Below are 56,042 nucleotides of genomic sequence, written 5' to 3' on the forward strand. Positions count from 1 at the left end.
GCGTTACGAGAAAGCGAGCATCATCCTGACGTCCAACAAGAGCTTCACGGACTGGGGCGAGGTGTTCGGAGATCACGTACTGGCAACGGCGATCCTGGACAGGTTGCTGCATCACTCAACCACAGTGAACATCAAAGGGGAAAGTTACCGTCTTAAAGATAAACGTAAGGCTGGTGCAGTACCAAAACCGGCGGTGAAGGAAGAAGCCGAAGAATAGATGCTAAAAAGCGGACACCGAAAATGGTGAAAACCGGGCAAAACGCGTGCTGAAAAACGGCCAGCCAGTCGTGGTGTTGACAACGTTGACACTTTTTCTCAACTTGCTGAGGAGGAGCTGTTTTCTGACGGCATCAACAGTACTGATTTTCAGTCAGGAGAGCACGAAAGATTCGAACAGCAACTGATAGCGGCTTCCGGGGACAGTTCAGGGAACCGGTAAATCGGGGTACATAATCCATTGCACATCCTCTTCAACCAGCGTAGTGAACTGGCAGGTGTCAAGGTGCCGCCATTAGTGTTTGCGATGGTCATGAACCGTGCAAAGCAGCTGAGCGCTTTTGGCAATAGCGACAACCACAGTGACGGAGCCAGCCTGATCATTAGCGAAAAGAGAATGGAACAGCCAGGAAACAGACGGGTTAAGGATATGGGCATTGAGGGATTTCCCGTCCACGGTAGCGGCCTCTGGTGATGAAAATTATTGCAATATCATGCAGTCAGCCACCACAACAGAGGAAGATCCTTATGTATTCCGTATGAAATGAAATATAAATGAAGGAGAGTCACTATTTTTATGAAAGAATATACAGTCTTAAAAATTAATATAGCAGATAAGAAAATTTAAAATATAAAACATGTAAAGTTGAATATGCCTCACTATTGGATGTGATATTATCTCTTATTGTGTGATAGCATCATATGAAATTGTGATGTTATCAGTTGTGGATATCTCGATGGCTTTCGCTTAGCCTCTATGAACTTCTCTAGGGAGCTAATAGTGAATGATCAACTTAACATCTGTAGTGCATCAGTTATCAGTCTCTGTACCTGTCTTTAGCCTGATTGCTGTTGGATTTTTTTTCAGGAAAATCGACATTTTCCCCCTTGAATACTCCAAATCGCTGACGGGGTTTGTTTTCAATCTGGCGTTGCCAGTATTGATGTTTCGAATGATGTACTCAGCTTCAGGGCAAAACCATATCGAATATGGCTTGCTCGTTGCCTTCTTTGGTAGCTGCTTCATCGTGTTTATGTTGGGTAAATGGATTGCGACCCGCGTTTATGGCCATGACACTGTATCGAGCTCAGTATTTGCTTTGGGTGGAATTTTTTCGAATAACGCCTTTTTAGGTATTCCGGTCGCCAAATCACTTTTAGGTGATGTAGCTCTACCTTATGTTGCAACGATACTGATATTTAACGGATTAATACTTTGGACCCTGGTCACTGTTTCAATTGAATGGGGAAAACAGGGTGTTGGCTCGTTAAAGGGTTTGGGTAAAGTCGTCCTGAACGTCTTCAGAAATCCCCTTATCATTGGCATCTTTGCTGGGTTTGCTATATCCGTACTCAATATCACGATACCCCCGATAGTTGATGAGCCAATTCAACTGATCGGGTCAGCGTGCATCCCCGTTTCTCTTGTTGCCTTAGGCATTAATCTTGCTTCGTACAGATTCAATGAAGGGCTTAAAGAGAGTTCATTGATATGTTTTCTCAAACTGATCATACAACCATTAGTGATATGGGCTCTGGCCATAAGCATAGGACTCCCGGCACTTGAAGCCAAAGTCGCTGTGTTAATGGGATCATTGGCTGTTGGGCTGAATGTCTATCTAATGTCAGAACAGTTTGATGCTCTGAAGGCTGCAACAGCTTCAGGAATGCTGGTTTCAACGGTTGGCTCAGCCTTCACCACACCAATCCTGATTGTCATACTTGACTCGTATTACCGTTGAACCATTAACAGATAACTTGTGCCTTAATTGTCGGATGAGTCAGTTAAGGCGCTGTACTTCATGTGGCTTTTACCCAGGTGGTTTTGCATTGCTTCTCTGGCCTTTTCAACGTCACCCCGGCTTATGGCTTCACATATCTCTTTATGCTCAGATATAGACCTTTCTAAATATTCTCGGGTAATGTGTTGTTCACCTGAATTTTTTGGCAGTGAACGACGTGGTAAAACCGACACGCCAAGGTAGTCAAAAAAAGCTGTAAACGCAGTATTGTTAGTCGCCTCCGCGATGGACCGGTGAAATGTCCAGTCGGACTGCTCTGTTGCTTCACCAGAAGAAAGTACTCTTTCGAATTCCCGGGCTGAATCCCAGATCTTCGCTTCCTGGGCCCAGGATTTACGTGCCGCTGCAAGACCGGCAGCGTAAATTTCTACTGCCATTCGAAACTCAAGAGCATCAAGTCGTGTTGCATTAGCGAAAAAATGTTGTCCTTCAGGAAATGTATCCTCTTTTTTTTCCTCGACGAAATACCCAACTCCATGCTTAGCCCGTAACAGCCCTTCAGCTCGTAAGCTGATAATGGCTTCCCGGATCACTGTTCTGCTAACACCAAACTCGATCGCTAACTGTTTCTCGGTTGGCAACTTTTCACCCGTTTTAAATGCCCCCTCTTCGATACGTTGCCTCACAGCGGCCTCAGTACGCACTTTTAACGTCTCGGTTTTTGGCTGACTCAAGTATGACCTCATGGTTTTGTCACAGGATAGTCAGGTGATCATATCACGTTTTGATGGGTACGAACCACTGGGCGCGATATGAGTTTTAATGTGTATTGCACATATCTCAATATGTTTACATCCATAAAAGGATGAAGGTGACACTACAGGGATCACATTAATTCTAATTAAAATCAATGGAGTGAGTAAATTGTCAATCCGATGTGACATATATGAATATGCTATGATGTCTCATCAAATATATCAGTATATTGATAAGCGGAGTGAGTGAGTCACCCTCATATAAGAGTATGAAATGCGCGTCATACGAGAATCCTATAACGAAGAATGTTGACATAACATGGCAAAAGGTAATATCTCTATCTATAGAAGTTATATCACATGAGTATTTTTGTATAACACTCGGCTGGGTGATTGATCATTCATCAGTACAAAAAAGAAACAAATCGGAGCCTCGCATGACAAATGCGCTAATGACTTTAAGAAAAGAGGTTGTCGTTATCGGCCTGGGCGCTATGGGCGCAGCAGCACTGTACCAGTTGGCAAAATATGGATCAGATGTGCTGGGTATTGATCGCTATACTCCACCGCACTCGATGGGATCCAGTCATGGAGCCAGTCGGGTTACACGAGAGGCTGTTGGAGAGGGCCCGGCTTACGTTCCTCTGGTACGAAGGACACATGCCATTGCCCAGGAACTGGAAGAGAAGTATGGACGGCCGATACTGATTAAGTCAGGAACACTCATTATTGGTTCCCCAATGCAGGGTAATACTCCGTTGCATGGCGCTGATGATTTCCTTGCTGCCAGCATAGAAATGGCAGAAAAGTTCGACATTAAACATGAGCTGCTTGATGCTGCTGAGATAAAGGCGCGCTTTCCTCAGTTCCTTAAAATTAAAGATACTGACAGAGGGTATTTCGAGCCTGACTCCGGTTATTTAATCCCTGAGACACTCATTGATGTACAGCTCAAAGCGGCGGAAGAATACGGTGCAGAGATTCTACTGAATACTTCGGTGGAGAAAGTCACGCAGGTGGGTGAGGAAGTACACATATCTTTTGGTGATACTCTGGTCATTGCCAAAAAAGTGGTTGTGTGTGCAGGAGCATGGACTCGTAAATTACTGGGGGCTCCGTTAGATAAAATACTGACCGTTACGCGACAGACAATTCATTGGTATGCCGCTGACGATTACTCATTATACACACCGGATAAATATCCCGCTTTTATTTGGTTCGTTACTGATAAACTTGAAGACTATTTTACTGGCTTTCCCTGCACCAATCCTGAGGAAGGCGTAAAAATGGTCGCCAGCAGAGATGCACCAGATTTCGATCACGAAGGAATGAACCCGAAAGCAGAGATTGAGGAGTCTGAATATTTCTACAATCGGCATGTCAGAGACAGCATTTTAGGTGTTAAAGAAACCATTAAGAACAATGCAACCTGTATTTATACAAACACGCCAGATAATGGGTTTATTATTGATACCTTGCCCACAATGGATAACGTTGTTGTAGTTTCTGCTTGTTCAGGACATGGATTCAAACATTCGGCAGGTATTGGCGAAGCTGTGGCACAATGGGTCTGCGAAGGTCAGAGCCGGACAGATCTTTCAGCATTCAGTCTGAAACGATTCTTATAAGGAACATGATGATGAAAAATATTCTTCTGACTGGAGCGGCGGGATTGATCGGCAACCAGATGCGTGAACGTCTCGCACAACGTTCAATGCTGTTGCGTACTACAGATGTTAAGGCGATTGATAAACTCTATCCGAATGAAGAGTTTATTCAGGCTGACCTTGGTGAAAAATCTACTGCGGAAAAACTTGTTGGTGGCATTGATGCTATTCTGCACTTTGGCGGTCTTTCTACTGAAGCAGATTTTGAAACGATTTGTCAGGTCAATATCTTAGGGGCACAACGCCTTTATGAAGCTGCCCGGAAAGCCGGTGTAAAACGGATTCTTTTTGCCAGTTCTGTCCATGCTATTGGATTTTACGATCAAACGGAGGTGATCGACAGTCGGGTACCTGTTCGTCCGGATTCTAATTATGGTCTTTCAAAAATATTTACCGAAGGACTTGCCCAGCTCTACTGGGAAAAGTATGGGATCGAGACAGTCAGCGTCCGAATCGGTTCCTGTGAACCTAAGCCTTCTACGCTTCGTCATTTGAAAACGTGGTTATCCTTTGATGATATGTATCAATTGATTGAATGTTCATTGGATGCGACCAGGGTAGGGCATACCATTATTTATGGTGCATCCAATAATAAATCATCATTCTGGGATAATCGTCACGCAGCGCATTTAGGTTATAAACCTAAGGACTCTGCAGATGACTATGCAGCAGAAATTCGTGCCAATAATTCTATTCCTGATATTGATGATGTTGCGTCACAATATCAGGGTGGGATATTTATTGGATTTTAATATGACTCTGGAATCGTAGTCTTCCAGTTTATTACTCTGATTAAATTAGAGAATGATTTTTTTGATGTCATCATTGAAATTATATTTTTTTGATGTGAACAATTTTATTGACTGGATGTTTTACGGTATTAATATTTAAATATTATCACATTGTTAGAGATCATATCATAACGCGCTATTTAACGATCTCAGCTATGGTGGTCTAACGAAGCGAATAGGGTTTCATTTATGATGAAAGATTTAGCGAGAGTTGGGGTCGATATTGGTGGCACGTTTACCGATATTGCTCTGGAGTGGAAGCGGAATCTATATTCCACGAAGGTTCTGACGAATTACACGTCGCCTGAACAAGCAATTATTGATGGTATTGCTCAGGTTATTGCCAAAGCAGGGATTGGACTCAAGGATATAGATTCTATTATTCATGGCACCACTTTGGCTACCAACTCTTTGATTGAACGGCGTGGCGCAAAAACAGCGTTCATCACAACCAAAGGATTCCGTGATGTCATAGAGATGCGTACCGAAAACCGCTTCGAGCTTTATGACCTGAACATTGTTATTCCACCTGCACTGATCCCGCGACATGCCCGTTTTGTGGTAGAAGAACGCGTCAATGCCGCTGGTGAGGTTATCCTTCCGCTTAACGTCGCGGATGTTGAGAATGTTGTAGATGCCATTCTTGCCGAGGGATACGAGAGTATTGCCATTGGATTTATGCACTCATACCTGAATGATCAACACGAGCGTGCTGTACGTGATTACATCCAGTCCCGTGCACCTCAGGTGTCAGTTTCAATTTCGGCAGAAGTGTCACCGCAAATTCGTGAGTTCCAGCGTTTCAATACGGTTTGTGCTAACGCCTACGTCAAACCCTTGATGTCTTCCTACCTGAATCGCCTGGTCGGTCGTTTAAAGTCTGAGGGCGCCACATGCCCGGTCTTCATGATTCATTCGGGTGGCGGAATTATCACGGTAGAAAGTGCGGCAGAGTTTCCTGTTCGTTTACTTGAGTCAGGTCCCGCCGGTGGCGCTATTTTCGCAGCGCATATTGCCGAACGGTATGACCTGAATCGGGTACTTTCCTACGATATGGGAGGAACGACTGCGAAGATCTGCCTTATCGATGACCGTGCACCAAAGACAGCAAAAACTTTTGAAGTTGCCCGTACCTATCGCTTCAAGAAGGGTAGCGGTATGCCTATTTCTATACCGGTTATCGAGATGATAGAAATTGGCGCAGGCGGCGGATCAATTGCTGCGGTCGACAGCATGAGCCAGATTCGTGTTGGTCCGCACAGCGCTGGATCCGAGCCAGGCCCTGCCTGCTATGGCCGGGGAGGGGCAAATCCAACCATTACTGACGCTGACTTAATGCTTGGTCGACTGGACCCACATGGCTTTGCAGGTGGTTCTATCATTCTATCTGAGCAGGCTTCTCATAGCGCTATCGAAGAGCACGTCTCCAGCAAGCTGGGGATTGAAGTAGACACTGCGGCGTTCGGAATTTGTGAAGTTGTCGATGAAAGCATGTCAAACGCTGCGCGTATGCACGCGGTTGAAAATGGCAAAGAGCTTAGTGAATACACCATGATAGCCTTTGGTGGCGCGGCTCCACTACATGCCTCGCGTCTGTGTGAAAAACTTGGCATCAATGAACTCATTATTCCTCCTGGCGCAGGTGTTGGATCTGCGATTGGCTTTCTGCGTGCACCTGTCGCGTTTGAATCGGTAAAAAGTGCCTATATCAAAATCAGTAGTTTCGACAGTGAGAAGGTCAACTCCGTTATTGATGAATTGGTCAGGGAAGCAGGTAAGCACGTATACGAAGCAGACCCTAAAGCCGAGATATCTATGGCTCTCACGGCTTATATCCGCTATGTCGGGCAGGGATGGGAAATCCCGGTGGAATTACCCATCAAAAATTATCAACCTGAAGACGGTTCCTCCATAAAAACTGACTTTGAAGTGGCATACAAACAGTTCTTTGGCCGCGCTATTGATTATCTGGATGTTGAAATTATCAGTTGGTCGTTGCGTGCGAGCTCTGAATTACCTCAAACCACTAAATCAAATTTCACTAAGCAGGCAGTTCCGGTAGTAACGGGTCAATTGCGGAAACTCTTTGATGCCAACCTGGGTGAGTTTGTTCAGGCTACGGTTATCGAGCGGGCAGCATTTACGCCGGGTTCTTTGGTCTCTGGGCCAGCGGTAATTGTTGAGAATGAGACAACTACCATCGTGGCTTCTTCTTATGACGCAATAATGCAGGACGATGGATGCATTCTCGTTCGTGCCAAAAATGTTACAACCGGGAGTGCAAAATGAAGCCAGTACGCGATGCTATTGCAGAAATGCGCATGCAAATTATGTGGAACCGCCTGATTTCCGTTGTTGAAGAACAGGCACTTACACTGGTAAGAACTGCATTCAGTACCAGTGTGCGTGAGGCTGGTGATCTCTCTGCCGGTGTGTTCAATATTGCAGGTGAAATGGTTGCGCAGGCCGTTACTGGCACACCGGGCCATGTTAATGCGATGGGCGAAGCAGTTGGGCATTTTATTCGTGAGATCGGTGAAGACAACATTTTTGAACATGATGTGTATATCACCAATGACCCGTGGAAAGGGACTGGCCATCTACATGATTTCACTTTTGTTAGCCCGGCTTTTCATGAAGGCAAACTGGTTGGCTATTTTGCCTGCACTGCGCATGTTGTCGATGTAGGTGGCCGAGGTTTTGGGCCTGATGCGGCTGAAGTCTATGAAGAGGGAATTTTCATCCCGATCATGAAGTTTGCTGAGCGTGGCGTAGTTAACCAGAACTTGATTAACATTATTAAAAACAATGTACGCGAATCCGATCAGGTTATTGGTGACCTCTATTCTCTGGCGGCCTGTAACGAAATTGGCGAGAAACGATTGAGTGAAATGCTCAATGAATTCGGCATGAAAGATATTGAATCACTCGCTCATTTTATCTTCGAACATTCATATGCCGCGACGATCAATCGACTGCGCGAGCTACCGAAAGGGACGTATAGCAATGCGATGCGTGTGGATGGTTACGATAAACCGGTCGATCTCGTTGTCACCCTGACCGTAGAAGATGATGGCATCACAGCCGATTTCACGGGTACCTCCGGGCCGAGTGGATTGGGTATCAACGTCCCATTAATCTACACCACAGCGTATGCCGCATACGGCATTAAATGCGCATTAGCTCCTGAGATCCCTAATAATGCAGCGTCCCTGCGCCCGTTTAAGGTAAGTGCACCTACTGATTGCATCCTCAATGCACAGCGTCCGGCAGCGGTAGCAGTACGTCATGTACTTGGGCATTTTGTACCCGATACCGTGTTGGGTGCCGTGCACAAAATCGTGCCTGATACTATTCCGGCCGAAGGGGCTGGCGCTCTCTGGAATATACATCTCTCAGCACGCCCGACCGCTCAGCGTGAGCCTGACGATAAAACGCTGTTTCGTGCCGAAATGTTGATGTTCAACAGTGGCGGAAGTGGCGCCCGGCCTCATCTCGATGGTCTGAATGCCACTGCGTTCCCCAGTGGCGTACACAGTATGTCCGTGGAGGCGACAGAACATGTCGGCCCCGTTGTGATTTGGCGCAAGGAACTACGTGACAATTCAGGCGGAGAAGGAAAATTCCGTGGTGGTCTTGGTCAAATCGTTGAGTTCGCGGCGGCACCGGACCATGAGTTCTATTTCAACGCGATGTTTGATCGTGTACAGAATCCAGCACGTGGCCGTAATGGTGGTGCAGATGGACAGGCGGGCAAAGTGTATCTGGATGACGGCACAGTGATGAAAACCAAAGGGCGTCAGTTCGTGCCTAATGGTGCCCGGCTCACCATCGAATTACCGGGGGGAGGGGGCTACGGTAACCCGGAAGAGCGAGAGGATGCACTGTGTGTTGGTGACCGTTTAAATCAATACACGTCTTAATTGCGAAACTGAAAGGGTAACCCATGAAAAATCATATTTTCACACTCTCATCCGGTTTTCGCGGCTTCCCCCCGGGGGCAGAACCTGTCGCTTCAACTGACATCGCCAGTCGTAACTGGTCTCCGGTAACTGGCGAAATGGCGTTACCTTTACTGTCACTGGATTTGCAGACCTTCAATGACAATGTTGATGCCATGATGTCGATAGTGAAAAGCCACGGCGCAAAAATTGCGCCGCATGGCAAGACGCCGATGTCACCCGTTCTGGCAAGGCAGATGGTTGACTCTGGGGCATGGGGTACCTCCGTTGCTGATCTCCGGCAGGCCGAAGTCATGTTGGCAGGAGGTCTGAATAAGATTCTGCTGGCTAACCAGATTGGCGGGCATGCCGCCGTCACCAGATTGGCCGGGCTATTGCGTAAATATCCAAAAGCAGAGCTTTTGCTCTTTGTTGATACGCCAGAGTTCATTGATGCTCTGGAGGAACAGTATGCGCAAGAACCGAGCCTCCCTCCTTTGGGTTTATTAATCGAGATCAGCTGTGGCAGAGGCGGCGTATCCACTGAGGGAGAATTTGCTGCGATGTTGCATCGCATTGACAGCAATAACGATGAACGCCTTACATTACAGGGTATTGCCTTCTATGAGGGTACCTGTATGAAAGAAGATATTCATGAGACCGAAGAAAATCTGAAAAAATTGTTTGAACGCGTTGATAAATCTTTATTTCTTCTAAAGGAAGTATTTGGCGATCAGGAGAATGTGATTATTAGCGCGGGGGGGTCATCATTATTTGATTACGTGATTGAATATTTCACCCGTGCACGCGAGAAGTATCCCACTATCCAATTATTGCTGCGTAGTGGCGCATGCTTCTTTAGCGATAATGGCAACATCCGTGCACGGTTAGGACGCATAGCCGGTAGAGGGAAACTTGGTAAAGAATCAAGCATGATAATTGCGAGTTTTTTTAAACCAACATTACGGCTATGGGCAGAAGTGATATCCAGAAATGGTGAAAGCATAGCGATTTGCGGCTTAGGCATGCGTGATAGTTCGATCGATCAGGGGGTGCCGATTCCGCTTGCATTATGGCGGGGAGGAAATAAAGTCGCCGATATAATGGATAAAAGCCAGACGGTTAAATTGAATGACCAGCATGCTTTTATCGACATTCATGAAGAAGAATTTCGTGTGGGTGACGTCATAGAATTTGGCATCCGACATCCTTGTACCTGCATTGACAAACACGACATTATTTATGGTCTGAATCAAAACGTCACGGTTACCGCCGCTTATAAGACATTTTTCGGATAACGGAGAATAAAATGGACAAGATCGTAAAGCGGCTCAATGAGCTAAGCATTACTTTGCCTAAAATCAGTCAGCCAGTTAATAGTTATGTTTCAACGAAAAAGTCCGGAAATATTATCTATGTGTCGGGGCAAGTTCCTCGCTGGAACGGTGATGACTTATACGTTGGAAAAGTTGGTGATGTTATTGATATCGATTCAGCCTATGAGGCCGCTAAAATTTGCGCAATGAATATTATTGCTCAATTAAATAGCGCTCTGGATGGAAATTTAAGTCGGGTGAAAAGCTGTGTCCGGTTACGGGGCTTTGTGAATTCAGTCAGTGAATTCAAACAACATCCCCAGGTTATCAATGGCGCTTCTGATTTTATTGTAGAAGTATTCGGTGATGACGGCCGGCATGCCAGAACGGCAATTGGTGTAGGCTCACTACCTCATAATTTTTCAGTTGAAGTAGATGCAGAATTTGAGCTTCATGAAGAATTTCCCGGGGCACACGGATAACGGAAGGCCGAGCAGATGCAATATACATTTGACTATTCGGTAGTTTTTGATTCCTGGCAGCTTTTGCTTAAAGGTGCCTGGGCTACTGTTGAGCTTTCTTTCATCTCAGGAATCTTTTCTCTGATGTTGGGCATCGTATTGATGATCTTTCGTCGCGGGGAAGTGAAAATATTGAATATTGTATCTAAGGCATTAATTGAAATCGTCAGGAATACGCCTTTTCTCGTGCAATTATTCTTTGTTTTTTTTGGACTACCATTAATTGGCTTGAAGTTTACCGTGACAGCCGCTGCGATTACTGCACTTACGCTTAATACAGCCTGTTATATCGCTGAAACTATGCGTGGTGGAGTAAACTCTTTGCCTAAGGGACTGGTTGAGGCAGGAAAAGCACTGGGTATGAATAATTTCAGAATCTTTGTTGATATTATTTTAAAACCAGCATTGCGCTCTGTCTATCCGGCACTCAGTAGTCAGTTTATTTTATTGCTTTTGACTTCAAGTGTAGTGGCCTCTATCTCTGCGAACGAGCTAACGTATACTGCACAAGTGATTGAATCAAACTCATTCAGGAGCTTTGAAGTTTATACTGTGGTGACTGGGATTTATTTTGTTTTGGCTTTGGGGTTGTCGCTGACTTTAAAACTCTTTGGGCGTATATATTTTTCCTATCCTAATAAGTGAGCATGTGATGGTCAGAAGTTTAGGGTTCAATGACATTTTATTCCTGTTTGAAGGATTAAAATGGACGGTGTATCTGTCGCTGATTGCCTTTGTTTGCGGTTCGTTAGCGGGACTGATTATTGCGCTAATGCGTGTCAGTAAATTCAAATCAATTTGGCTCCCGGCGTGGGGATATATTGAGATTTTTCAGAATACACCATTGTTAATGCAATTGTTTATGGTGTATTACGGCGTCGCACTGTTTAACTGGGACATTAGCGCCTGGGTTGCTGCTGCGATAGGCTTGACACTTCATGCCAGTGCTTATCTGGCTGAAATCTGGCGTGGCTGTATTCAGGTTATACCTCGCGGGCAGGATGAAGCGGCTCAGTCTCTTGGTATTTCTTTCTTTCACCGGATGAAAGATGTGATCTTGCCACAAGCGTTTAAGATTTCATTGCCAGCAACCGTTGGCTTTATGGTCGGACTTATAAAATCTACGTCACTAACCGCAATTATTGGTTTTACCGAACTTACGCGTTCGGGGCAGGTGCTCTCCAATAATATATATCAACCATTAATGGTATACAGCATGGTCGGAGCGGTTTACTTTCTGCTTTGCTGGCCACTATCTCACTGGAGTTCAACGCTCGAGCGTAAGATGCAACACAACTGAAAAGCACAATAAATCTTCACTCAATTATCAGGAGTCACTATGAAAAGTCATCGCTTTTGGTGTGCCCTATCTGCATTTATTAGGACGGGGAAAGTATTTTTAATCTTTATGTTATTCTTTTCTCAGTTTAGTCATTCAGCTTTCGCTGATACGCTGGATAATATTAAATCAAAAGGAAGTATGACATTTGGTATTGTTACAGACCAACCTCCTTATGGATTTATTAATGAAAAAGGACAGAATGACGGCTACGATATTGAAATAGCCAGAATGATGGCAAAAGAATTAGGTGTGACGCCTAAATTCGTCCCTATCACTGCCTCAAACCGTATCCCATTACTGTTAACAGGCAAAGTTGATATGCTTATTTGCGTATTGGGTATGTATCCAGACCGCGCTAAGGTTATTCAATACCTGAAACCTTATGCTGCTTCGGCTGTAGAGCTGTATGCGGCGAAAGGCACAAATGTGAAGTCTCTGGCCGAACTGGCTGGGCATAATGTTGCAGTGGCGCGAGGAAGCTCAGTAGACAAGATGCTCACTTCCAGTGCACCTGCAGGCACTAACATTCAACGTTTCGATGATGATTCATCAGCAATTCAATCCCTTGTTTCCGGGCAGAGCGACGTGTTGGCAGGTTATAGCAACTATTTCCTGCCTCTTCAGAAAGCCAGCCCGAACAAATTTGAAAGTAAAGCAACTCTTGAAGTGGAGTACCTTGGTATTGCCGTGCGTCCTAATCAGAAAGCCTATACCGATTGGGCGAATAATTTCCTGGATAAAAATCAAACTCAGATTCTTGCCAATTACAAAAAATGGTTTGGCATTGATCGCCCGGCATTACCGGCCGAATTACCAGGAATCCCATTCTCAGTAAAATAATGCATTAAAAGTATGAGGGTATTATGGAAAGAACCATGATCGAGTTGCACAATGTAAATAAATGGTATGATAAACATCATGTTCTTAAAGATGTGAACCTTACTATAAATCGAGGGGAACATATCGTTCTGTGTGGGCCATCAGGTTCCGGCAAGTCTACCCTCATACGCTGTATTAACCACCTTGAACAGATTCAGCAGGGTGATATCATTGTTAATGGCGTAAAAATGGGTTTAAACGGTAAAAATGTTGATAATATTCGGCGTGATGTTGGAATGGTTTTTCAACAATTCAATTTGTTCCCTCATCTTACCGTTTTGGAAAATTGCATGCTTGCACCCTTAAGAGTTAAAAGCATGCTGAAATCTGAAGCACGTGATACGGCCATGAAATTTCTCAAGCGGGTTCATATTGATAATCACGCTCACAAGTATCCTGCTCAGTTATCAGGCGGGCAACAACAGCGAGTGGCAATCGCACGTGCATTATGCATGGGACCGCAGATTATGTTATTTGATGAACCAACCTCGGCCCTTGACCCTGAAATGGTTAAAGAAGTACTTGATACAATGATTTCCCTTGCTGAAGATGGCATCACAATGATTTGTGTTACCCATGAAATGGGCTTTGCAAAAGCTGTTGCCCATCGCGTCATCTTCATGGATGGTGGTCAAATTCTGGAAAGCGCGCCTCCTCAGAGATTTTTTTCCGCTCCCCAGCACCAGCGTGCGCAGTCATTTCTGGGGCAGATACTGGCTCATTAAATCTATCCACAAGAGCCTTAACGGTACATAGACAGGGCACGGGATATGCCCTGCCTGGAAGCGTCCTGGTATGATCTCAGTCATATTGATAACTTGTACAACATGCTAATCTGAATAGTTATTTTTTATAACTAAGAACAGAGGGAAAATATTTTCCTGCTTAATCGCTACTGTTCTTTTATTCAGGTGAATAGGTTATTCTATTTTTACCGTTTCTTTTCGATTCATATAATGCGGAGTCTGCTGCTGTTATTGCGAATGATGAGGTATGCTCCGCTCTTTTTTTTGCTACACCGATGCTGGTAGTCACCGGGACATCATGTATTGATATTGTTGATAAAGAGATTTTAATGTTTTCAATAATATTTGTCAGGTTTTCATTCCCGGTAATAATTGCCGAAAACTCTTCTCCACCAGAGCGTGCGATAAATGTATTCTCATTGATAAAGTGACTGAGAGCATCTCCTATTTTCCTGAGAACCTTATCACCTATGTCATGATCATAGGTGTCATTGATTTTCTTGAAGTCATCAATGTCCAGGATGCAAATTAAGCCATCAACTTGCTCTATCTCCCTTAACTTTATATTCATGTGTCTGCGGTTAGGCAATTGCGTAAGCTCATCTGTCAGTGACAAATAAACCGCAGATTTATATTTATCATTAACGAAAAAAACAAAGTTATTAAAGGAGTACATAATAAGAGAAATTGCTGGGATGTAGAGAAAAGCGGAAAGAAGCGCTGTCACATCTCTGTCAAATATCTTCAGTCCGCCAGCCATTGAAGCCAGAGAAGAATTAAGGAGCAGAAATAGCCCAATCCTGAAAGCAGCGAAATTCTTTGCCTGCGATTTTATATGGAAGGATTTTCTTATAAATCCTGCAAGCATTATGACCGTGATAAGGTTTAGCGAGAAATATATGTTTATATTGGATGGTCCACGCTCAAATATAGAAGTTAATATGATTATCGAAGCTGTTATAAAGGTGTAAAGGATTATCATTCTGTAAAGTAAACCCCTGGGACTTTCTGCTTCATGAATCAGTTTGCTGTGTAGCTTTAATGGCATGTTATCTACCTTTAATAATTTTTTCTTCCTTATTTTATTATGTCGCAAGTGATTAAAAAAGAGTCGTTATAGAAAGATCTGTCTGAAATATTCTCAGTCCACCATAACTTACTGTAGCTCTCTGAAAACATTATTTTTTGTGAAAAGGGAGAGGGAGGGGAGGGCTATAAAGGTCTCGATTTTTTATAAATACATTTCAAGCTAATTATATTAAAACCAATAATTTGCTGATGAATGGATGGTTGAACAGACTGCAATATAGTGACTTGTTTAAAAATTGACAAATATAAACACGACAAAGATGTATTTTCCTCATGGTTATTGTATTGAAATTGTTTCATTCAGGTAATGCATATGTTATGTGGCTGGTTGTTATTGCCAGCCACATAAATATATGACGATTACATTTCTGATAAAAATTATTATTATCAATGCATTGGAGATGTTTTATCGGTTCAGTGTGGGTAATTGCCGACGGAACGATTTACTGCAGCCCATGAGGTTTTCAAATCACGCTGGCTTGTTGCCAGCGACTGGCGTGCCTGAATAAAACTTCGCTGACTGTCGAGCACGTTAATAAAGCTGGTTAACCCACCATCATAACGAGCCTGGATCAGGGAGAATGCATCCTTCGCACTCTGTTCACGTTGCTCCTGTTCCACCAGTTTTTGTTGAGCTGCGGAATATTGACTTAGTGCATCATCAATTTCCTGCCAGGCTTTCAGCACGGTCTTATGATAATCAACAGCAGCCTGCTGTTGATCGATTTCACGCAAGACCACGGTTGCTTTACGTCGACCACGGTCGAATAACGGCAGATTCAGGCTAGGGCCAACCGACCAGGTCCGGTCTCCCCATTCTGTAAAGTTATTTGCGCTATAGGAATCAAAACCGAAATGAGCACCTAGCGTGATGCTGGGGTATAGCTCCGCTTGTGCCACACCAATTCTCGCGGTGGCAGCATGCAGACGCGCCTCTGCGGCACGGATGTCAGGGCGCAATAACGCGACTTCAGATGGGATACCCAGGTTCAGAGGCGGCAGTGTGGTTTTATTCATTGAATCCGGCTTAAATGCCAACTGCTGTTGTAATGCTCCGGGATGCTCACCTAAAAGTAACAACAACTGGTTCATGGCGACTCCTTCCTGCTGTCGTAGTCCTATCAGGTTGGCACGAGTGGCAGATAATTCGCTTTGCTGTCTTTCAACGTCGCTATGATCAAGTTCACCACCTTCTGTTTGTGCCCGGATCAGCGACAGACGCTCATTCATCGCTTTTACATCTTCTTCTGCCAGGTAAATTTGCTGCTGTACTCCTCTGAGATTGTAATAATTATTCACCACATCCCCAATAATGCTAAGTCTGGCAAGATCCAGCATGGCCCCTTGTGCAGAGACATCGGCATCAGATGCTTCAACCGCCCGGCGAACATGTCCCCACAGATCGATCTCCCATGAGAAATCCAGACCGGTCTGATACCAGTTATAAGGAGCAGTCATTAAATCCATCAGCTGATCCGGCTGCGCAATTGCTTCTTTCAGCGCTCTGGTTGATGGGCTATTTTGACTGACTTGTTCACGCGTTACTTTGGCAGTGGCATTGATATCCGGGGTTTGTGATGATGCCGTAACGCGGTACTGCGCACGGGCACTGGCAAAGCGTAAAGTGGCGGTTTTAAGATCTGGACTTGCTGAAAGAGCACGGTGAATGAGTTCGTTAAGAACGGGATCGTTGTAACGCTTCCACCACTGATTATCGGTTAGTACACTTGCACTGCCCAGTTTATGCAGTGACGTATCACCGCTACGCCAGGTTGACCAGTCAGCTGGTGAATCTCCTTTTTGTTTTTTATAGTCGGGACCCATAGTGCAGCCGCTGAGTACAAGGCATGCAATTAATGCCACCAAAGCAGGTAGTTTATTATCTGTTAAATATGAAAAATGGTGCTTCATCGGGTTACCTGTATCAGTAAAGGCGGTTACGAAACAGCCATGCTGATAACGGAAGCGTGATTGCAGCCATTACCAGCATGGGTATGAAATCAAAGGCAATATCAGAGAATCCGGCGCCTTCCAGATAGACTCGCCGTACCAGGTCGATAGCGAATCGTAAGGGATTGGCATAGGTCAGGGTATTGAGAATGTCTGGCATGGTCTGAACCGGCGTGAGCAACCCGGACAGCAACATTAACGGCATCATTAACAGGAAGGTATAAAGCATTGCCTGCTGCATGTTGATGGAGACAGCAGATATCGACAATCCGATCCCGACTGCGGCAATGTTAAAAAAGGATAATCCAAGATACAGCAAGGGTATCGAACCATTCATCGGGATCTGGAACCAGAGCAGAATAATCAGCAGGATAATGGTCGATTGAATTAGTCCAACCATAATGGAAGGCAATGCCTTACCAATCAGTAACTGCATTGGCGTAAAAGGTGTCACGAGCAATTGATCAAAAGTACCTTGCTCGCGCTCCCGTGCAACCGACAGCGCTGAGAGTAATAAGGTTTGCATCATGCTCAGCGCTGCGATCAGCGTGGGCATCAGTCCCCAGCGGGATTCCAGGTTAGGGTTATACCACGCACGCGTTTCAATGGAGATAGCGGGTGTAATCCCTGTCTGGCGCTGATTAAAATCGGCCACCACTGCACTTATATAACCGGCGGCAACACCGGCAGTTGAGGAATTGCGACCATCAAGAATTACCTGAAGGGGAGAGGGGGCACCATTATTGAGTTTGTTCTCAAAATCTGCGGGAAATGTCAGGACCAGTAATGCCTTTCCCGTTAATACCACATCCGGGATCTGCGCTGCTGATGTCAGTGTTGCTGTACGATTAAACACGCCGGTACCATCAAGATGAGTCAGCAGCTCCGTTGATGCTCCTCCACGGCTCTGGTCTAGTACCGCATAGTCCACATGGTTAACATCATAGGTGGCGGCATAGCCGAAAAGGAGTGCCTGTAATAAAGCGGGAACCAGTAATATCGCCCTGTTTGCTGGTTCTTTCAGGATGGTGAGTATTTCTTTTTTGATTAAAAAGCTGATATGACGCAGCCAGATAGTAAAACTATTCATCCGCCATTACCTCAGTCGCTTGCGAAGAGAAATGCGTGAGGCATTAATCAGAACAAAGGCATAAAGTGACAAAATTCCGCACTCTTTGAAGAACATCTTCCAGTCATCGCCACCCAGGAATAACGTTTTAATAAGAGACATAAAATGTGTAGCGGGCAGAATCTGGCTAATCACCTGGACGACAACGGGCAGATTACGGATATCAAAGACAAATCCGGAGAGCATCATGGCAGGCATAAAGCTCGCAATCAGTGCGATCTGGCTTGCAAGGAATTGCCCCGGCGCAAAGCCAGAGATAGTTAGTCCAAGCCCCAGGGAAACCAGCAGGTAGAGATGGGAAGAAAGAAGAATTGCCCACAGTGACCCCCGTATTGGCACCTCGAACAGAAAATGAGAAGCCAGTATGCAAAACACCAGGTCTATGGAGCCAAGCACCATATAGGGAGTGAGTTTTGCCAACACTAATTCAAGTGGACGGACGGGAGTGACAAAGAGTGCTTCTAATGTGCCTCGTTCGCGTTCCCGCGCGATCAGCAACCCGGTCAAAAATGCCCCGATCAATGTCAGAATCAAAACTATCAGACCGGGTACGATAAACCAGGTGCTATTACTGGATTCGTTAAACCACATCCGTTGCTCAATCATAACGCTGCCCCGGGAAGTCTGGCTACTGCCACCGTTACCGGTTACAGAAGTCTGTGAGGCCAGCGCGCCGGTGACGTAACTCTGTGCTGAAGTGGCAACACTGGTCGACGCACCATTCACAATAAGCTGAAGTTGCGCATTACCTGTTGTAAGACGTTGAGCAAAGTCAGAAGGAATACGCAAAATGGCATCTGTTTCCCCCTTTCGCAGTGCGCTTTGAGCAGAATCAAAACTCGTATATTCATGAACAGAAAGGTAACGGCTTCCCTGAAGTGCAGTAATAATTTGTCGAGACTGCGTCGTGTTCTGTTCTTGTACCACTCCGATGCGGGCATTCGATAAATCGAACGAGAGGCCATAACCAAACAGCAGTATCAACACGACTGGCAGGAGTAGACCTACGGCAAGATTGCTCTTGTCCCGGAGTAGTTGGCGAGTTTCCTTGCGGGTCAGTGATATCAGTCGGCTCAGGAAAGCAGAGGTTTTCATATTTTGACCTCGGCCTGATGTCCCTGCGCGCGCGCGTTTTCAACAATCGCAATAAACGCGGTATTCATATCAGCCGCATTTTCCAGACCAGCTTGCTGACGTACTTCGTGCGGTGTACCCAGTGCCAGCATTTTCCCTGCGTCCTGAATGGCTATCCGATCACAGTACTCAGCTTCCTCCATAAAGTGGGTGGTCACGATGACGGTGATACCATTGTTAGCCAGTTCACCAATGGTGTACCAGAATGATCGGCGTGCCAGCGGATCGATACCACTGGTTGGCTCATCTAAAAAAACGATTTCAGGTTCATGCAGCAGAGCGGCTGCCATTGATAAACGCTGCTTAAATCCTCCGGGCAATTCCCCGCTAATCGCATTTGGCTCCAGATTGAACTGGTTAAGCGAAGCGTCAATTCGTTGTGCCAGATGTTTACTGGACAGACCGTAAGCACCGCCAAAAAAAGTCAAATTCTCACGTACTGTCAGGTTGCTGTATAAAGCGAACTTTTGTGAGACATAGCCAATTTTCGCTCGAGCTTTGGCCCGCGCCGTTCGCAGGTTCATCCCTGCCACTTCAAGATTTCCGCTGGTTGCAGGTAGCAGACCGCAGAGCATTCTGAATGTGGTGGTTTTACCTGCACCATTTGGCCCCAGAAGACCAAATATTTCCCCACGATTGACCTGAAATGAGGTACTGGCTACAGCGGTAAAATCGCCAAATTTTCTTACCAGGTCACGAACGACGATGACCGGCTCCTCTGCCACGTTCCTGTTTTGCTGGTGTGCTACCTTGTCGGACTTCACCGGTTCGGATGAAGTCTGTTCATTCTGATATTGTGCCTGGTGGAGCAAAACCATAAAGCCGTCTTCAAGTTCAGCAGGCCGCCGTGAAGATGTAAGGTGGCCGGGAAGTGAATCCTCATCCGCAGATCGACAGATAAAACGAACGGCATTACCTTTCGGGACGGCATCAATTATCTGTTCACGATTTTCAAGGAGTTGTGCCTGTAAACTTCGCGCTTTCATGTTTCCCGCGGGCGTTGCCTGCCATGTCCGGCCATCGGCATTTTTACGTAATTCAGCGGGTGTTCCCTGCGCCAGAATCTGTCCCTGGTACATAACGTAAATCTGCGCACATCGTTCAGCTTCATCCATATATGCCGTACTGATAATCACGCTCAGCTTTTCATCCTGGACCAGCTGCTCGATAATTTTCCACAAATCACGACGTGACAAGGGATCAACCCCCACACTGGGTTCATCAAGCAGCAATAAGTCGGGGGAACGAACCAGGGTACATGCCAGCCCGAGCTTTTGCTTCATGCCCCCAGACAGTTTCCCCGCCGGTCTGGTGGTAAATCTTGAGAGATCGGTTATAGACAATAGCCTTTCGAAGCGATCACGCCGTGTTTGTTGATCGACACCATGCAGATCGGCATAGAGTTCCAGGTTTTCCTGAACACTCAGGTCTTCATACAATCCAAAACGCTGTGGCATATAACTGATACGGTTTTGTATCGCCTGTGGATCAACACAAACATCCGTCCCAAGCACCTCGAGGGTGCCTGAAGAAGGGGAATAAAGGCCGGCAATCATTCGCTGCAGCGTTGTCTTTCCGGCTCCATCAGGACCAACCAGGGCCGTCAATTCTCCTGCCCGAATATTCATGTTCAGGCTGTCCAGAGCATGGATTACTGGCGTTGATTTACCAGCGGACGCGAAGGTCTTGACGAGATCCCGGGCAATAACGACGTCACGTTCAGCAGCCATGTTATTTTCCACTGTTCACGGAAGGAGTTTGAATGGTGACTGTGGCGGGTTGTCCCATGCGAAGAACGTTATCCGGGTCGTTGACGATGATGCGCATTTCATAGACCAGGTTGGTTCTGAGTTCTTCGGTCTGGACTGATTTTGGCGTAAATTCGGCAACGGAAGATATATAGCCGATTTTGCCGGACACCGGTTTGTCTGGGAATGAATCGGTAGTGACACTCGCGTTCATTCCAGATTTTACGCGGCCCAGATCGCTTTCACTGACCCAGACACGCACCCATTTCGGATCACTGATCGCCAGGGTATAAACAGCTTTTTGCGCACTGGTCATATCACCTGGCTCCTGAAGCCTTGCTCTTACCAACGCATTTACCGGGGCGCGTAATTCCGTTTGAGAAATCCGGTATTGCAGTAATTCAAGGTCAGCTTCAAGTGCTTTGACTTGTGCGACTGTCGCTTCGCGTTGTTCTGTCCGAACGCCTTTTAACATGAGTTCAAGACTTGCCCGGCGCTCATTAACACTGGCCTGAGCCATGCTAAAGTTGTTTTTTGTCGTATCCAGCTCCTGCTGGCTGATTCCCTTTCCTTTTGTATTCAATGATATATGTTGAATTCGGGTAAGGTCTGCTTTTGCTTTCGTCTGTTGCGCGAGCGCAGATGCCAATTGAGCTTTTGCCTGCATAATTTCTTCGGGACGAGCACCTGACTGTTGCTCCCGAACGGTTTGTTTCTCGGCATCCAGACGAGCCTGAGCTTGCTTTAACTGGATCTGGAGTGCCTGACTATCAAGCCTGGCAACAATCTGACCTGCAGAAATTTTATCGCCTTCATCCACGGATAATGTGCTGATCCTGCCGCTCTCCTCGAATGCCAGAGATACCTGACGGATATCCACGTTACCTTGTAATGTCAGTTGATTCCTGTCACCGCCGTGTCGATTACTTAGCCAGACAGCAACGATTACTGCTGCAAGGACAATAAGCACCAAGCCTGCTATCACTTTTTTATTCATTTTTAACCACTTTCTTCTGCTGAAACCGTCATTACGTCCTTAGTTAAAATTTAATTTAAACTTTATTTATGCAATAATAAAGGCATTCACAGAAAAAAATTTTTACAACTGGATTTATTTATGAGCCGAGCGCGTCGAAGTGATGGTGATGTAACACGGGAAAAGATCCTGGAAGCTGCCGGGGAACTGATTGCTGAACAAGGACTTGCAAAAACAACAAACAAAGCTATATCCATTGCTGCGCAAGTTGATTTAGCCGCCATTAACTACCATTTCGGTGGTCGTGACGGTCTGTATCTCGCCGTTCTTTCGTATGCACATCGGCACTATCTGGATGGGAAAAAACTGGCCGATTTGGCAGAGAGTGCTCTTCAACCTGAAGAAAAGTTAGGGCTGTTTCTCGAAACATTTATCTCAAAACTGAATGAGGGCAATGGCTGGCATGGTCGGGTAATCGCAAGAGAAATGCTGGCACCCTCAGTGCAACTGTTAGATTTCATGAACAGCGAAGGGATTGGAAAAATACAATCTGTTCGAAAGATTATCAGTGAAGTATCGGGTATCAGTGAAGATGATCCAGCATTGTTACCCTGCATGCTGAGTGTTGTCGCTCCCTGCATGATGCTAATGGTTGCCGGCAACCGAATCCCGGGTCCGGTAAGAGAGGTTGCGGCTATGCAGACTCAAATACTGACCGAACATTTTAAACGGTTTTCCCTGGCAGGATTGCAGGCAACCAGAGATTACCACCGTAATAAATGATTTCTTTGGATCCAATTTGTGCAACGCGTAAACATTGTATCTTCAAATTTTGTGTTATATCGCTATCGTAGCCTATGTGCCGCGCGTTCCAGATAACTGAAACACAAAACCTCTAGCTGACTGCTCCAGGTCCGCAACATTGTGGGGGTAGCTCCACCTTCAATCATAAACGTTGTCGGACCAACCATCACTGCCATTAAAAGATAGGCCACACTGGGCAAGTCCTCGAAGTGCACATCTGAAGCCGTCTTTAATGCGGTGGTCAATATAGAAAGACCACGTTCCTCACTTTTTACTGACAACTCATGTGCATCCAGTTGGCGCGATACTAAATACAGGGCGCGTGATTCATCAATGCGCTCGATTTTTGCCTGCACAAAAGCGCCCACAACTGTTGAAACGATGTCCGCAAGGGGCCTCCCGTGAACAGATTCTGCAGCCCGGCTCACCTGAATTGCAACTTCCTGCACGTGACGTTCGACAACAGCAAAAAGCAGTGCCTGTTTGTTTGGATAATACTGATACAACGTACCTACCGATGTACCTGCGCGTTCTGCCACCCGGATAGTGGTGAGACGTTGTGGACCTTCCGTAAGTAAAACCTGAATAGTTGCCTCGAAAATAGCATCGACAGTTGCTTGTGATCGGGCCTGGCGTGGCTTTTTACGTGGGGTCAGGTTTACATTTCCGCTCATAGCTATATGCGAATATCAAACGTGAAGGAACTAACATACTATAACTGAACATGTGATCAATCAATAAAACTTTATGGATTGCGATTATTAATCTTAACGGCGAATCCAGAAAAATAATAATAAGTATGCAGCTTGAAGTTGAATTTCATATCTTGTATTTGAGTGGATGAATGCATTTTTGTATTTTTCTGTTACTCCCTTTTCTATAATACCTTTCTAAGGTAAGGAATTAATATGCCGACAGTATTAATCACTGGAGGTCATTCAGGGCTCGGTCTTGAAGCTTCAAGAGAAATAGCCTCAATGGGATTTAACCTGATCCTGGCAGGTAGAGATCCCATACGCATCGAGTCAATCGCTAAAGAATTAAGATTGTCTCATAATATAGACGTCACGGTACTCCAGTTAGATGTGTCATCATTACTGTCGGTAAGGCAGGCAGCTATTCTTTGTAATGATATGTTGACGAACGGAAAGATTGATTCGCTGCAGGCAATTATCTGTAATGCCGGGGCGAGTTTTATCGGAAAGGTTTCCTACAGTGTAGATGGTTATGAAATGACATTCGCCACCAATTATCTGGGGCATTTTTTACTCATTCAACTGCTGGTAGATAATATCACTGATAATGGTCGAATCGTATTTGTGGCAAGTGGTACACATGACCCTGATACACGAGATGGAATGCTGATTGGTAAAGCCGTCGAGGCAAACGCACGTATATTGGCCAATATGGGTAAAGATGGTGGGAAATCTGTCTCATTTGGGAAACGATATGCGACTTCTAAGCTTTGCATGATTCTGTGTGCTTACGAGCTGGATCGACGATTAAAACGGTCGGGGAAATCAATTGCGTCTATTGCTTATGACCCTGGTTCAATACCTGATACCAATTTAATGAGAGGTCTGCCAACTCCGTTACAGCCATTTATCAAATCCCGATTTATGCGGTGGATAGCAAAAGGTTTAGGGGTTACACAGGGACGTCTGGATTTTTCAGGGATATCTCTTGCAAAAATTGCTACCGAATCTGATTACGCGAAAATGTCGGGGAAATATTTACAGTCGCATGACGGAGTATTACTGGTTAAGCAATCATCGAAAGCCTCTTACGACGAAGCAGGAGCCGCTAAGCTCTGGGAAGATTCCCGAGATCTTGCACATTTGCATTCATTCGAGGAGCCGAAAAGTTTATAGCGATTAAAAAACTTGCTTACTCGGTTGGTGGCGCCGCTCTTTTGCAGCAAGATTCTTCCAGAAGGTTGCCAATAACTGATAATGATTATTATTTACATAATTGCAAACACCAGTATGATGACTCTTTACGTTTCGTTGCGGGAACTGAGTACTCAGCGACATCCCCAGCCGGGTGCTCACAAAAGAGGGTCTTCAATGCAATCCACTCACCGATTACATTCTCTGCAGCAGTTAACCGATATGGCTCACAAGTGGGGCTATGATTACGAGCTGGCGAACAGCAACTGCTCGGGTAGGAGAGGGTGGAGGGCTGCTCTCCGGTGGCAAACGCCAATGTGTCGCCATTGCCCGAGTCCGTTCGGGCATAGCTGCGTTACATATTTCGCCTGTGCTGGTTGAGTAGGGTTTTAATATAAAATTTAATCTGCGGTTTCAGGAGATATTACACTCAGGCTCTATCCCCAAGAGAAGATGCCATGCTGGCATATACGTGGGGAGATCGAATTTTAATAAAGTAAGCCCCTAAAAACCCGATCAAAAACGAACCGAACAGCAATCCTTTAAACACGTACTCAAGGGTTCCCTGCACTCCCAGTAGAACATCAAAACTTGTCAGGGCCACATATAAGATGGGAAATAAACCCAAAATACTCAACAGTGGAGCCCAGAAGGTATTCCAGCGGCGATCATCTAACTTGTAACGACGGAAGAATGCGAAGATGGCAACACTTGCAAGACACTGAGTCATAATAATGCCCGCTGCTCCAACACCAGTAAACCAGGTGAATAATGTTTCATAGGGCTTGAGGCCCAGTGCTGCAAAAAGAGCGACTACCACAAAAACACTTGCCGTCTGGATATAGCAGGCAATATATGGAGAGCGACGTACTGGATGCGTTTTCCCCATAGTCTTACAAAACAACCCTTGCCGTCCGATAGCAAACAAATAGCGTGAAACGTTGTTGTGGAACGTCACGATAGCTGCAAACAGGCTGGTGATAATAAGGATCTCAAAAGCATGGGCAGCCAGGCCACCCAGTACATTCCTGCTTACCGTGAAAACCAGATTACCTGATTCGGCCTGGGTAATAGATACGGCTTTATCACCCATGACGTTGATTAATAACCATGCAGTGAGTGAATAGAAAGCGCCCATAAAGATGACTGCGGTATAAGTTGCAATGGGTATGGTTTTTTTGGGGTTTTTAGCTTCCTCACCATAAATAGCGGTGCCTTCAAATCCGATGAATGATGCGTGAGCGAACATCATTGCCACACCAACGCTCCCTGAGAACGTCGCCTGAAGACTGAATGGCTCAAATGTGTACGAACTCAGTGAGGGTGTAGACGGACTGAATAAAATTCCCAGGTCCAAAAGAACAATGATAAGGGTTTCGAGCGTCAGTAACGTTGCAAGAACCATTGCACCGGCATGAAGGCGACGAAGTCCCAACCAAAGACACGCCACCATCGCGGCAAAAGAATAAATATACCAGGGTAGATGAATATTAAGGGAATGAATGAAAAGTTCATCCAGGTAATAGCCAACACCTCCGTATAAACCTAACTGAATTGCATTGTATGAGAATATGGTCAGGAACGCAGCCCCTAATCCGAATGGACGACCAATACCCTGCGTAATATAGGAATAAAATGCACCTGTGTTAGTGATATGTCGGCTCATCGCAATATATCCTACAGAGAAAACCAGCAAGATTAAAGCAATCGTGACAAAAGCCCCGGCGATACCAATACCGTTACCACTGCCAATAATAACAGGGAATAATGCGACAACAACTGTTAATGGTGCAGCAGCGGCAATGACAAAAAAGACTATGCTCATTACACCTACACTATTACGTTCCAGTACATTAGAATCGCTGTATTTACTTTCCTGGCCTGCATGCACATTATTCATGTTTCCATGATTAATTTCTTGGGACATAAGAAAACCTCGTCGTCTCGTTAAATGTATAATAGTTGAAATAAAACTACCGGCGACTTGCATAACTCTACTGCATCAGGTTATTCCTGACTTTCTCTTATGTTGCCTGAAAAAGCGACGTCCCTATCCTTTAAGTTATTTTGTAATTATTATTACGGCAATACTCTGGTCCTATGTGATCGTGTGATATTTAACAAATTCATTATTTGCTCAAATGTTTTGTTAAACTGCGAAATACACGTGATCGGGCGACCTGATAACCAAGTTTCCTGCCGACATCGGTTTTCAAAAGCCCATTCAGGAAATTGCGATCAGCTTTCTCAATTTTTCGTCCAGCAACACTGTCTTCGAGTCCGGCTAGATCGGCCAAAATTCGCTGAGCTGCGTTGTGACCCGGCATACCACTTACACCGCCGCCGGGGTGAGAACCTGAGCCACAAAGATAATATCCTGGCAATGGCGTGCGGTAATGGGCCGCGGATTGGATGGGGCGTTGGTCAAACAGATTTTCCAACCCGACCATCGACTGATGAAAAATATTGCCGTTGGTAATATTATAATCACGATGTAAATCGAGGGGAGTGATCACATGATGAGCGATGATGTGATTGTGCATATTTGGTGCGTACCGGAAATAAATTTCTAATACCTTGTCTGCCCATTCCTCTTTGCGTGAGTCCCAGTCACCTTCTGCAAGTTCAAAGGGAAGCTGCTGCACACCCAATGACAATGTGTGAGTACCAGGTTTAGTCACCAGGCCCGGATGGGTTACTGAAGGAATTAACGATTCAATTACCATGTCATCCGGGAATTCACCTTTATTTTGTGCTTCAGCAGCCATTTCATAAAGCGCAGGAGAGGCACCCATTATGGTCAGGCATTGATGTTGTGGCCCGGTTGTTCCCGGTTCAAATCCCACATAATCCGGTAACGCATCCACCAGCAGATGAATACGCCCCATAGAGCCACGCTGGTCGATTTTCTTTGCTTCATTGCTTACAGATTCAGTGAGTGTTCCTTCCGGTAATAGTCCAACCAATGAACGGGTAGGGTCTGCCCCCGAGATAACCATTGAAGCGTAAATGCGTTCACCCGAGCTCAGAAGCACACCGGTAGCGCAATTATCCTCGACAATAATTTGCTGAATCGGACTGGAAGTGCGGACTTCACCATTGTGTGCTTTCAGTGCGTCGACCAGAGACTGGCTAATCATTCCCATACCGCCTTCAGGTAAACCGAAACGGCCGAATGCGCCTTCAAATTCCCCTAAAGCGTGATAACCATATACGTAGGCGGTTCCAGGAGTGTTAGGCCCACCCCAGGTGGATACCAGCCCCATGAACATCATAAATCCGCGGAGGCGATCAGACTTAATGTATTTCTGCAGGAGCTCTTCGGCTGAAAACACCATAAATTCTTCGAAAAGCTCAGTTTCACCCGCCTCTGCAAAGCGCTGACGTAGCTGGTATTCACTGGGGGGATCGCTCAATTGTATTTCGTGTGTCAGCTCACCAAACCGCTTAAGGCGGGCGGCGAAGTGCATAAAGTTTTCACCATCGGCTTTACTATGACTTTCAATAGAGCGCAGAGTTTTGTCAATCTCCTGCCATAGCATAATTCTTTCACCATCATCCCACAGCGCCATTTCCTGGAGAGGTGGTGCATAAGAGTTGAGTCCATAGCGTCCCAGCTCCAGATCGTTAACAACTTCTGAACGCAACATCATTTGAATATATGAGCATGAGGAAAAAATCCCTCCGGGTACCAGTTCCTCACTTGTACAAGCACCGCCGATAATGTTTCTGGCTTCAAGCACCAGTACTTTCAAACCGGCTCGCGCCAGATAGTTAGCACAGACCAAACTGTTATGGCCTGCTCCAACCAGCACGGCATCGTATTTTTTTGGCGTTGTCACGGTTTAATCCTCTGTTCAATGTAATATTTTTTTGCTCGCCACGTATTTTTAATGGCGAGCAGGTCATCGAATTAATGCTATTAAGATTATGACGGTAAGATTAATTTGAATAGTTGATGGTCAGTGAAAGTATCATCAGCGTAACCCACGAAGTTCCCGGTCACGATGCCAGTAGCGCCTTCAAAAAAACCACTACCCCCTAAAACTTTCCAACTAATAGAACCCGTGGCTGTACCATTGTCATGAGAATAGATTTTTCCGGGTGTACCCGTTACAACGTCAAGATGGCTATTAATATCAGCAAACTCCACCCGGCCACTTTCCCAACTCTGATCACCTAAGACGGTGACAACGGTATCAAAACTGGCCGATTTTGAGGGTGCCTGGAGCATGGCTTCACCTGTAATGCTCTGGTCTGCAACGGTAGAGATGATCTGACCGTTAGCGCGAGAACGAATTACGCCTGACGAAAAGCCAACAGGTTCTCCTTTTCCGGTAAAAAAAATCAGCATCGAAAACGTTTTCATTTTTTAGCTCCTGGGTGGGAATTGACAAGCATGACGAAAAATAGTGTTGGCCTCTTTACGACTAATAGTTGAAAGTCGCTCCAACCCTCGCCACGCAGTGGCTGTATTCTTAAGTATGTATTTACTATTTTCCGGGCGTTGTTTGGCCCGATATTCGGAAATCGTTACGGCCATGCATAACCGCGTAATAATCAGATCGTATAATAAATCTATTTCCTCTGGCTCGAGGGGAAGCATGTTATGGTATGAACTTACCATATCAGTAACTGACTTCAGCGATGTTTCACTACTAATTTGATAACTTGCGGCAATCGCAATATTATTAATCAACTGCGAGTAAACCATGTCACCAAAATCAAGAATACCTGAAACTTTATTGGAGTCCCTTACATCCATGAGAATATTATAGGGATTAAAATCTGCATGAATAACCTGGTGTCTCATTGCACGTAAACGAGGTTGAACCTCATTGACGAACGAATCAAAGCCATTCCTGACAAGTTTCCATCTGGACTCACTATGGGTACTTTCTTTTGATGGTAACATTGAGCGACATTTTTCTGCCTGGGCTAAGTCCCAGGCGAGCTCACGATGCGCACCTTTGTGGTCAAATCCCGCCAGCGCGACATCCAGCTCAGCCAGAACACGACCTATATTTTGCATCTGAATCGAAGTTGCGGGAATTGTTGCCAATAGCTCCCCAGAGAGAAATGTGGTTAAACATGCCATGCGAACAGGATTCTCACCTAGTTTCACAGGAACGATCTTTAATCCAGAAAGGGTAGGTAAAACACCCGGTACAGGTAAGTGTGGTCCATTTTGTTCAATCCAGTTTACAGCACTAACCTGCATCATGATGATTTCATGACTATCCGCTGGATTGGTCAGGCGAAGAATATATCGCTCGGTATGTTCCTCACCGATTAAAAAAAGCTCATCACGTTCACAACTTAATGGATGGCAAGGTAATAATATTCCCCATGAATCAACAATAAATTGTTGAATGTCCGAGGTCGGCGTAGGAATTAAAATATTTTCCAGGTTGCCAAATGAAACTTTGCCTGTGTTGAACGATATCATCTCAACTCCGACAATTCGATGTGATAATAAAGGGGTGAAGCTGGCCCCAGTTAAAGCGACCAGTCCACAATATTAATGGAATCGTTGAATTAGTGATTATTCAAAATTCATCATCACATGGCGAATGACAGTATAATCTTCAAGACTATAAACAGACTGGTCTTTACCGTATCCGGACATTTTCATTCCGCCGTGAGGCATTTCACTGAGTAAGGTAAAGTGTTGGTTTACCCAGGTCGTGCCGTAACGCAATCGAGCACTGACCAGAGAGGCTGTTTTAGCATCACGAGTCCATACAGATGATGCCAGTCCGTAACGGCTGTCATTGGCATATTTGATCACTTCTTCAGTGGATGTGAAGCGTGTGACTGACACGACGGGACCAAAAACCTCGCGCTGTACGATCTCATCTTCCTGACGGGCACCTACAATAACGGTGGGCTCGTAGTAGAACCCTTTGCGATTTGCCGGCTTACCACCTGTTGCGATGGTAATATGTGCATGCTCACGGGCGCGATCAATAAATCCTGTTACGCGGTCACGCTGACGTTCACTCACTAATGGTCCAAGTTCAGTGTCAGCATCATGACTATCACCAAGCCTGATAGAAGAGACTGCTGCGGTCAGTTTTTCCACAAACGCTTCATATACATCACTGTGTACATACAAGCGGCATGCTGCACAGCAATCCTGGCCAGCATTATAAAAACCTGCTGAACGCACCGTACTGACCACCGCGTCTATGTCTGCATCGGCCATCACAATTACCGGGGCTTTGCCGCCTAATTCAAGATGAGTTCGTTTAAGGTTTGAAGTGGCAGCCTGCAACACTTTTTGCCCTGTTGTGACATCGCCGGTCAACGAGATCATATCGACTCCCGGATGGGAACCCAGATAAGACCCTACCGTTTCGCCGCGTCCGGATACGATGTTCACTACGCCAGGAGGCAGCATTTCAGCCAGAATTTTACCCAGCTTAAGTGCAGTCAGAGGGGTATTTTCAGACGGCTTCAGCACCACTGTGTTACCCACAGCAATGGGTGCGAAGATCTTCCAGGTCGCCATGGCTAACGGGAAGTTCCAGGGAGCGATTGCTGCAACGACTCCAACTGCATCACGGCGGATAATACTGGTGTGATTCGGGACATATTCACCTGCAGCCAGGCCACCCAGTACACGGGCTGCACCTGCGAAGAAACGAATGTTGTCCACTACGCCTGGGATTTCATCTTCAAACATGCGGATATAAGGTTTACCGACATTTAAAGATTCAATTTTTGCGAAATCTTCGCCTTCTTTTTCAATGCGATCTGCAATTTTAAGGAGTAACTGCGAACGTTTACCGACGGGTAGTTGTGACCAACCCGGAAATGCTTCGCGAGCAGCCGCAACTGCATCATCAACCTGCTGCTCAGTGGCTTCCGGAACTTCACCGAGGATCTCACCACTTGAAGGGTTTACCAGGATCTCAGCAGTGCCATGCCCACGTACCTGTTGCCCGTTGATCAGTAAATCAGTGATAAATTCAATCGAGGTGCTCATAGACTTTCCCTTAATCTTTTTTTAATGCATTGATGACCAGGATGTAACTGCAACGGCATTTAACAAAAATGCAATCTCAATTGGCAGTGATTCGACTATATGAGAGAGTGGACTGGCCAACTATAGCCAATCGCGAGAAGATAATATGTCCACTGCGGATCCCAACCTCTTATCAGAACTAATTCTTCTGGATTTGCAATCTCCGTCGCAAATCTCGCTGCAAATGAGGGTCTACAAGGTTATTGCCCAGGCAATATTAAGTGGAGTTCTCGCGGCAGGACATCGTTTACCCTCAACAAGATCTCTATCTAAGGAAGTAGGTGTTTCCAGGCTAACCATAACGATCGCCTATGATAAACTGAGTGCTGAAGGTTATATCGCGACGCGGCAAGGTCAGGGAACATTCGTTGCCGATACTTATCCGATGGAATTTGATGATTTACATAAATCGACTGAATTTACCAATGGTAATGAAATCGAATTTTCAAAACGTTCGATGGCTTTTCTCACCGCTAATAACCATCATTCTGGTTCTGGTGGTCCTTTTATCCCGGGTGTGGCAGATACATCCAACTTTCCCTTTCACATTTGGCAGCGGATGCAAAATCGCTATAGTAATAAGTCTTACTCATTCCTAACTGGTTATGGCTATGATGGTGGATATTGGCCTTTGAGACAGGTACTGAGCGAATATCTGCAAATCTCACGTGCTGTAAAATGTGAACCAGAACAAATATTGATTACTATGGGAACAAATCAGTCTCTGGATTTATGTGCCCTGATGTTAACGGACAATGGCAATACGGCAATTGTCGAAAATCCGTGCAACTGGAGTGTTCCCGTAATCTGGAAAGCAGCCAATCTTGATATAGATTTTGTGGGAATTGATGAAGAGGGTCTATGTTTGAATAGCCATTCTTTTACAAAAACAATGGATGATAAAATTCCAAAGCTTCTTTTTACTACACCTTCAAACCAGTATCCTATGGGCTTATCAATGAGTTTGCCCAGGCGCCGATATCTCCTTGAACTCGCTCAAAAGTATAATTTCTGGATAATAGAAGATGACTATGATAGCGAATTTCGCTATGACGCTAAACCGTTGCCATCGTTACAAGGGCTTGACACTCATGAAAGAGTCATTTATCTCGGAACATTCAGCAAGACACTCTTCCCGGGATTACGATTAAGTTACATGGTGGTTCCCGCTAAGTTAGTTAAAGCATTTAACCGAGGGTTATCTCAAATATACAGGCCAGGGCAATTAGTGTTACAGGCGGCTCTTTCTGATTTTATCCGTGAAGGATATTTTGCTTCGCATATCCGAAGAATGAGAGCCATATACTCAGAAAGGATGCATGAGATGCGCAGGGCTCTCCAATACCATTTTGGCGAGCTCATTACCTTGTCCCAGGGGAACTCAGGATTGCATATTACAATTGAATTCATAAAAACCATCAACCTGAAAAAAATGACTGAAATTGCGATGAGTAAAGGAATAACTTTACACGAACTCGCTATGTACCAGCATACTGAAAAGAAAACTCAGGGTTATGTATTGGGGTTTGGTGGCATTAAAACTGAGGAGATAGATGCAGAGATTAAAACTCTAAAGGACATATACCTCACTGAGGGGGTGAGTTAAATTGATTTTTTACCATTCAGCTCTGAGTTTACGCGATAAACAATCTTATTTAGCGCGTAAGTTCTGATCTCATTTCCAACTCGATTTTCCGGTAGCAATCACCGTTAGCGGTTCTGCGCGACGCTGATAGGGTTCGCGTAATACGATACGGCTGGCGAATTTATCTATACCGATTTCGTCTTCCAAAAGACGATCCATAAGATCCTGAAACATTGACACGCCAGGAGTAATGATTTTCAGCAAATAATCGTAACCGCCACTCACGTTATAGCATTCAACGATTTCCTGGTACTTGCCTGCGCCCATCTCGAACTTGCGAAAATCCGCGGGATAATGGCTACTCAGTGTAATTTCAGAAAATACCACGACATTGCTGCCTAGTTTATCCAGCGCAACCCTGGCACTGTAGCCGGAGATGATGCCACTTTGCTCCAGACGTTTGGTGCGCGTCAGGCTTGGGCTGGGACTGAGGCTAACAGCCTCAGCTAGTTCCAGGTTCGAACAACGGCCCTCCATCTGCAGATGTTCAAGGATCCTGATATCGGTACGATCTAAGGGTTTGAAAGTTGGCATCTGTGTATCCCATCATATATTTGGACTGGACCGTCCAACCCTGGATGCGCTCGCTTCCGTCAGCGCTTCATCGAGCACATTGATAACCATCCCTGCCTGCTCCTCTGTCAGCACCAGTGGAGGACGGATTTTCAGCACGTTGTGTCCCATCGCGCAGGCACTCAACAATATACCTTTCTGTCGCATTCGGTTCACTACCTGACTGGTTAGCCAACGATCTGGTTCACGTGATTGACGATCTGCAACCAGCTCAACGCCCACGAATAGCCCGGATCCCCGGACATCTCCAATGGCCTCATGCTGTTTTCCCAGCCCAGCAATGCCATCAAACAGGACCTTCCCAACTTTCCCTGCATGTCCGATCAAACCATCCCGTTCGATGGTTCTTAATACGGCCAGCGCCGCCGCACAGGATACGGTATTGCCTGCAAAGGTGTTGAAGTACCTTGAACGCTGACCGAACTCTTCTAACACGTCGGCAGTTGCGAGCAGCCCGGCAATAGGCTGACCGTTACCCATCGGCTTGCCCATCGTGACGATGTCCGGGATGACACCGTGGCGCTGGAATCCCCACATGTATTCTCCGGTTCTGCCAAATCCAGGCTGTACCTCGTCGGCAATGAACAAGCCGCCGGCACGTTTTATCGCGTCGGCCGCGCCTGTCAGGAATCCAGTCGGGCCGGGCAAAATGCCATCACTGGTGAAAAGCGAGTCGACGATCAGTGCGGCTGGTTTTATTCCATGACGCTGCAGATCAGCGATGGCAGTTTCGACATCGTGTGTAAAGCGTTCGCCGAGGTCAATGCCCTCAGCATGGTATTGACGAGGGGCAGGAACCAGACGTACGTGCGGTCCGAGGTCGACTGCCGTGCCCAGAGAAGGGGAAAACTGCGACACTGCGTCGGTGATACCATGATAAGCCGTCTCGGTAACAATCACGCCTGTGCCGCCGGTACGCATTTTGGCGATACGATAAGCGAGATCATTCGCTTCGCTGCCTGTACAGGTCAACATCAGATGGCTGAGAGACGTTTCCGGAACGGTCGACAGTAAGTATTCGGCCAGCTCCAGGATTGTGTCATGCAGATAGCGAGTATTCGTCGCCAGGGTCTGGACCTGCCGGCAAATCGCCTCGCTCACGGTAGGATGGCAATGCCCCAGAGAGGTCACATTGTTGTAGACGTCAAGGTAACGACGGCCTTGTGCATCAATGAGCCAGGCACCTTCACCGCGAACAATATGCAAAGGATGCTCATACATAAGACGATAGGCGGGTCCCAGCAACGCATCCCTACGCTGGATCATCGCAGTTGTATCTGGTCCCACATCAGCAAGACCGGGGATATAAGCATTCACCATATTAAGGTCTGTCGTGCTTTTCATTGATTTCTCTCGTTTCGGGTTTCGGATAACAACCGATCACGTGCACAGTTGCGAGTGATGTCCGCCATTTGTGACAGCGCTTCCCAGGCCGCCGGATTATGACGCATGATATAGACGCGGTTGTGGGGGTAGCGGATAGCACGCCATTCCGAGATCAGGGCCGTAATGAGATGGCGCGTTGCCATGAGGTCAGCAACGATCTCTTGCTCAATGTCAGTGAGCGCAAGCGTCTTGTGGTAGGCACCGACGAACTGTGCAGGCCCCTCGAAGGGGTCGGCGCAACCAGTCATATGGAAGGCCGCTGCGGTTGCTACCTCTCCAACTAATGGCGCATACAGCATGTCGCCGAAGTCGATGATCCCCGTGACGCGATCCTGCTCCTCCGGTGCGACGAGTACGTTGTAGAGATGATAATCGTTGTGGATCACCTGAGCCCTGAGCATCGGAAGAAGCGGTAATACATGCTCTTTGAAGCGAGCCATAAACGCTCCTGCAAGGCTGCGACGCTCAGGATCGACAAGGTCTTCCAGCTTTTCCGTAAGGCGATGCGCTGCGGATACGTTCCACAAAAGATCGTGGCTGGCGGCAGGATGTGAGAATCCTTTTAAAGACAGATCAAGCCTTGCCAGGCAGGTTCCCATCGTGCGACGTTGTCCGGCTGTTCGGGGTGTTTCCTTAACCTGAACCCCGTCCAGATAGGTAAGCATCCGAACCGTGGTATGCCCCCCATTTTTTAAAGTGACATAGTCACATGTTTGTCCGGTTAATGTGCGCACGACACGCGGGATAGGCAGATCCGGCGAGGTTGCAGCCACATGATTAAGTGCTGCAATCTGGAAATCGACAATCGACGCTGATTCAGATTGATTGCTGATTTTGAACACATAACGTGTCCCGTTCTGTGTTTCGATGCAGCAGTTCTGGTCACGCTCACTGGCCAGCAACCGAACCGTGCCCTCGATCCCATACAAGTCAGCCACCAGCGATTGTATTTCATGGGGTGATATGTCGGGAGCTGCTGTACTTAAAGCGGCAGCATCGGTTGCGTTTACCTTCACCATCTTTTTCCTCGCTTCATGATGCGGCACATAGGTATAGATCAAAGACCAAGCAAGCCAGGAAGCTGACGGAAGTCGGTCAGACGACTTACACCGTAACCGTCAAAGGTGGGTTCGTGTCCGCGGTCAATAAACGCCTTAGCCATAAAACCGAGGTCGGACGCTGTCATCAGGTCATAACGAAAGCTGGACGAACAGTGCATCATCTGTTCCGGACCACAACCCAGCTGGTCGAACATGTACTCGAAAATCTGAGCGCGTGGCTTGTAAGCGCGGGCTTCCTCTGCAGTGTATACGGCATGAAAGTTGGCCTTGAGATGGGCGACACTGTGAGGGATCAGGTCGGTCATCGAATTCGACAGGATTACTAGCGGAATATGTTGTGAAACCAATTCCAGTGTCTCGACAACATGGGGATGGGGCTGCCAGCCAGGCACCGCATTATATAGTGCGATGGCGTCAGAGGAGCGGTATTCAACGTGGTGCGCCTTGCAAGCCCGTTGAATTGAGTTCTCAATGACCTGGATAAAGGGTTTCCACTCGCCTAAAACCTCATCAAGGCGATAGAAGCGGAAGCTTTCCAGAAAAGCGTGCATATGCTGTTCCGGCACGCGATCAGTAAAGAGTGTCTTTGCAGTGGGTCCCATTTCAAAGTTAATGAGCGTTCCATAGCAATCGAAACTGATAAATTTCGGCTTAAAAATCATTTAATTAACCCTCTTTTGTTTTACACGTAAGAAGTATATCGAGCTGGCCGAATACAAAATTTCTTAAAATTATGGGAATCGGGTAAGTTCTACTCAATTCTCAGCCAATCTCAGCATTTTTAATTTTTATTATTCCTGGCTTTATCTGCATCAGGTGCTCGGCAATTGAAGGCTTTGTGTACATCTGATTATTCTGCGAAGTCTTTAGGGATGGCTGGATGTTTAAATCAGTCAATGGTGTCGGTTGCCGCTCCTTTGCACTCTTTCCTGGAAGTACCTGTGGCATTGCCCAAAGCGGTTGTTGTCGATAAGGCAGAGATTGTTGTTGAAAGGAAGTTGGATAATGCGGTGGCAGAATCGTTCTTTAGCTCGCTTAAAAAGGAGCGTATAAGAAAGCGGATATATGCTGGATGGCGACGTCAATTGGGTGCGTAGTAATAAACACACTGGGATTCGAAGAATGCCGGTTCGGTTTGTTAAACGTTAAGGGGAGTGCAGTGCGAGTACGTGACCCTCACTTCTTCGGGGACAATAGCGCCACAGAGGCGAGTAACCCTTTCCTGTCGACAGCCGAAATGGTGCAGGATCTGCAGGACATCGAGACATACGTCCGGGAGCTTCAGACCGTTCGCAAACGCAGCTGAGGGGCAGGGCTAACGCCTTCCGGTGTACTTCAACAGGGCCACGGTGAGATTATCGGGGAGTTCGCGCTCACCGGCACCCAGCAGGTCGCTGCATTGTTCATGGAGCGCGGCGGGAGTGTCGATGGCGTATATATCGTCTTCACCGAGCTGGCTCCAGAACCCGTCCGTGCAAACAAGCAGGCGTTCGTTCTCCAGAAAGGGGGCGCTGCACCATGCCAATGTATGAACGGTTCCTGTACCGGCACCCGCCCAGGCGGTGAGCCGGTTACGCAGAGGGTGATGCCGCAGGGCCTCAGGAGGACAGTGCCCCCGCGCCACGCAACGTTCGGCAAGCGAATGATCGCGCGTTCTGTCGCGGCGAGCCAGCCAGTAAATCCGCGTATCGCCCAACGTAGCGAAACGATGTTCGTTTTCGTCAGATATCACAAAGGCCACGCTCGCTTTGCCCGGGCTGCTGTCATGTGCGTTCAGCAGGGCGTTGAGTGTCATGCAGACCGCCTCAGCATCCTGGCCTGAACCGCGCAAGCTGGCTGTCCGCTCTGTCAGCCAGTCTACGAAGTGCGGGCGGGCGTCGCACTTCGAGAACCCGTCGGCCATCAGAAACAGCGTACACCTTCCGGTCTCTGCCACCTGAAACCGGTCAAGCTGTTCTTCCCGCCCCCCCTGCAGGCAGAGATGGTAATCACTGCTCAGCATGCCGCCATCCCGTGACCTGGCCCCACGGCAGCGCGCGGTAAAACACCGCAATCGCCTCGAAGCTGTCATCAAAATCTGGCAGCGCACCGGCAACCTCGCTTGCAAGTAGCGCATATTCCTGTGCGGAGCGTGCGCGGATATCTTCCCGATCGAGTGTTGCCGGGTTTACAAACCCAGGATCCAACCGGCCTGCGGACTTTTCCAACAGACTGGTGAGGATGAGCAGTCGGTCCTGGTCGTCCACGGCCACCGAGGACAGCAGCAGGTTGAGATCGTAAATATCCTGCCTGCGCGAGCGGTTTCTGACCACTTGCTGCATAACGGCGCGAAGCTTTTCGGCTACCAGGTCCGTGAAGCTGTAGGCCAGCAGATCGTTGTCATCAGCGAGGGCAATGTGGTCGACCGCCAGACTGTGCTCGTTCAGACTGTAGTCAATCTGCACGGTATGGGGGGACTGTCCCTCACGCAGGCGGCGCATCTCGCCCTCGCTGTTGTTGCGTGCGTAGCCGATTTTTAAAATAAACGCTGGAAAGGTGGCGTTCTCGGCGGGCCGGATGTTCAGGCGCTGCACCGCGCAGGTGACCTGGTAGGGCAGCTCGGCCGACGCAATCTGCAGCGCTTCATTGAGTTCCCCGCGAAAGGTGTCTTTATCGATATCTGCCAGACGCATGCTGGTGGAGAAATCGATGTCCTCTGTGAAGCGCGTGCTGCGGTAGCGCAGACCCAGCAGGATGCCGCCCTTCATTATCATCCGCGGCTTCAGGTACTCGCTCTCCGCAATGGCCTGAAGCACGATATGCACGGCCTGGCGAAAGGTCACCCTGTCCGCTGGCGCCGCAGCAATCCATTCCTCAATCGTGTATTCCATGATCTTTCCGGGCTCAGTTGTTAAGGGAGATACACCATACTTCGGAGAACACATTTTTGTAAGGGTTCGACGAGACCAACTTCCGGCTGCCGCCCCGCTGAACGGTGGCTTTCCACTTATCAATAGTGCGGTGTGAGAGCCCGCAGACCTCTTCAAGCATGTAACCGGTGCGCGCCTTGTCGATCCCCGTGCCCTCCTTCTCAACAGTTCTGACAATCACTGGCAGATGTTCGGCCGCTCTTTCACGGAACACGTCCTCTACGTGCGCAAAGCCTCCGCAGTGATCCGGTTCTCTGAGCATGTCCAGAAACGTCTCGCCGAGGTTGGTGACCCGGATTCCGCCAGATCCGTGAAGCTCAGTCCGCGGGCGGTATCGGATTTTGGTATGCTGGATGAGCGTTTTCCCGTCGATGTTCCCGTAGGGCGTAAAGCCCCGCGGCAGTAGCGGCGTGACGTTTTTCACGCCAGGCAGACGTGTGTTCAGTTCAGTCTGATGGAGCTTTCTTGCTGTCGCCAGAGGGGCCTGCGTCACGTGAAGCACGTGCGGGATCCTGTCCGTCAGGCCGTGCCATTCCATCGCCGACAGGTACGACAGATGGGAATAGGGGGTCAGATCGCAGACCTGCTGCTGTGCTGTGGGCGTATCGCGGTTGCTTATCTGCCAGACGTATCCGTCGATCGCGGGCAACAGGATACCTTGCTGCAGCATCTCACCCAGCGCCTCGTTCAGGATGCGGGCTTCAGGTTCGGCAGTTTTGATTTTTCCCAGGGGCACATCGTCAAACGTCTTTTCGCGATATAGCGTGTAGATATACTCGTGAAATTCGTGCAGCGCGATAACGGGTTTAGGGTGCTGATTCAGTAGCGTCAGACGGATGGATTCACGCAAGGAAATTGTTTTATTCATGTAACACCTGACAGCGTATAAGTCCTTAGGACTTATACGCTGTCAGCTATAATTTGTCAACTTTCCCGATTCGACATTCTGCTCTGAGACGCTGAATTTTAAGGGGTTGAAAATTTCTGTTGACAACATGTAGCTATGCAATACAAAATGTCCTTAGGACATTTTGTATTGCATAGTTAATGAGTTAATTTTATTCTGCCACCATCATCAGCTTTCCATCATTCAAAACGTCGACCTGATTTTGGTGCTGGAGCAGCAGTAGATCATTGAGCAGATTAATGACCAGCAACTACTGGCTGCAGGCGGTAGTTATGCTGATTTCTGGTATGCACGTTAGCGCACAAGGCTGGCGTCTGCATTAGAGTACAGGGTTAATGAAGCTCAAGATCATTTTAACCAGTGTTCAGGCACCATCATCGCTACTACCTAATGTGGAGCTTACACCCGGCCTGTTGAGCCACGGTTTCCTCATATCAATACATGAATGATCTCCCGAAGGACCAGAAAAAATCTGTACATCCGGAAGTGACGAAATCCAAGGAGCGATATTGTGTTGCTGACAGTGACTGGAAGACTGCCTAACGGACACGTTGATTTGATGTTGTTGGAACAACGGATTTGGTGATGGTCGCGGGATGGAATCTATAAGTAATGCGATATCCGCAAAGAGCCTGATATTTATTACGTCGTTTGACGACGGCAGACATAGTTGCCTGGATGTACCGATTGGAGATATGGGGGGCTACACCAGCTGCTGAAGCATGTAAGAGTCATTATGCTGAATGGCGGCATCAACTGGGGTCCGCAGTAATAAATACACTGGGATGAGCGTAGGCCATTGCAATTTACGAAAAAATAACTGAGGGGAGAGTTTTAAAAGTGTTAACTATTTCTCTCATATTCTTATCTTAGCTGACGTTTATAGTTTTTCCCCATTAGCGACTAAATAAATAACTCTTTATGCGCTAAAGATTTTCATAAGTGTACTCTTTTGAACTGTCTCAACTACCATTTTTTTACTAACCCCTCACAAATGATGATAAGAGGTAAAATAATGAAATGGTCTTTTGCAATTATTCTTAGTCTGTTATTACCGCTCTATGTGAAACCCGTCAATGCTGAGCCTATTACTGCTTTTATGGTAAGTAAAATGTTGCAGGACGCATTGCAAGGGTTACAGGACTCAATTGAGACGGCTGGAGGGGAGGTCAAGGGGGCGGGTAATTCCCTTCAAAAAAATGCTCAGAATGTTTTAGTTGATATAAACAGAGTCCTTGGTTCAAACATGAATACCGCTTTTGATCGATTAGATGCCACACAGCGAAAACTTTTAACGGATGCCCAGAAATTGACGTTACTAATTGAAAAGTCCACTAAGGAAGTTGCATCTCATAGCTTCAATGAAGCTCGACTTTCTATAGGTGATGCTGATATATTGGCATATAATGTAACTTATTCATTACCCTGTAGAGATCAGGTGCCAAGAATCGTTTACTGGACACCACAAAAAATAATTTTTAATGGAGATGAGGTGCTGGTTACGGTCAGAGGAAATTTTCTAAATAACGATTCAGAAATCAGGGTCAAACTTGATAATGTTGACGTTCCAATTATGGCCCGGACTGACAACGAGATGTCATTTGTTATTCCTGGAAACGCCATTAAGACGGTTCAAACACTTCAGACAGTGAGTTTTACGATTTCCGGACTAAAAAAACGTATCAGAAGAGATGGGATCTTGAATGCATTGCTGGGGTGTAAAGTTAGCGTCGAGCCAGCGCAACCACAACAAATCGCAGTGGTTGTCAGACCAGCGACTATTTTTACATTGGACGCAACCATAACGGCTTCTGAAAGCATATGGAGTCCGACTTATGTTGCCTATATAACACAACCAAAATTTTATCGAGAAACCGGGTCGGGTGGAAACAGCGATGTATCTGAACAATATTGTCTGAAGTCTGATGAGATCGTGGATAGATATGAGTTAACTGCGACCAATAAGGGTGGGCGAAGTAGTGTTGGACCAGCAGTATTAAGTGGAGATAGATGTGTTTTTGTGCCTGCCCGCGTGGTTGGCAATGGAAAAGATGGTTTAGGTATTAGCAAGGGAGGAGGGAATATAGGATATATACTGACTATTTATGGTAAGCGTCTTATGGTATCAAAGCTTGCTGAAAAAGACTTTCATCAGGTTGCTAATTCTTCGAATAATATTGTTACATTCAGTTATCCTTATGATTTTGATAAGGGTAATGTATCCTGGAAATATACGGTCAGAATTTTAAGTTCACAAGGTTCTAAAGTCTTAAGTGATGACACCTTAACGAATGTCACGCCTCTATCTCCTACGGGGGCTAGCGTCGATTTTAAAGATGGAGTCATGTCAATATCTCTTCCGGGTGAACAGCAATGGAATAACTTATAGCCAGGATAAGCATGCTATTTGCTATAGAGAAGAGGTTGCCTGACCTTTAGATTATGATGGCTTCGCCCGTTAGTTGATGGAACTCACTCTCACTCCGCTTTGTTAACATACAGCCGCCTCTGGCGGCTGTTTAACTGAATGTTCTGGTAAATTACGTGATCAGATTTTATTTTCGGTAGACGGATGAGTGAAAGTTGCTTCAGAACATCCGAGTTCTCTGGCCAATTTCCCTTTCTTTCCTTTGACCTCTTTCGCGATATCATCTGGTAAGTCTGCCCACATAGTTAATCCTGGTGTGGTTTTTTGTTCAATTACATCAATGGTGGGTAGCTTTGGGGAAGATCAGGCAGTTTATATCATGGTAAAGGCTCATATTTCAGACTCCATTCCGCTAGCATTTGCGTTAAAAAGTTCATAACACGGGTTAGATACTCTGCAGACCATTTTCCCCCATTGTCATTTGGTTGCTAACTTTTCATTTCCACACTGTCATTCCTTACAGTTAACCTCTGAATAAATCTGTACTGGTTTATTCAAAGGGAGGTTATTTATGATTCGTAATCATCATATTTGATTATAGCATTTTCAATGCAGGGATAAATTTTCTCGCCAGCATGATCTGCCGGTAAGAACTTTCTGGAGTGTTGGTTCATTAGCACATGTCTCTTATATTTTGTTCCTCAATAAGCCAGGCAGCAGCATTCCCGGCCAATTCTCTAAGTAATGCGGCAAGAGACGATAATTCATCATCAGACATCTTGTTTGGGTAGCATTCTATCATCAGGCATATAATTTCAGCTTGCTGCGCCTTTTTTGCGGCCTGATAAAGAGTTATATCTCGGGGCATTCTCTCAACTCCATGTCGATTGCGATAGCATCTGCCAGATCCTCAAGCAGGGTGGATAAAACATCTATCATGTCCGGGACATTTCCATCATCACTGCTTAATGTTTGTTGCCAGAGTGATAAAACGGTCTGCACTTGCATAATTCTTTGCATGACTATATGCATAGGGATTTTCTTATTCATAGGCAACCTCCATGTTTCACAAAGAAATGTGAAATTCCTACAATACCAAGTTAGATCTCATATGCTTCAGGATATCAAAGATGAAGAAGACCAATTCATCTTTGATAGTATGACTCATTGAGAATGATTAAAGTGTGAACCCCGGCAATTAATCACTCTATTAATAATCGATAAGGTTGTTTATCAGTTATTTATTTAGGTTGCGTTGAGGAAAAACCAGTATTGCTCTATCGCAAACGTGGCCCTGGCTGTGCTGTTAGCCGTGGGGCAACTATCCAGGCCTGAATGCACACAAATCTTCGCCCTATCTGCCTGGTCAAAATTTTCATCAGCAATTGACCGGGTACTTGAGATTTTTGCTCATAGTTTGATGTTGTCGGCTGCTTGTCTTAACGATTACTTTTCAATTGAACATTTATCTCTTCAGTATTATTTTAGGATCATTCTGGTATTTTTTGGCGTGAATGTCTGACTGATTAGCAAGTTAGAGCCTCGCCAGTCGTCATTAAGGATGATTTGCCATGGGGTTCTGGATTCCGTTTCTCATCTTTCTCGCGGTTTGTTTTATCTTTAAGAAAAAGAAGGTATCCACTTCGACCAGCTCTCACGTCAGTAAATCGGGCCCACTGGCAAGGCAAAACAGAGCTGGAAGGGGAGGCAGTGCTCAGACTCACGCAGCGACTCGGGTGGATGACGATGATGATCTGCCGATATTTGAGCTGAAGAATGGTGGCGTTGCCAGTTTTAGTATTGATATCAAAGCCCCCAGCCAGAGGCACCAAAGTAATACCGCCCCTGCTCGATGGGTGTTACCTGGAGAAAGTATCAGCATTGCCGGGATCGAAATCGTACGTGGCAATGTCTATTTTGGCGGGAGATTAAAGCCTGGGGGTTTCGATGATAATGGCTTTTATGACGATGGTTCCGAATCCTCCCTGTTAAATGATCACTTATCTATAGTTCCCTCAGCGTACCAATTCACAGACGAGACGTTAGGTTACTGGCCAAGTTTCGCCCGCCTTTCAGCACAAGGGCGAGGTGCCTATCTGAGCTGGCTGGCCAGTGAACGCAATGATGTAACCTGTCCCATTGGCTATGTATTCATCTATTTTTACGGTATTGAGCGGCGGGTTCTCGTAGATGCCCAGGGAGAGATGGTTGCAGATACTGAGTTTAAAGCTCTGTTTGACGAAGTTAACAGGCTTCGTTCAATTTTTTATGACAATCGCTCTTTCCGCCATTATTCCTCTCAATTACTCGAAGCCATGACGCTTATGAGGGGCGAGTTAAATCTGCTCCAGGAGAACGAGGAAGTCAGTGCGACGGGGGATTCGCCCTTATTCAGATTTCATCTCGCTAAAACCGTTGCTCAGGGACATCCTCTTCCCGCAGCACTGGCTCTGTCATGGGTCAGAAATTATCCCGAATATTCTATGCGCACCCCGGCACGACGTTGTGCTGATGAGTTTGCATCACTTTTTTCCAAACGATATGCAGATAAATTCGGCGAGGGCCTCACGGTCAAACCTAATAAAACACGACTTAAACTGGAGATCAGACCTGCCAACGCCACGCTGTTCGGCACTCATGTTGCAACGCCTGATCTTCCGGATCCCTTTGTACTAAAGGGGCCGATACAAAAACTGGCTGCCCTCGCGGATACCTGCACAGATGAGCTTGATGCCTATAGCCGATACCTGGGAAGGAAAAATGCGTCAAGAAGTGATGTTGCTGCCATCATGCTTCTCCCTGCTGAGATTATCAATGAAAGCACTGAACAGGTCTTTACGCGTTTCAGGAATTGGGCAAATCATCAAATTCAGACATGTCAGGGGCTGGTTTCAGTTTCTGAGTTCTGGACCTATATGGGGATGCCAATCCCCGCTAAAATCAACAAGAAAGAAGCGGAGTTAATGCAGGACTTCGCCCGGAGAACCGGCTATGGAATGGTACCTGATTTACGTTATCACCATGTAAAACCTGAAGCTGACGGCAAGGTGGTGCTTTTCGCTGAAGGATATGGGAATGCGTTCAACCCGGGTCCTGAATATATTTCGGTTTCTCTGGCTCTTCGGCTGGGGGCGATGGTCGCGAATACGGACAATAACATCGATATCTCTGAGCGGGACACTCTGGAAAAAGTCATTGATACCAATCCAGCGTTAACAGAGACAGAAATGCGCTCACTCCATGCCTATCTCACCTGGCGGCTCAGTACACCCTCCAGCATGATGGGGATGAAGGCCCGAATCGAGCAACTGGGTGATACTGACAAAGCTGCGATTAGTCAGGTCATTATCAATGTTGCATGTGCAGACGGCAAAATAGCCCCAGCAGAAATCAAACAGCTTGAAAAGATCTACTCAAGCCTGGGACTAGACAGTACTACTGTCGCCAGCGATATTCATAAACGAACAACCTCAGATTCTATCCAGAAAACGCAACCTTCGAAAACGGTGAAAGAAAGTCCGGTCTTTACACTTGATGCCGGCATTCTGGCTCGTCATGAGTCTGATACACGAGATGTGCGGCAACTTCTTAGCACCATCTTTATTGATGACGAACCCGAAGAGATACCAGCAGCATCTCAGATTCAGAGTAACAGCAAAACCGCTCTTGATACTGCTCACTTCCAGCTATATCAACGTTTACTTGAAAAAGATCAATGGGCGCGTGATGACGTTGGTGAATTGTGTAAACAACTCAATCTGATGCTGAGTGGTGCGATCGAAGTGATCAATGACTGGTCATTTGAAATGGTAGATGCCCCGGTTATCGAAGATAGTGATGACATCTGGGTCGATCATGAAATTGCGAAAGAAATAGAAGGATAGTTCATGTCAGCAACAAGAATCCGCCCTAAAGAGAAAGATGCCATTATCCAGTCCCTGAAGTCAGGGGTAACACCAAAAATTGGTATTCAACATATCCAGGTCGGCCGAATAAATGAAATCACGGCACTGCATAAGGACATTGAACGCATTGCAGATGGTGGAGCTGGTTTCAGGCTGATTATCGGTGAGTATGGCTCTGGTAAGACTTTCTTTCTCAGCGTTGTGCGGTCAATCGCACTTGAGAAAAAGCTGGTCACCGTGACTGCTGATCTCTCACCCGATCGCCGGATACATGCGACAGGCGGCCAGGCACGCAACCTGTATTCCGAATTAATGAAGAATATGTCTACCCGAAATAAACCGGATGGCAATGCGTTACTGAGTGTTGTCGAGCGGTTTGTCACTGAAGCCAGAAAGGAAGCTGATAGTACCGGCACGAACGTTAACACTGTTATCCATCAGAAGCTGGATAGTCTTTCAGATATGGTCGGTGGGTATGATTTTGCAAAGGTTATTGAGGCATTCTGGCGTGGCCACGAGCAGGATAATGATTCGCTTAAATCGAATGCCATTCGCTGGCTGAGAGGAGAGTATACGACTAAGACGGATGCCCGTAATGATCTGGACGTCAGGACGATCATCACTGATGCGTCCTTCTATGACTCACTCAAGCTGATGAGCCTGTTTGTCCGTCAGGCGGGATATGCAGGCCTGTTGGTGTGTCTGGATGAGATGGTCAACCTCTATAAGCTCAACAATACACAGTCGAGATCGGCTAACTATGAACAGATCCTCCGAATTTTAAACGACTGCCTTCAAGGTTCCGCTGAAAATCTGGGATTCCTGCTTGGTGGTACGCCAGAGTTCCTGTTTGATCCCCGTAAAGGGCTGTACAGTTATGAAGCTCTGCACTCACGTCTGGCTGAAAACAATTTTGCGCAGCGTGCAGGGGTAACAGACTATTCATCTCCCGCGTTACATCTGGCAAGCCTCACCCCTGAAGAACTTTACATCCTTCTTAAAAACCTGCGCCATGTGTTTGCAGGTGGAGAACCCGAGAAATATCTGGTCCCGGATGAGGCCCTGACTGCTTTCCTGCATCATTGCAGTAAGACGATTGGTGATGCGTATTTCCGGACGCCAAGAAATACGATTAAAGGTTTTCTGGATATGCTTGCCGTGCTCGACCAGAATCCTTCAATAGACTGGAAGCAGCTCATTGACGACGTCGTGATTGTTACTGATCGACCAAGTGATATGGACGAAATCACGTCAGACTCCACGGATGACGATGAAGATCTGGCTGGATTCAGGTTATGAGTATTGAGTATCACCAGCTCGATCCACGCGTTAAAAAATGGATTTATAAGCAGGGGTGGGCAGATTTAAGGGAACTGCAAAAAAGAGCCATTGCCCCCATATTGGCTGGCGATCGTGATGTTCTTATCAGCGCGTCTACCGCTGCAGGTAAAACGGAAGCATTCTTTTTGCCCGCCTGTTCCGCAATTGCTGATATCGAGGGTGGGTTTGGTATTGTGTACATCAGCCCTCTCAAAGCGTTGATTAACGATCAATACCGCCGCCTGGAAAGTCTCGGGGAAACGCTGGATATGTCAGTCACTCCCTGGCATGGAGATGTTGCACAAGGTAAGAAGGCAAAGATGAAAAAGAATCCCTCAGGGATTCTGCTCATCACTCCTGAATCACTTGAGTCGATGCTGGTGGGTTCATCAGGCTGGCTTAAGCAGGCTTTTTCTAAATTAGCTTATGTCGTAATAGATGAATTTCACGCATTCATCGGTACAGAGAGGGGGATGCAGCTTCTCTCACAGCTCAACAGAATTGATCATCTCCTCGGACGTTACAACAACCCTGTACCCCGTGTGGCGTTGAGTGCAACGTTAGGAGAGATCGAGAGAGTTCCCCAGCTCCTGAGGCCAGACGGGCGGCTGCCTTGTTCGATCGTTACGGATAGCCACAGTCAGTCGCTGATTAAAGTCCAGGTAAAAGGATATCTGGAACCCGTCACAGAAGTGAAAGATGAACCACGCCCATCCGCTGAACAACAGATTTGCCAGGATATTTTCAGACTCTGCAGGGGAGAATCAAATTTAGTCTTTGCCAACAGTCGCAACAGGACTGAGAGCATCGCCGCGATGCTAAGTGATCTCAGTGAAGCTGCGTTTGTTCCCAATGAGTTTTTTCCCCATCACGGCTCACTGGCTAAAGAGCACAGGGAAATGCTTGAGTCGAGACTACAAAAAGGGGATTTACCGACCACAGCCATCTGTACCATGACGCTGGAACTGGGCATCGATATTGGTAAGGTTCAGTCCGTCATTCAGGTCACGCCACCACACTCTGTTTCCAGCTTACGCCAGCGCCTGGGGCGCTCAGGACGACGAAATTCTGCATCCCTGCTACGAATGCTAATCGCTGAGAGAGAGCTGAATACACATTCAGATATCGTGGACCAACTCAGACTCCAGTTGGTGCAGTCGTTTGCCATGATTCGCTTGATGATTCGCGATAGTTGGTTCGAACCGGCTGATATGCGGCAGATGCACTATTCAACTCTTCTTCATCAGATCCTTGCCGTCACCGCTCAATGGGGAGGTGTACGAGCCGATCAGCTCTGGACCCAATTGTGCCAGCAGGGACCCTTTAACCGGGTCACTCTTCCCGATTTCAAACTGCTGTTGCGGTCGATGGGAGAAGGACAACTGTTGACGCAGTTATCGAGTGGAGAGTTGGTACTCGGTGTAGAAGGCGAGCGTATAGTTAATAAGTACACCTTCTTCGCTGTGTTCAATACACCAGAAGAATTCCGGATAATTTCAGGCAGCAAAACTCTGGGTTCAATCCCTATTGACTCTCCACTGTTGCCTGAACAACACATCATCTTTGGTGGACGACGCTGGAAAGTTACTGAGGTTGATACCGAGAGGAAGGTGATCTTCGTAATGGCAACAAAGGGAGGGCAACCCCCAATCTTTGGCGGTGGAGGAATGTCTATCCATGATGCTATTCGGCAGGAGATGCTTAAGATTTACAGGGAAGGGGACTACCGTATACCGGTGGGCGATCAGAAAGTGGATTATGCAGACTCGGCGGCAAGAGAATTATTCAAAGAAGGCGTTGAGTTTTTCCACAGAAGCAACCTGAGTAACGAGTATTTTATTCAGCAGGGGGGGAGCACTGTGATCCTGTCCTGGATGGGAGACAAGATTGTAAACACGATAGCGGCATTGCTAATTTATCGTGGGTATAAAGCAGATACTTTCGCCGGAGTGATAGTGGTAGAGAATGCGACTGTATCCGCTATCAAAATTTCACTGTCCGAAGCCGTACGGGAAGGGGTGCCCGATGAGACGGTGCTCGCTGTGAGTGTCCCAGAAAAATGTCTTCAGAAGTTTGATGAGTTTTTGCCTGAAATGTTGCTGACTCAGGAATATGGGTTAATTGCTTATGATATTGAAGGGGTAAACAGCTGGCTGAGGGTACATTTATAGGTATTTCAAGTTTTGCGGCATCTGTTGACTTGCTTCCTCATATAAAGCCTGTTAGTGCAACCTCCCCAGTAAAATTTAGCAGATTGCCCTGTTTGCACAGACAGCTTTGTAGTTCCATGACAGATTAAGGTAGATGCAGAACTGACAAGTTGCTTACACCTTTCGATAAAAATAACGATATCCGGCGCAATTTCCATTTGTGATAAACATAACAGGAGTTATTGATGGACTACCCAGATAAAGATCAGTGGGAAGCACGCAGAAATCCCGATGCAAAGCGACCACTTGATTACCGTTCAGAATCAAAACGTGACCTTGCCCGACTTATACACAGCTCCCCTTTTCGCAGGCTTCAATCTAAAACCCAGGTGCTTGGTCTGGGAGAGAGCGACTTTTACCGGACCCGATTAACGCACTCGATGGAGGTTGCGCAAATTGGTTCGGGCTTGTTGTATGTTCTTAAAAAGGAAAACGAAGACAATGCGTTGAAAAGATTCCTGCCTGACGATGACCTCATGCAGGCAGTCTGTCTTGCGCACGATATCGGCCATCCTCCATTCGGACATGGTGGTGAAGTGGCGCTGAATCATTGCATGAAAGAGTTTGGTGGGTTTGAAGGAAACGGGCAGACACTGAGGCTACTGTCTCGTCTGGACAAGTACACAGAAAAACATGGGATGAATCCAACCCGTCGCTTCATGCTGGGTGTACTGAAGTACCCAGCAAGTTATCTGTCTGTTGTTAATGACAATGCGTATAGCCTGCTTCACGGTGGAAGTAATGACTGGCTTTTTCGCTCAGCAGATAATAAACCCCCAAAGTGTTACCTCGATTCTGAAAATGATGTTGTTGACTTCATCCTTAAACCGTTTGGTTCTTCGGACCAGACGCTTTTCAGAACGTTGAAAAATGTCGGTGGTGATAAACACAAAAAGACACTCTATAAATCGCTCGACACGACCATTATGGATTTAGCCGATGAAATCTCTTATTCACTACACGATCTGGAAGACGCCATTTCGCTAAACATGATCACGCAGAAACACTGGAAGGAACACTTTAGCGACAAAGCCCACATTATCCGTGACTGCCTTGGAAATGGATTTAATGATACTTTCGACTCTCTAGAGGCTGACCTCTTTGGAAAAAGTCATCAGCGTAAATACTGCATTGGCAAGCTGGTCAACCTGATGATAACAAATGTTGTGTTAGTCACTCAGAATAATCAGTTCAAGTCTGAACTGCTGAGGTATAAAGCAGCTTTGCCATTCAATATTGAAGCGCTACGAGCATCTATTTTTGACCTGGTTAAGGACAAGGTCATTCACAACGAGAATGTTCAGCAGCTGGAGTTTAAGGGCCAAAAAGTTGTTGTTGAGCTGTTCAATGTGTTGGTAAGTGACCCGATGAGGTTTTTACCGGAGTCTGCCCGTAAAAACTACAAAGAAGCGCGAGCAGATAGTGAAATGCACGCGATGCGAACTATCTGCGACTATGTTGCCGGTATGACGGATGAATATGCGACACGCTTTTATGAAAAAATGTTTTATCCTCGCAAGGGGTCGGTGTTCGACAAGTTGTAATTCTTACCTTTCGAAATAAAGAACGGGAATGGCACCTTGCGGAAATGATTTATTCTGATGCAGGAGTGGTTACTAAGCCTCATTATTATTGAATAATGAGGTTTGTCGAAACAGAGGCTTGATAGTCTTAAGTTAAAATTAAAAAGAAAAGAGGGGTAGAAAGAGAGTAGGGGTAGCATAAAGAGCACTGAGAGGATGACCTGTTCAACAAGGAGATTCATAGGTAATTTCAGATGGTCTTTTACTGACTGCTGGTATTTCCATAAATACCGATTGCCAGATATTGACTCTCAGATTGAAGGGGCACACTAACAACCCAACTTACAGATTCATGAAGTCTTGGAATTTACTGGTGAGTACAATAATGATGTTTAACACAAACTTCACAACTTTTTTCATCCTACTGAACCAGAGAATTCTGTGGAAATAAAAACAATCGCTGACCGTTATGTGTGTTGCCCACGTACAGCAACTGTCGCATTTATATTTGCTCATAGTATAGAGGACTCTATGGATGAACTCGGTTTTAATTTCGAAGAAGCTATAGCATGGTTTCGCCAGGAGCAAAGCCACCCTTATGTTTTAGTGCGGATGAACATCGAACAGGCGAATGCGCTCCCGGCCATGATGAGCATCCCGCTGCGGCGTTGCTACATCACAGATTCTACTCTTATTGAGACAATGACACGGCATAGTCTAACTGGTGCAGAAGTCATACAAGCCCAACTACCAGACGCTGGTTCAGTCATGTCCGGAGACTTTGGCGAGGTACTGGCTTACTTTTATCAATCTGCAATGGCCCTTCCATCTTATGGAGTAGGGCCAAAAAAGTGGCGATTAAAACAGGACAGAACAAAGGCAGCTCCGAAATCAGATGTTGTACATTTTATTATGCCTAACAGGGCTGTGGCGAGCGCTGAAGACACAATATTGTGTGCAGAGGTCAAAGCCAAAGCAACCTCTGGTAATTCTACGCCGATAGCTGATGCGATAAGGGATTGCCAGAAAGATCGAACCAGCCGTCTGGCAAGTACTTTAGTCTGGCTGCGCGAGAGGGCAATGACAACAGACCTTGGAGATGTGGATATACCGTTGCTTAATCGTTTTATAAATGCAGTTGATAACCCTCCTGCTACTAAACGCTTTCGAGCGGTTGCTGTTATCTGCAATAGCTTAATTGATGCTGAGTTAGCATCGGCACCAGAAAGTGCTGATCCTGAATACACACTGGTAGTAATCGGTGTACCTGATTTACGTAACACCTATTCGGCGGTATATGCTGCGGCAACCAATTCGGTGGAATAATCATGCGAAGACAACTTCAAACCTGGATAAATAATGCGGATAACTTTACCTATCTGCGTAATTTTAATGTTTCGCAGTTATCTATAGAACTGGCCCATGTAAGCAACCGTCTCGATGATTATTATATTTCACTCGTAGGTGAAATCTTCAGCAATCTCCGTCTTCAGGATATTCCCAGTTCTGAATGGGCGCAACTTGGTAATGCTTTTCTCCAACTCGTGGTAGACAATACTGAACAGACGCTGAGAGAAAGAGGCATATCTAAAGATGACGCAGCACTGTTTTCTTCTGCATCATTTTATTTTGGCGACTTTCCAGCATCTGCTTGTCTGGCAATGCGTAAATCTCAACAGCCAACAGACCCGGCATCACTACGGGCAGCTTGTTTTGACTTTCTGGCTCGGCCTAATAACCCGCGTTCTCATCTGGTCCGGTCGTTGCAGAATGATCTCAAAAATGGGGAGGTAGCTAGCATTTCAGACCTTGTCAGAGAATCGTATGAAGCTGTTAATAGAGCACTGGAAGAGGGGCCAGAAGCCTGGATACTGGCAACATTATTTAGCCGCCTGTTAGGGCGCTTCAGTCAAACAAATCTTAGAGCAGTGTTGCCTGGCGGAGCACATCCATTCTGGACACCACTGATTCGTTCCCTGGTTGATCGTCAGCCTTCTACCTGGGAATTCTTCCCATCACAAATTCAGGCAATACAGAGGGGGTTATTGGAAAACTCTGCAAGTTACGCTATGCAGATGCCGACTGGCGCAGGGAAAACCACGTTATGTGAGACTCTGCTGTTCGCCCATTTAACCTCACACCAGCAGGACGCCGCTATCCTGCTTGTACCCTATAGATCATTGGCTTCAGAGTTGCGTGGAACTTTGGTTCGCCGACTCAATGCAATGGGACTGCCGGCACGATGTGCATATGGAGGCACTGTTCCAAGCGGTGACGAGATTCATGGCTTAGACCAAATTCGGGCCATCATTGCAACACCTGAGTCTCTTTCAGGGATCCTGAGCGCCGATTCAGCTTTTTCTCAACGCATATCCCTTGTGATTTGCGACGAAGGTCATTTGCTTGATAGTGGTGGTCGTGGAATTGGCTTAGAATTGCTTCTGGCCAGATTGCGAGCCAGACCGGGCATTCCTCCCCGGGTGATTTTTGTATCAGCAATAGTGCCGAACATCGAAGAAATAAATGCCTGGCTGGGTGGTAACAATGACACTGTTATTCGCAGTACCTATCGTCCAGCAATAGCTGAATTTGCAAAGTTACGGCCACTTGGCAGCGGCGCGAGAACATCCGTGAATATTGACATTCATCCCCATGAAATATCAGAGAGGCGATTCACAGTAGAAAAATTATTGGGTAACGATAACTTTGGGTATACAAATCCAGCGACAGGTCGAATGAATACTTATACATTCACATCCATCAAGACTCAGGCTATAGCAGTAGCCAGAAAAGTTATGCCCATCGGTATGACAGCAATATTTGCTGCAAATAAACGGGGGACCCAGGGAGCGGTGGGACTGGCTGAAGAGCTTATAAAGCAATTGTCATTTCCCCTGAATCTTCCAGACCCACTTTCATTCTCACGTAATGATAAATTGCAGCGCTGTATTGCCTACTTACAAAGTGAATACGGTAATGAATGGATTGGCACACAATCTCTCGGCAATGGGGCGGTACTTCACCATGGTGATATTCCCCAGGAAACCAGGGAAGTACTGGAGACGCTTATTCGTGATGGAGATATCCGTTTAGTCATTTGTACCAGCACGTTAGCTGAGGGTGTTAACCTCCCAATTCGCAGCCTTATCCTTTATTCTGTGCAGCGCAGAAAAATGAACGGGCCGCCGGAAGCGATGCTTGCTCGAGATATCAAGAATCTGGTCGGTCGCGCAGGGCGAGCAGGTACAAATACCAAGGGACTCGTTATCTGTGCTAACCCCGAACAATGGCAGTTTGTAGAGCCGGTTGCGACTCAAAGTGCGGGCGAGCATGTCAAAGGTGCTCTGCGCGACTTTATCCAGAGGTTGAACGCTTATCTAATACAAAACAGGTTGGCCCTGAATAATGAGATACTTGAAGCTACTCCATCTCTTTATCCAGTTATTGATGGTGTTGATTCCACTCTTATTGACTTAATTTCTGAGGAAGTTGGAGAAGATGATTTTGCAATACATGCCAGACAACTAGCCGATCAGACCTTCGCAGCTAAGCAGTTACAGGATGGGCAACTTGGACTCTTACGAAATTTATTCGAATTACGTGCCCGCCGACTTGTTTCATTGAGCCAGACGGGGAAACTATCATGGATCCGGGAAACGGGAGCAAAAATTCGCCTATTAGGCTCTGTTGAGCAAATTCTTATGCCAGCACGAGAGCGCTGGCAGGACCCGGTTGACCCTATGAGTGATGAATTACGCACGGCCCTTTTAGAATGGGCATGGATTCATCGTGAACTTCGGGATGATATTGTGAGGACTTTCCGCCCCGAAGATGATGACCCTGAGCGTGTTAAAAGCAAGTTTTTTGAACTGGTCCATCGGTGGATGAAAGGTGAAGCATTTGTTGAATCGGCACGGCATCTGTCAGTAGAAATGGATGATTTACTCGCTATACATACTCGTGTAATTACTTTCAGTCTTCAATCTTTAGTAGACCAGGGACTAAGTCTATTAAAGCATCGCCTGCAAGCAGAGGGCATTGAGATTGCTGTTGGGGTTATGAACTTTGCTGAACAGTTACGCTACGGTGCCCCGAATCTGGCGGCATTTATTCTGGCATCATCAGGCGTACGGCACCGCAAAGCATATGTCGCCTTAGGCAACTCAATTACCCAGATGACAGCTATAGAGAGTGTCCATATGGTTAGACGGCAGGCATTAGATGGGTTACGTCAGAATGCAAGTAGTTGGCAAGAATATTTAGGTGGTCTGGTGGAGTTGCCCCCGCTAAAACGGACACGGTTAATTTATAGCCAGCAGTGAACTTCTGTACTCTCTTGGTGACTGCATTTTCAGACCTTTATGGGGATGCCAGTTATTATAGTCTTCCATCCATTCCGTCAGTTTTTCCATTACGCTCACCGCATCCGGCAGGTCATTCACATACACGTAGTCACGCTTGAACGTTTTCACGAACGATTCAGCCATCCCATTGCTTTCCGGACTGCGCACTGGCGTCGTACACACGATGAACCCGAGTGAGGTGGCGAACGTTCTTGTTGAGTCCGCGA

Annotated in this window: 44 protein-coding genes and 1 pseudogene; 22 read left to right on the plus strand and 23 right to left on the minus strand. The window is 46.5% G+C overall.

Annotated features, from left to right (window positions below; translation table 11 throughout):
* A partial coding sequence (locus tag CUN67_RS29975) for an ATP-binding protein (RefSeq protein ID WP_208719150.1) occupies window positions 1-217 on the plus strand: 217 nt, incomplete at its 5' end.
* Window positions 218-373: 156 nt separating this feature from the next.
* On the opposite strand, the pseudogene CUN67_RS30550 reads toward CUN67_RS29975, so the two are convergent.
* A pseudogene (locus tag CUN67_RS30550) lies at window positions 374-673 on the minus strand (ISL3 family transposase); the annotation flags it as partial.
* A 328-nt stretch (window positions 674-1,001) separates the two neighbouring features.
* On the opposite strand from CUN67_RS30550, the gene CUN67_RS29980 reads away from it, so the two are divergent.
* Complete coding sequence (locus CUN67_RS29980; RefSeq protein ID WP_208719361.1) at window positions 1,002-1,958, plus strand: AEC family transporter; 957 nt, start codon at window positions 1,002-1,004, stop codon at window positions 1,956-1,958.
* Window positions 1,959-1,981: 23 nt separating this feature from the next.
* On the opposite strand, the gene CUN67_RS29985 is transcribed toward CUN67_RS29980, so the two are convergent.
* On the minus strand, window positions 1,982-2,692 hold the full coding sequence (locus tag CUN67_RS29985) for a FadR/GntR family transcriptional regulator (protein ID WP_254711469.1): 711 nt from the start codon (window positions 2,690-2,692) through the stop codon (window positions 1,982-1,984).
* 458 nt (window positions 2,693-3,150) lie between these two features.
* On the opposite strand from CUN67_RS29985, the gene solA reads away from it, so the two are divergent.
* The 10 genes from solA to CUN67_RS30035 all read left to right on the plus strand — a co-directional run bounded on the left by solA (window position 3,151) and on the right by CUN67_RS30035 (window position 13,895).
* Complete coding sequence (gene solA / locus CUN67_RS29990) at window positions 3,151-4,341, plus strand: N-methyl-L-tryptophan oxidase (protein WP_208719365.1); 1,191 nt, start codon at window positions 3,151-3,153, stop codon at window positions 4,339-4,341.
* Window positions 4,338-5,132: an NAD-dependent epimerase/dehydratase family protein gene (locus CUN67_RS29995; protein WP_439332307.1), complete on the plus strand. Its 795-nt coding sequence runs from the start codon at window positions 4,338-4,340 to the stop codon at window positions 5,130-5,132. The genes solA and CUN67_RS29995 overlap by 4 nt, the downstream gene beginning before the upstream one ends.
* A 228-nt stretch (window positions 5,133-5,360) precedes the next feature.
* Window positions 5,361-7,460, plus strand: a complete 2,100-nt coding sequence (locus CUN67_RS30000; protein ID WP_208719368.1) for a hydantoinase/oxoprolinase family protein — start codon at window positions 5,361-5,363, stop codon at window positions 7,458-7,460.
* Window positions 7,457-9,094 (plus strand): hydantoinase B/oxoprolinase family protein, encoded by a 1,638-nt coding sequence (locus CUN67_RS30005; protein WP_208719370.1) that lies wholly within the window; start codon window positions 7,457-7,459, stop codon window positions 9,092-9,094. Before CUN67_RS30000 ends, CUN67_RS30005 begins: the two co-directional genes overlap by 4 nt.
* Before the next feature lie 23 nt (window positions 9,095-9,117).
* On the plus strand, window positions 9,118-10,410 hold the full coding sequence (locus tag CUN67_RS30010) for an alanine racemase (RefSeq protein ID WP_208719372.1): 1,293 nt from the start codon (window positions 9,118-9,120) through the stop codon (window positions 10,408-10,410).
* An 11-nt stretch (window positions 10,411-10,421) separates the two neighbouring features.
* A complete protein-coding gene (locus tag CUN67_RS30015) occupies window positions 10,422-10,910 on the plus strand; it encodes a RidA family protein (RefSeq protein WP_208719374.1) in 489 nt (162 codons plus the stop codon).
* A 15-nt stretch (window positions 10,911-10,925) separates the two neighbouring features.
* On the plus strand, window positions 10,926-11,594 hold the full coding sequence (locus tag CUN67_RS30020; RefSeq protein ID WP_208719376.1) for an amino acid ABC transporter permease: 669 nt from the start codon (window positions 10,926-10,928) through the stop codon (window positions 11,592-11,594).
* A gap of 7 nt (window positions 11,595-11,601) precedes the next feature.
* A complete protein-coding gene (locus CUN67_RS30025; RefSeq protein ID WP_208719378.1) occupies window positions 11,602-12,249 on the plus strand; it encodes an amino acid ABC transporter permease in 648 nt (215 codons plus the stop codon).
* Window positions 12,250-12,288: 39 nt separating this feature from the next.
* The gene (locus CUN67_RS30030) at window positions 12,289-13,131 is read left to right on the plus strand and encodes a transporter substrate-binding domain-containing protein (protein WP_208719380.1); all 843 of its coding nucleotides are present in this window, start codon (window positions 12,289-12,291) and stop codon (window positions 13,129-13,131) included.
* Between the two features lie 35 nt (window positions 13,132-13,166).
* Window positions 13,167-13,895, plus strand: coding sequence for an amino acid ABC transporter ATP-binding protein (locus CUN67_RS30035; protein ID WP_208719382.1), 729 nt, complete (start codon window positions 13,167-13,169; stop codon window positions 13,893-13,895).
* Between the two features lie 178 nt (window positions 13,896-14,073).
* On the opposite strand, the gene CUN67_RS30040 is transcribed toward CUN67_RS30035, so the two are convergent.
* The 6 genes from CUN67_RS30040 to CUN67_RS30065 form a co-directional block, all read right to left on the minus strand.
* Window positions 14,074-14,964 (minus strand): GGDEF domain-containing protein, encoded by an 891-nt coding sequence (locus CUN67_RS30040; protein ID WP_208719384.1) that lies wholly within the window; start codon window positions 14,962-14,964, stop codon window positions 14,074-14,076.
* A 455-nt stretch (window positions 14,965-15,419) separates the two neighbouring features.
* Window positions 15,420-16,916 (minus strand): efflux transporter outer membrane subunit, encoded by a 1,497-nt coding sequence (locus tag CUN67_RS30045; protein ID WP_208719386.1) that lies wholly within the window; start codon window positions 16,914-16,916, stop codon window positions 15,420-15,422.
* Between the two features lie 13 nt (window positions 16,917-16,929).
* Entirely contained in the window at window positions 16,930-18,045 is a 1,116-nt protein-coding gene (locus CUN67_RS30050; protein ID WP_208719388.1) for an ABC transporter permease, read from the minus strand.
* A gap of 6 nt (window positions 18,046-18,051) precedes the next feature.
* Window positions 18,052-19,179 (minus strand): ABC transporter permease, encoded by a 1,128-nt coding sequence (locus CUN67_RS30055; RefSeq protein ID WP_208719390.1) that lies wholly within the window; start codon window positions 19,177-19,179, stop codon window positions 18,052-18,054.
* Window positions 19,176-20,948 (minus strand): ATP-binding cassette domain-containing protein, encoded by a 1,773-nt coding sequence (locus CUN67_RS30060; protein WP_208719393.1) that lies wholly within the window; start codon window positions 20,946-20,948, stop codon window positions 19,176-19,178. The genes CUN67_RS30055 and CUN67_RS30060 overlap by 4 nt, the downstream gene beginning before the upstream one ends.
* 1 nt (window position 20,949) lies before the next feature.
* The gene (locus CUN67_RS30065) at window positions 20,950-21,963 is read right to left on the minus strand and encodes an HlyD family efflux transporter periplasmic adaptor subunit (protein ID WP_208719394.1); all 1,014 of its coding nucleotides are present in this window, start codon (window positions 21,961-21,963) and stop codon (window positions 20,950-20,952) included.
* Window positions 21,964-22,083: 120 nt separating this feature from the next.
* On the opposite strand from CUN67_RS30065, the gene CUN67_RS30070 reads away from it, so the two are divergent.
* Complete coding sequence (locus CUN67_RS30070) at window positions 22,084-22,725, plus strand: TetR/AcrR family transcriptional regulator (protein WP_208719396.1); 642 nt, start codon at window positions 22,084-22,086, stop codon at window positions 22,723-22,725.
* Window positions 22,726-22,787: 62 nt separating this feature from the next.
* Here CUN67_RS30070 and CUN67_RS30075 read toward each other — a convergent pair whose 3' ends face one another.
* Complete coding sequence (locus CUN67_RS30075) at window positions 22,788-23,420, minus strand: TetR/AcrR family transcriptional regulator (protein WP_208719398.1); 633 nt, start codon at window positions 23,418-23,420, stop codon at window positions 22,788-22,790.
* A 234-nt stretch (window positions 23,421-23,654) separates the two neighbouring features.
* Between CUN67_RS30075 and CUN67_RS30080 the strand changes: the two genes are divergently transcribed.
* Window positions 23,655-24,617, plus strand: coding sequence for an SDR family NAD(P)-dependent oxidoreductase (locus CUN67_RS30080; RefSeq protein ID WP_208719400.1), 963 nt, complete (start codon window positions 23,655-23,657; stop codon window positions 24,615-24,617).
* A 448-nt stretch (window positions 24,618-25,065) separates the two neighbouring features.
* On the opposite strand, the gene CUN67_RS30085 is transcribed toward CUN67_RS30080, so the two are convergent.
* From CUN67_RS30085 to CUN67_RS30105, 5 genes are all read right to left on the minus strand, one after another.
* Window positions 25,066-26,562: an APC family permease gene (locus CUN67_RS30085; protein WP_208719402.1), complete on the minus strand. Its 1,497-nt coding sequence runs from the start codon at window positions 26,560-26,562 to the stop codon at window positions 25,066-25,068.
* 202 nt (window positions 26,563-26,764) lie between these two features.
* Window positions 26,765-28,477, minus strand: coding sequence for a phytoene desaturase family protein (locus tag CUN67_RS30090; RefSeq protein WP_208719404.1), 1,713 nt, complete (start codon window positions 28,475-28,477; stop codon window positions 26,765-26,767).
* Between the two features lie 86 nt (window positions 28,478-28,563).
* The gene (locus tag CUN67_RS30095) at window positions 28,564-29,004 is read right to left on the minus strand and encodes a hypothetical protein (protein WP_208719406.1); all 441 of its coding nucleotides are present in this window, start codon (window positions 29,002-29,004) and stop codon (window positions 28,564-28,566) included.
* 3 nt (window positions 29,005-29,007) lie between these two features.
* Window positions 29,008-30,084, minus strand: a complete 1,077-nt coding sequence (locus CUN67_RS30100; RefSeq protein WP_208719408.1) for a phosphotransferase — start codon at window positions 30,082-30,084, stop codon at window positions 29,008-29,010.
* 96 nt (window positions 30,085-30,180) lie between these two features.
* A complete protein-coding gene (locus CUN67_RS30105) occupies window positions 30,181-31,614 on the minus strand; it encodes a gamma-aminobutyraldehyde dehydrogenase (protein WP_208719629.1) in 1,434 nt (477 codons plus the stop codon).
* Between the two features lie 157 nt (window positions 31,615-31,771).
* On the opposite strand from CUN67_RS30105, the gene CUN67_RS30110 reads away from it, so the two are divergent.
* Window positions 31,772-33,271 carry a PLP-dependent aminotransferase family protein gene (locus CUN67_RS30110; RefSeq protein WP_208719410.1) on the plus strand — a complete coding sequence of 500 codons (1,500 nt, stop codon included), beginning with the start codon at window positions 31,772-31,774 and terminating at the stop codon, window positions 33,269-33,271.
* A 69-nt stretch (window positions 33,272-33,340) separates the two neighbouring features.
* Here the strand turns inward: CUN67_RS30110 and CUN67_RS30115 are convergent, their stop codons facing one another.
* The 7 genes from CUN67_RS30115 to CUN67_RS30145 all read right to left on the minus strand — a co-directional run bounded on the left by CUN67_RS30115 (window position 33,341) and on the right by CUN67_RS30145 (window position 40,107).
* Window positions 33,341-33,844 carry an Lrp/AsnC family transcriptional regulator gene (locus tag CUN67_RS30115; protein WP_208719412.1) on the minus strand — a complete coding sequence of 168 codons (504 nt, stop codon included), beginning with the start codon at window positions 33,842-33,844 and terminating at the stop codon, window positions 33,341-33,343.
* 12 nt (window positions 33,845-33,856) lie between these two features.
* Window positions 33,857-35,227 carry an aspartate aminotransferase family protein gene (locus CUN67_RS30120; protein ID WP_208719414.1) on the minus strand — a complete coding sequence of 457 codons (1,371 nt, stop codon included), beginning with the start codon at window positions 35,225-35,227 and terminating at the stop codon, window positions 33,857-33,859.
* Window positions 35,224-36,288, minus strand: coding sequence for a phosphotransferase (locus CUN67_RS30125; protein ID WP_208719631.1), 1,065 nt, complete (start codon window positions 36,286-36,288; stop codon window positions 35,224-35,226). The genes CUN67_RS30120 and CUN67_RS30125 overlap by 4 nt, the downstream gene beginning before the upstream one ends.
* 38 nt (window positions 36,289-36,326) lie before the next feature.
* Window positions 36,327-36,992, minus strand: coding sequence for a haloacid dehalogenase type II (locus tag CUN67_RS30130; RefSeq protein ID WP_208719416.1), 666 nt, complete (start codon window positions 36,990-36,992; stop codon window positions 36,327-36,329).
* Window positions 36,993-37,645: 653 nt separating this feature from the next.
* A complete protein-coding gene (locus CUN67_RS30135) occupies window positions 37,646-38,332 on the minus strand; it encodes a PP2C family protein-serine/threonine phosphatase (RefSeq protein WP_217621314.1) in 687 nt (228 codons plus the stop codon).
* Window positions 38,319-39,200: a nucleotidyl transferase AbiEii/AbiGii toxin family protein gene (locus CUN67_RS30140; RefSeq protein WP_208719419.1), complete on the minus strand. Its 882-nt coding sequence runs from the start codon at window positions 39,198-39,200 to the stop codon at window positions 38,319-38,321. Before CUN67_RS30140 ends, CUN67_RS30135 begins: the two co-directional genes overlap by 14 nt.
* A 13-nt stretch (window positions 39,201-39,213) precedes the next feature.
* The gene (locus CUN67_RS30145; RefSeq protein ID WP_208719421.1) at window positions 39,214-40,107 is read right to left on the minus strand and encodes a type IV toxin-antitoxin system AbiEi family antitoxin domain-containing protein; all 894 of its coding nucleotides are present in this window, start codon (window positions 40,105-40,107) and stop codon (window positions 39,214-39,216) included.
* 1,054 nt (window positions 40,108-41,161) lie between these two features.
* Here CUN67_RS30145 and CUN67_RS30150 point away from each other — a divergent pair.
* Window positions 41,162-42,535 carry a hypothetical protein gene (locus CUN67_RS30150; protein WP_208719423.1) on the plus strand — a complete coding sequence of 458 codons (1,374 nt, stop codon included), beginning with the start codon at window positions 41,162-41,164 and terminating at the stop codon, window positions 42,533-42,535.
* 831 nt (window positions 42,536-43,366) lie between these two features.
* On the opposite strand, the gene CUN67_RS30155 is transcribed toward CUN67_RS30150, so the two are convergent.
* Window positions 43,367-43,564: a hypothetical protein gene (locus CUN67_RS30155; RefSeq protein WP_208719425.1), complete on the minus strand. Its 198-nt coding sequence runs from the start codon at window positions 43,562-43,564 to the stop codon at window positions 43,367-43,369.
* Window positions 43,565-44,085: 521 nt separating this feature from the next.
* Between CUN67_RS30155 and CUN67_RS30160 the strand changes: the two genes are divergently transcribed.
* The 6 genes from CUN67_RS30160 (at window position 44,086) to CUN67_RS30185 (ending at window position 55,794) form a co-directional block, all read left to right on the plus strand.
* Entirely contained in the window at window positions 44,086-46,398 is a 2,313-nt protein-coding gene (locus CUN67_RS30160; protein WP_208719427.1) for a TerB N-terminal domain-containing protein, read from the plus strand.
* A gap of 3 nt (window positions 46,399-46,401) precedes the next feature.
* Entirely contained in the window at window positions 46,402-47,718 is a 1,317-nt protein-coding gene (locus CUN67_RS30165; RefSeq protein WP_208719429.1) for an ATP-binding protein, read from the plus strand.
* A complete protein-coding gene (locus tag CUN67_RS30170) occupies window positions 47,715-49,910 on the plus strand; it encodes a DEAD/DEAH box helicase (RefSeq protein WP_208719430.1) in 2,196 nt (731 codons plus the stop codon). The genes CUN67_RS30165 and CUN67_RS30170 overlap by 4 nt, the downstream gene beginning before the upstream one ends.
* Window positions 49,911-50,134: 224 nt before the next feature.
* Window positions 50,135-51,493, plus strand: a complete 1,359-nt coding sequence (locus tag CUN67_RS30175) for an anti-phage deoxyguanosine triphosphatase (protein WP_208719432.1) — start codon at window positions 50,135-50,137, stop codon at window positions 51,491-51,493.
* 510 nt (window positions 51,494-52,003) lie between these two features.
* Window positions 52,004-52,798, plus strand: a complete 795-nt coding sequence (locus CUN67_RS30180; protein WP_208719434.1) for a Hachiman antiphage defense system protein HamA — start codon at window positions 52,004-52,006, stop codon at window positions 52,796-52,798.
* 2 nt (window positions 52,799-52,800) lie between these two features.
* Window positions 52,801-55,794, plus strand: a complete 2,994-nt coding sequence (locus tag CUN67_RS30185; RefSeq protein ID WP_208719435.1) for a DEAD/DEAH box helicase — start codon at window positions 52,801-52,803, stop codon at window positions 55,792-55,794.
* Here CUN67_RS30185 and CUN67_RS30190 read toward each other — a convergent pair.
* Window positions 55,774-56,042, minus strand: a 269-nt coding sequence (locus CUN67_RS30190) for an integrase core domain-containing protein (RefSeq protein WP_208718844.1), incomplete at its 5' end; no start/stop codon positions are given. The genes CUN67_RS30185 and CUN67_RS30190 overlap by 21 nt on opposite strands.

Source organism: Pantoea cypripedii (genome assembly GCF_011395035.1).
In the GTDB taxonomy this organism is placed as follows: domain Bacteria; phylum Pseudomonadota; class Gammaproteobacteria; order Enterobacterales; family Enterobacteriaceae; genus Pantoea; species Pantoea cypripedii_A.

Bases quoted from the DNA above. Each gene is read 5' to 3' on its own strand.
- CUN67_RS29980 (WP_208719361.1), top strand. From the start codon at position 1,002: ATGATCAACTTAACATCTGTAGTGCATCAGTTATCAGTCTCTGTACCT.
- solA (WP_208719365.1), top strand. From the start codon at position 3,151: ATGACAAATGCGCTAATGACTTTAAGAAAAGAGGTTGTCGTTATCGGC.
- CUN67_RS30000 (WP_208719368.1), top strand. From the start codon at position 5,361: ATGATGAAAGATTTAGCGAGAGTTGGGGTCGATATTGGTGGCACGTTT.
- CUN67_RS30005 (WP_208719370.1), top strand. From the start codon at position 7,457: ATGAAGCCAGTACGCGATGCTATTGCAGAAATGCGCATGCAAATTATG.
- CUN67_RS30010 (WP_208719372.1), top strand. From the start codon at position 9,118: ATGAAAAATCATATTTTCACACTCTCATCCGGTTTTCGCGGCTTCCCC.
- CUN67_RS30015 (WP_208719374.1), top strand. From the start codon at position 10,422: ATGGACAAGATCGTAAAGCGGCTCAATGAGCTAAGCATTACTTTGCCT.
- CUN67_RS30020 (WP_208719376.1), top strand. From the start codon at position 10,926: ATGCAATATACATTTGACTATTCGGTAGTTTTTGATTCCTGGCAGCTT.
- CUN67_RS30025 (WP_208719378.1), top strand. From the start codon at position 11,602: ATGGTCAGAAGTTTAGGGTTCAATGACATTTTATTCCTGTTTGAAGGA.
- CUN67_RS30030 (WP_208719380.1), top strand. From the start codon at position 12,289: ATGAAAAGTCATCGCTTTTGGTGTGCCCTATCTGCATTTATTAGGACG.
- CUN67_RS30035 (WP_208719382.1), top strand. From the start codon at position 13,167: ATGATCGAGTTGCACAATGTAAATAAATGGTATGATAAACATCATGTT.
- CUN67_RS30040 (WP_208719384.1), bottom strand. From the start codon at position 14,964: ATGCCATTAAAGCTACACAGCAAACTGATTCATGAAGCAGAAAGTCCC.
- CUN67_RS30045 (WP_208719386.1), bottom strand. From the start codon at position 16,916: ATGAAGCACCATTTTTCATATTTAACAGATAATAAACTACCTGCTTTG.
- CUN67_RS30050 (WP_208719388.1), bottom strand. From the start codon at position 18,045: ATGAATAGTTTTACTATCTGGCTGCGTCATATCAGCTTTTTAATCAAA.
- CUN67_RS30055 (WP_208719390.1), bottom strand. From the start codon at position 19,179: ATGAAAACCTCTGCTTTCCTGAGCCGACTGATATCACTGACCCGCAAG.
- CUN67_RS30060 (WP_208719393.1), bottom strand. From the start codon at position 20,948: ATGGCTGCTGAACGTGACGTCGTTATTGCCCGGGATCTCGTCAAGACC.
- CUN67_RS30065 (WP_208719394.1), bottom strand. From the start codon at position 21,963: ATGAATAAAAAAGTGATAGCAGGCTTGGTGCTTATTGTCCTTGCAGCA.
- CUN67_RS30070 (WP_208719396.1), top strand. From the start codon at position 22,084: ATGAGCCGAGCGCGTCGAAGTGATGGTGATGTAACACGGGAAAAGATC.
- CUN67_RS30075 (WP_208719398.1), bottom strand. From the start codon at position 23,420: ATGAGCGGAAATGTAAACCTGACCCCACGTAAAAAGCCACGCCAGGCC.
- CUN67_RS30080 (WP_208719400.1), top strand. From the start codon at position 23,655: ATGCCGACAGTATTAATCACTGGAGGTCATTCAGGGCTCGGTCTTGAA.
- CUN67_RS30085 (WP_208719402.1), bottom strand. From the start codon at position 26,562: ATGTCCCAAGAAATTAATCATGGAAACATGAATAATGTGCATGCAGGC.
- CUN67_RS30095 (WP_208719406.1), bottom strand. From the start codon at position 29,004: ATGAAAACGTTTTCGATGCTGATTTTTTTTACCGGAAAAGGAGAACCT.
- CUN67_RS30100 (WP_208719408.1), bottom strand. From the start codon at position 30,084: ATGATATCGTTCAACACAGGCAAAGTTTCATTTGGCAACCTGGAAAAT.
- CUN67_RS30110 (WP_208719410.1), top strand. From the start codon at position 31,772: ATGTCCACTGCGGATCCCAACCTCTTATCAGAACTAATTCTTCTGGAT.
- CUN67_RS30115 (WP_208719412.1), bottom strand. From the start codon at position 33,844: ATGCCAACTTTCAAACCCTTAGATCGTACCGATATCAGGATCCTTGAA.
- CUN67_RS30120 (WP_208719414.1), bottom strand. From the start codon at position 35,227: ATGAAAAGCACGACAGACCTTAATATGGTGAATGCTTATATCCCCGGT.
- CUN67_RS30125 (WP_208719631.1), bottom strand. From the start codon at position 36,288: ATGGTGAAGGTAAACGCAACCGATGCTGCCGCTTTAAGTACAGCAGCT.
- CUN67_RS30130 (WP_208719416.1), bottom strand. From the start codon at position 36,992: ATGATTTTTAAGCCGAAATTTATCAGTTTCGATTGCTATGGAACGCTC.
- CUN67_RS30135 (WP_217621314.1), bottom strand. From the start codon at position 38,332: ATGCTGAGCAGTGATTACCATCTCTGCCTGCAGGGGGGGCGGGAAGAA.
- CUN67_RS30140 (WP_208719419.1), bottom strand. From the start codon at position 39,200: ATGGAATACACGATTGAGGAATGGATTGCTGCGGCGCCAGCGGACAGG.
- CUN67_RS30145 (WP_208719421.1), bottom strand. From the start codon at position 40,107: ATGAATAAAACAATTTCCTTGCGTGAATCCATCCGTCTGACGCTACTG.
- CUN67_RS30150 (WP_208719423.1), top strand. From the start codon at position 41,162: ATGAAATGGTCTTTTGCAATTATTCTTAGTCTGTTATTACCGCTCTAT.
- CUN67_RS30155 (WP_208719425.1), bottom strand. From the start codon at position 43,564: ATGAATAAGAAAATCCCTATGCATATAGTCATGCAAAGAATTATGCAA.
- CUN67_RS30160 (WP_208719427.1), top strand. From the start codon at position 44,086: ATGGGGTTCTGGATTCCGTTTCTCATCTTTCTCGCGGTTTGTTTTATC.
- CUN67_RS30165 (WP_208719429.1), top strand. From the start codon at position 46,402: ATGTCAGCAACAAGAATCCGCCCTAAAGAGAAAGATGCCATTATCCAG.
- CUN67_RS30170 (WP_208719430.1), top strand. From the start codon at position 47,715: ATGAGTATTGAGTATCACCAGCTCGATCCACGCGTTAAAAAATGGATT.
- CUN67_RS30175 (WP_208719432.1), top strand. From the start codon at position 50,135: ATGGACTACCCAGATAAAGATCAGTGGGAAGCACGCAGAAATCCCGAT.
- CUN67_RS30180 (WP_208719434.1), top strand. From the start codon at position 52,004: ATGGATGAACTCGGTTTTAATTTCGAAGAAGCTATAGCATGGTTTCGC.
- CUN67_RS30185 (WP_208719435.1), top strand. From the start codon at position 52,801: ATGCGAAGACAACTTCAAACCTGGATAAATAATGCGGATAACTTTACC.